The organism is Pedobacter sp. AK017 (genome assembly GCF_014200825.1).
Taxonomy (GTDB): Bacteria; Bacteroidota; Bacteroidia; order Sphingobacteriales; family Sphingobacteriaceae; genus Pedobacter; species Pedobacter heparinus.
Genome location: NZ_JACHCW010000003.1, coordinates 115343 through 173013, shown reverse-complemented (window position 1 = coordinate 173013; position 57671 = coordinate 115343). Strand labels below are relative to the sequence as shown.

Here is a 57671-nt window from a genome sequence, read left to right as displayed (position 1 = left end):
AAGTACAACGTACCTGCCGGCAACATCACCATCACAGACCAGGAAATCAGCCAGAACAGCTATTTAATTACCATACAGGATACCGGAATTGGTATTGCCGCCGAAGAACTGCCCTTTATTTTCGACCGTTTCCGAAAAGCAAACCTGAAAGAAAACGTAGGTTATGGCCTCGGACTTTCCATCGTAAAAAGCATCGCTGCTTATCACAACGTAACTATCAAAGTAAGTTCAACCTTGCAAAAGGGCAGCACGTTTAAGCTGTACTTCAAATTAAAATAACCAGATTTTTGAATTTAAATGACCATAATTTTCAAATAGAATCAGATATTAGCTTTCACATTTAAACTTAGCTATGAAAAAACTATTTCTTGCCTTATTGTTAAGCGTACTTTCCACAATTACTTTTGCGCAAAACCCTATTGTGGGTACCGATATGCCCAAAGCAGTTTTTTACAAAGCGGATGGCAAAACATTCAATACAGACCAGATTACAAAAGGCAGCAAATCCCTGCTGATGCTGTTCGATGCCACCTGCGAACATTGCCAGAAAGTAGTATCCAACATTTCAAAAAGAAGCACAGAACTTAAAAATGTTAACCTCTACCTCATTTCGCAGGATGAATACCGCTCCATCAATTATTTCATGGACAATTTTGGCAAACCTTTAAAAACAATGAAAAATGTAAGTGTATTGCAGGATAAAGACCACGTTTTCATCCCACTGTTCCACCCCAAACAGTACCCAGCCCTTTACCTTTATGGAAAAGATAAAAAGCTGGAATTTTATTCAAGTGATGAAAGGGATGTACCCAGGTTCTTCAGCCGGATCAAATAAAAATCAATAGCTGATCTTAAAGGAACGTCTGGCCAGCAGCTTCCAGGCTTCCCCTTGTTTTTCCCAAACCAGTACCACGCCAAGGTTAACCTTTGCAGGAATACCGCCATCGTTGGTATTGCCCCTCAGCAGGTGGCGTACGATAGCTGTATTTCCGGCAACGGTAATGGATTGTTCCGACAGCTCTATGGTCTTAAAATCAGATTTTTTGGTCGAAAGCGCAGTTACAAAAGCAGCTTTATCCTCAATATGCCCGTTAGAATGTCCATAGGTCAGGTTATCGGTAACCAGACTTTCCAGATCGGCCTTATTTCCGCTGATCATCGCTACGCGTAGTTTTTCAGTTAATTCTGCAATTTTAGTTTCGTCCTTTGATTGTGCCGAAGCAAGTAAACTCATAATGGTAAATGTGATTAAAATGATGGTCTGTTTCATATATCATAATAGCTATGTTCAACAGATAAATATATGGATAATTAAGGTTTATAAACCAGGCCCATGTTATAAAACATAAATGCCCACCTGTCGGCCATTTCCTCAATCGCCTTGTCGGTAGGCTTTCCCGCGCCATGTCCGGCATTGGTCTGTATGCTGATCAGCACCGGGGCATCACCACCCTGGTCTTTTTGCAGGGTGGCCGCAAACTTAAAGGAATGCGCCGGTACTACCCTGTCGTCATGGTCTGCCGTAGTAACCAGCGTAGCCGGATATCTTACACCAGGTTTTAACGCATGTACAGGCGAATAATGATGTAAATAGCTGAACATTTCTTTAGAATCTGCCGAAGTTCCGTAATCAAAGCTCCAGCCGGCACCCGCCGTAAACTTATGGTAGCGCAGCATATCCATTACCCCCACTGCCGGAAAAGCCACTTTAAAAAGGTCCGGGCGCTGTGCCATAGTAGCACCCACCAGCAGTCCGCCGTTAGACCCGCCCATGCTGGCCAGATAAGCTGCTGAAGTATATTTATGCCCAATCAGGTATTCGGCAGCCGCAATAAAATCATCAAATACATTTTGTTTCTGCAATTTGGTACCAGCCAGGTGCCATTTTTCGCCATATTCGCCACCGCCCCTTAAATTGGCTACGGCATATATCCCGCCCTGGTCCAGTAAAATGATGTTCGAGGTACTGAAAGATGGGGTTAAACTGATGTTAAACCCTCCGTAGCCATACAATACCGTAGGGTTTTTACCATTCAAAACCAGCCCTTTTTTATAGGTAATGATCATCGGCACCTTAGTGCCGTCTTTTGAAGTATAGAATACCTGTCTGGATTCGTAGTTTTCAGGATTAAAATCCACACCTGATTTTTTATAAAGTTCCGACTTGCCGGTCGACACCGTATATTTAAAGATCGTAGCCGGATATACATAAGAGGTAAAGGTATAATAAAGTGCCGGTTCTTCTTTTTTACCAGAAAAACCACTGGCAGAACCAATACCCGGCAACTCAATCCGGTGCTCCAGCTTCCCGTCCATATTGTACTGCAAAACCAGTGATACAGCGTCTTTGATGTAATTGGCAAAGAGCTTGCCGCCACCGGCAGATGGCCGCAATACGTTTTCGGTCTCCTTAATCAGTTCCTTCCAGTTCTCTGGCTTTGGGTTGGCCGCGTCTACAGTAACAATGCGGCCATTGGCTGCATTTAATTTGGTAAAAATATACAGTTTACTGCCTATATTATCGATGATGTTGTGGTCTTTGTCAAAATTATCCACCACGTTTACAATAGGCGCATCAGGAATGCTTAGGTCCTGAATGTACAGTTCATTGCCCGAAGTAGAGTTGGCGGCCGAGATCACCAGGTACCGTTCATCCTCTGTTAAACTGGCACCAACATACCGCCTTGGTGTTTTGCTGCCACCAAAGATCAGCTTATCTGCCGTTTGGGGCGTGCCCAGCTGATGGTAATACAGTTTATGCTGGTCGGTCATCCCCGAAAGCTGACTGCCATCCTTTGGTTTATCATAACTGCTGTAATAAAAGCCTTCATTCCCTTTCCAGGCTATTTCGGAAAACTTGACGTCAATCAAAGTATCCCCTACAACCGTTTTATCGGCCGCCTTCAACACCACCACCTTACGCCAGTCAGATCCGCCTTCCGACAGCTGGTAGGCCAGCATACTGCCATCTTTGGAAAAATTAATATCCGCCATTGAAGTCGTTGCATCTTTAGAAAAAGTGTTCGGGTCCAGAAAAACCTCTGGCTCCCCATCCCCTTTCTGCCTGTACAGTACACTTTGGTTCTGCAGGCCTGTATTTTTATAAAAATAAGTATAGGCCCCTTCTTTAAAAGGCTGCGAATACTTTTCATAGTTCATCAGTTTGGTTAAACGGGTTTTGATCTGGTTGCGGTAAGAAATCTGGTCAATAAATTTACGGGTAACTGCATTCTGGGCATCTACCCATTGTTTGGTCTCTGCCGAGCGGTCATCTTCCAGCCACCTGTAAGGATCGGCTACTTCAGTACCAAAATAATTGTCTTTTATAGTTGTTTCTTTTGTCTCAGGATAAGTCATTCTGGTTTTTTGTGTAGTCTTGTTAAATTGAGCTTGCGTAACCAATGGCGGTAAAAGGGCTAGCATAAGCAGGCTGTTTTTTATGATTTTTTTCATGGTGTCGCATTAAATCATTAGATAGGAATCGAAAGCAGCGGGATATGCAGCCCGGATGCCATCACCCTTGTTTTGCTTTTGTGTACCATAGAAGCCCAGAAACCATATTTTTTAGGTACCATAATCAGCATATCGGCACCAAATATCTCTATTTCTTTTTCAATTTCTTCTATTACCGCATTCGATTTCACATTTTTATAGTAATAGGCAATCCCTTCCAGCCCGTCATCTATGGCATTGGTGGCCAGTAAAGCGGGGCCTTCATTCCGCAGTTCTTCCAGGGTTTTATCTACATTAAAAACCTCTACTTCAGCAGCTAAGCTCAAAGCCAGTTCTTTGACATGTCCCAATACCCTTTCAGACACCCCACTCAGTACATCGCAGGCAAAAAGCACTTTTTTTGTCCCTTCAAATTTAGCACCAAGGGGCACAGCCAGTACCGGAAACTTTAATTTCTTGATTGCCGAAGTAGTGGTATTTCCCCAAAGGTCCTGTTCAAGGGTCTTGGCCGTCATGCCCAGCACCACCAGGCTGGCCTCGTATTTAACCAGCAGCTGCTTCAGTTCATCTTCTACAAAAGAAAATGCAGTTTCATGCCCTACTTCTATGTCATAATCCAATGAAAGTGTTAGGGCGCGTTCTATCAGTCTGATCTCGTTATCTATCAGCAATCTCTGGATACTGGAAGCCGGTAAAAGGGTATTTGCCGCATGTATCGGGATCACGAAAGAATTAAAAAGGATCAGTCTTGCATTGCTGTGTCTGGTTACCGCCGCTGCATATTCTACAGCATTTTCTGCCACTTCCGAGAAATCTGTCGCTACAATTATGGTCATTCGTACAAAATTTTATGCTTGTAAAGCTATATCTGGGCCAGAATGGCCTTGTAGGCACCATCCCAAAGTGCTATGCCTTTTTCAAGTGCCGCTATACTGGCCTGTTCCGCATCCTGCCAAAGGGCCACATCATCAGCACAAAGCTCGGCAGTCATGGCCAGGGCCAGGTAACTGTGGTGGTCGCCATCCACTTCTATATGCCTGTCCAGGTAATATTTAAATAAAGACAGTTGTTCAGGAAATTTTTTATTCAGGTCGTTTACCATGGTCAGGAACATATTCGGGATCAGGTCTTCCCTTCCAAAAGTAAAGGTACTGGTCTGTAAATGGGCCGCATTGCTGTGGATGATCTTAAAAGTAAAATCAACAAACCCACGCGCAGGTTCCGGTGTTCCGGCAGCCTGATAAGCATTGGGCAGGTCTCCTGTTTTTTGAAGTGCATGGATAAATGTGTCAATGCCGCTGGTATCTGCACCGCATTGTGCCATGGCATCCAGGTACATTTCAAAATGACTTTTGCGCTGGCCTGTACTGTCCACATCCGATTCTTCCCCCGCCACAATCTCGTTGATCAGGTAGCGGGTATTTGCCGAACCTACCGGAAACCAGGGCACACTGGTACAGGTCAGGTTAATCTGCAAAGCTTTTAAAAGCGACATAAAGTCCCATACCGCGTATACGTGATATTCCATAAAGATCCTCAGGTCTTCCAGGCTGTTGATCACACTGTAAACCTTATGGTTTATAATCTGCTGTCTAAGGGGTTCGATGCGCTCCTGTATGCTTTTTAATGCTGCACTCATCTTGCTGTCGTATTAATTTGGCACAAATGTAACCATACAGCATTATAATAGTTTAAGATTTTTGTCACATCTGAAACCAGCCGGTTTAAACGGCCAAAGCCATTCTTTTATTTCGGGCAATCAGCATCCAGGCAAATACAGCCCCGGTTAAGGCCATTAAGGTACCCACCCATACCGGAGAAGTATAATCGTAGCCAGCTGCCAGGGGCAAACCACCTAAAAAGGCACCCAAAGCGTTGCCTATATTAAAACTGGCCTGGCTAACAGATGCAGCAAGCATCTCCGAGCCTTTGGCCGTTTTGATCATCAGCATCTGGATCGGTGCCGCCAGGGCAAAAGCCACCGCACCGGTAATGAAGGTCATGACCAGCGAAAGTACCTGATTGGTAGAAATATAATGTACAATAAATAAGGTAACCGCCATGGCAATCAGCAAAGAAACAGAAGCTTTTGCCGGCGAAAACATGTCGGCCAGCTTGCCCCCTATAAAGTTACCAACCAGCATACCCAGGCCGGCCAGTACCAGGATGTAAGTAATCGAATCGGCAGAAAAACCCGAAACATCGGTTAAAAGCGGGGCAATATAGCTGTACCAGGAAAACAGTCCTCCTGTACCTATGGCAATCATCAGGATAATGAGCCATGCTTCGGGCAGCTTAAAGAAACCCAGTTCTTTTTTCAGATCCCTGTCCTTGGTAGCAGGCAGGGCCGGCATCCATAATTTCAGACTCAAAAGGGTAATTAAGCCTACAACAACAATGATCACGAAAGTATAGCGCCAGGAATAATTGTGACCAATAAAAGTACCCAGCGGCACACCGATCACATTGGCAATGGTTAAACCCGCAAACATCAGCGATACGGCCGAAGCTTCTTTTCCTTTATCTGCAATGCGGCTGGCCACTACCGACCCTACTCCAAAAAAGGCACCATGCGGCAAACCCGCAAGTAAGCGGGCAATAAACATGGTGGTATAATCAGGAGAAAAAGCCGACAAAGCGTTAAAGGCCACAAACATCATCATCAGGGCCATCAATATCTTTTTTGGGGGATAGCTTCCTGCAATGGCCACCAGTAAAGGTGCACCGATAACCACACCCAAGGCATAAGCAGAAATGAGGTGCCCCGCCTGAGGGATGGTAATGGAGAGGTCTTTTGCAATATCGGGCAACAGGCCCATCATCACAAACTCTGTGATGCCAATCCCCAGTCCGCCAAGGGTTAAAGTGAGTAAGCTTTTCTTCATTTCTGTATCGTAGTTAGTGTAAAAAATACACGATACAAAAGTAACCAATAAAGCCGGCCCTTTTCGTCTTTAAAAGGTAATTTTTATCCGCTGATATTTATTTTATACCTGTCCTATATAAGTGCTTTTGGAAGTTTCCGAGCGGTCGGGAGACACAAATGAAATGTAAACCTCTGCTGGTTCTTCTATTAAATTTTCAGGCAGTAACATCAGTTCTTTTCCCTCCATTCGCTTCGCCACATATAACATGCTGATCGCCGCTTTTGACTCCGGAAAATAAGCCATCAGCAGGGCCTGATCAGATCCGTTCCCCCCAGGAAAATCCATCCGTATCCCAGGTAAACGCTATTCCGGCAGCTATCCTGCTGGCCTCCGGATTTTCTGCAGGCAATAGTTCTCCTTCACTCAGTATTACATTTGGACAATCGATCTCTATGTCCGGATAATAACCTTTAAGTGCATCTTTTTTATTATAAGCAATGGCCAGGTTGTAATAATTTTTAGTGCTGTCCTTTGCCGCTGAACTAAACCCAGCTTTTAAATAGCCTTTCATCGTATGAAAAAAATTGTTGAGTACTTTCATACGCAACTCATTATCGAGTTGTTTTTCACTGGAACGTGTTCTTTTATGTCTCACCATCCTGGTCACGTTCTGTCCGTTCAGCACATAACTGGTGATATTGCCGGTAGTACCGGTTAGCTGCCCGTAAAGGCCATTTAATAATTTACCCATAATCAGTTTTTTAGCAATTTTTGTTAGTTAAGTAAAGATAATCAATGCTTTACACATCATTACTATCTGCAGATCATTATTTTAAAACATTTTTTAAACATTTTTAGATCATTTTTAAATCTTAGTTAGGTCAAATCGACCTAGCAAGGACCTAGTAACGTCCTATTAAGGTCCTAATAATGTTCTAAAAATATATAGAGCAGGAAAAACACTTTCTTCTCCTTTTAAAGCACTAATAAAAAGAAAATTAAAACAAAGTCCCCCTCGTAACCGTTTATACTCTGATAATCAATTACAGGAGTGCATTATGAATTATAAGAAACTAATAACAGACCGCTTTTCAGGCATACCGCACAGACCGACAGATACTACAGGAGCAGTGATCGCTTTGCTGACGGGACTGGCAGTTGGGGCGGTGCTGGGTGTATTGTTTGCACCGGAGAGTGGAAAAAACACCAGGGAAAGAATTTCCGACAAGGCTTTGGATTTAACAGATAACCTTAAAGATGGTTATCAATCGGTAAAAGACAGGATATCGGCCGGTAAAGATGATATTGTAGGTCTAAAAGACCGCGTGGTAGACAATGTAAAAAATAAGGCAAACGCCGTTTCGCAGGAATTTAAGGAGTTCAAAGATGCGGAAACAGAAAAAGTAAAATCAGGTGTAAAGCAGGCAGCTGATAATGCCAATGATACCATTCAGGACATTTAGCAACCTATAAACCGTATAAGTACAAATGGAACAGCCGGCTTTCCGGTTCAGTGAAGGCTTTCAGCTCAATGGCTCAACGCTTTGATCTGAAAGCCTTTGGTATTTAAAAAACAGCTGTGTAATGGGGATCAGCAATATCCCGCACAGGGCAAAAATGACAAAAGATACCCTTAAATTGAAGGCATGGGCCAGATAGCCAATTAAAGGCGGGCCAAGCAACATCCCCGTAATGGAATAGGTGGCAATGATGGATATGGCCATACCTGCCGAATATTTTTTTGAAGCACCGGCCAGGGCGTAAGACATCGGGATTACAGCCGCGGTACCAAAACCTACCAGCGAAAAGCCGACCATAGCCGTCCAGAAATACGGAAAAATAATGGCCAGACAAATGCCCGAAACAATACAGCTTGCGCTCATGATATAGGTTTTTGGCATGCCAAAGCGTGCCACAATGAAATCGGATAAAAACCTGGAAGTGGCCATAAAGGTCATGAAGATCAGGTAACCATAAGTAAAGATCTCTACTTTTATAATTTCCTGGAAATAGATACCGCTCCAGTCGAACATCCCCCCTTCACAGATGGCACAAAGGAAAACCACCAGGCCCAGGTAAAAAATATAGGGATCTGGCTTGCTCAAAATGAGCTTGTTACCGGTTTCGGAGCGGTCTCCCTTCAGCAAATACTGGTAAGCATATAGGCTAAGCGACAGCATCACAATGGCTACAGCCGTAAAATGAATCTGGATGGGTACATTGAAACTGAGCAAAAGTGTAGACAGCAGGATTCCTGCTATGCCACCCATGCTCCAGTAACCATGAAAAGAACCCATGATCTTTTTATCGAAACGCTTTTGCAGGGTTAAGGCCTGGGTGTTTACAGAAATATTAAAGATACGGGTGGTAAAGGCAAATACCACTACGGCCAAAACCAGGCTTAAGGTATTGTGTGCAAAACCAATAAGCGTAAGCGCCAGCATGTTGAGTCCGTAGCCCAGCGTTAAAGGTCCGCGACTGTTGTATTTAGACACCAGCCAGCCCGAAATGGGCAGGCCCAGCAGGGAACCTATGGGCAGGGCCAGCAATATACTGCCCAGCTCGGCCTCATTGAAACCAAAAGTAGTTTTAATGGTCGGGATCCGCGAAGCCCAGGTAGAAAAACTTAAGCCCGACATAAAGAAAAACAGACTTAAAAAGAAACGATGTTTTGTGTTAGAGATCATTGCATAGGTTTGCGCTGCAAATTTAGCAATTCCTTTGGTTGTAATGACCCGCTTTTATTAAAATAGTGTAAGAATTGCACTTTGCAAATAAATATAAAATTGGCATTGATTTGCGTTTTATAAAAAATAAACTAGCTTTACAAAAAACTTTAGGGGTGCCTTGCGCTGAGATATACCCTTTGAACCTGATGCAGTTAGTACTGCCGAAGGGAAAAGTAAGAGCAACCCTCTTGTTGTTCTTTTTCCATTCCTGTAATGGGCTATTCCTGGAGTTTTTAATTGAACAAAAAATTAAAAACTTATGGAGATCTCTGTAAATCAACAACATTATCAGCTGAAAGAACCTTGTTCTGTTGAACAAATGCTAAGCCTTGTCAACGCACCGGCCAAAGGCATTGCTGTAGCGGTTAACCATACCATTATCACAAAATCTGACTGGCCAGTCCATGTATTGCGGCAGGGCGACCAGGTGATGCTCATCAAAGCCACCCAGGGGGGCTGAACTCTTTTAACAAACCCATTTATCCCATTCCAGCAGCTGAAATTTTGAAACATCGGTTTCATCATCCTAAAAACGAATAACAATGAAAGTAGAAAAAACACCTGGCGAACAGGTAATCAGTCGCACTCCTTTTCCGGCATCCCGTAAGGTATACGTGAAAGGCCAGCTGCATGACATTGAAGTGGCCATGCGCGAGATTACTTTGAGCAACACCAAAATCCACAATGGTTTTGGCTTAACCGAGCCCAACCCGGCAGTTACAGTTTATGATACGAGCGGGCCTTATACCGATCCTGATGCCCATATTGATGTAAAAAAAGGCCTGCCCCGATTAAGGGAAAAATGGATTACCGGCAGAAAAGATGTGGAGCAGCTGCCGGAGATCAGTTCTGATTACGGACAGCAGCGCCTGGCCGACAATAAACTGGATGTTTTGCGGTTTTCGCACCTGAACAAGCCCTATAAAGCAATAAAAGGCGCCAATGTATCGCAAATGCATTATGCCAAAAAAGGTATCATTACCGCCGAAATGGAATACATTGCCATCCGCGAGAACCAGCGCATAGACTTGCTGAACGAACAGCTGGGTGTGCAGTTTGAAGTGATGGGCCATCAGCATAAAGGTCATAGTTTTGGCGCCAATACGCCTAAGGGTTATATTACACCCGAATTTGTGCGTGCAGAAGTGGCTGCAGGCCGGGCGGTCATTCCCTGTAACATCAACCACCCCGAGCTGGAGCCGATGATCATTGGCCGCAATTTCCTGGTGAAGATCAATGCCAATATCGGCAACTCGGCCGTTACATCCTCAATTGAGGAAGAAGTTGAAAAAGCCGTGTGGGCCTGCAGGTGGGGCGCCGATACGATTATGGACCTTTCGACGGGTAAAAACATCCATGAAACCCGGGAATGGATCATCCGCAACTCCCCTGTTCCGATTGGTACGGTGCCGATTTACCAGGCCCTGGAAAAGGTGAACGGTAAGGCTGAAGATTTAACCTGGGAGCTGTTCAGGGATACCCTGATTGAGCAGGCCGAACAGGGGGTAGATTATTTTACCATCCATGCGGGTGTGCTGTTGCGGTATGTGCCTTTAACGGCCAAAAGGATAACTGGTATTGTTTCCCGTGGCGGTTCCATTATGGCCAAATGGTGCCTGGCGCATCATAAAGAGAATTTCCTGTATACCCATTTTGAAGAAATCTGTGAGATCATGAAGGCTTATGATGTGGCTTTCTCGCTGGGCGATGGCTTAAGGCCGGGCTGTATTGCCGATGCCAATGATGCCGCCCAGTTTGGCGAGCTGGAAACTTTGGGCGAGCTGACTAAAATTGCCTGGAAACATGATGTGCAGACCATTATTGAGGGGCCGGGCCATGTGCCCATGCACCTGATCAAGGAAAATATGGAGAAACAGCTGGAACACTGCTCGGAAGCACCCTTTTATACCCTGGGACCGCTGACTACCGATATTGCGCCTGGATATGACCACATCACTTCGGCCATTGGTGCCGCCATGATCGGTTGGTTTGGTACAGCGATGCTGTGTTATGTAACACCTAAGGAGCATTTGGGCCTGCCCAATAAAAAGGATGTAAAAGATGGTGTGATTACCTATAAGATTGCGGCCCATGCTGCCGATCTGGCCAAAGGGCATCCCGGGGCGCAGTACCGCGACAATGCCCTGAGCAAAGCGCGCTTTGAATTCAGGTGGGATGACCAGTTTAACCTGTCGCTCGACCCGGATACGGCCAGAGAGTTCCATGACGAAACACTACCTGCGGATGGGGCCAAGATCGCCCATTTCTGTTCGATGTGCGGACCCAATTTCTGCTCGATGAAAATAACGCAGGATGTGCGGAAGTACGCATCGGAACAGGGTGTGGATGAGCAGGAAGCTTTGGAAAAAGGTATGGCAGCTAAATCTAAAGAGTTTACTGAGAAAGGAAGTGAAATCTATCTGTAAATGAAAATGTTATAATTAATATTTATGGAAATCATTGTCATTTCAGACCCGCTTTATTTTAAAGCTGAAGCCTGGCTGATCAACCAGCTTTTTGAAGCGGGGATGCCCATTTTTCATTTGAGAAAGGTGGGCAGGAACAGGGCCGATTATGCGGCGCTGCTTGGGGGCATAGACGAGGATTACCACGACCGGCTTGCCCTGCACCAGTTCCATGAACTGCAGGCAGATTTCCCATTGGTTAAGCGGCTGCATTACCCGGAGCAAATGAGAAAGGAGCTGGATGCTAAAGGCCTGCCTTTTCCCTCCGGAGATGATGTTTTGAGTACTTCTATCCATCATCCCGATGCATTGCTGGAGCTTACCCGATTTGAGTATACCTTTTACGGACCGGTGTTTAACAGTTTGTCCAAACCCGGATATACCGGAATAGCAGAGGCGGATGCCGGTTTTACCTTGCCGGTTAAGCGTACCGGCCCAAAAATCATCGCCCTTGGCGGTATAGATGCCGGAAAAGTAAACGCGGTAAGGGCCATGGGATTTGATGGACTGGCCCTGCTTGGAGCGGTATGGATGGATAAAGAACAGGCTTTAAACAGGTTTAAACTGATCAAAGATAAATGCGATAGCAATGATTGAAGAACTGGAACAACACGGGATACCTGGACAGGGCAGCAAGCTACGCCCCTATGCAATGAGCATAGCAGGTTTTGACCCCAGTGCGGGGGCAGGACTTTTAGCCGATGTGAAGTGTTTTGAGCAGCACCAGGTATATGGTTTTGGGGTGTGTACGGCATTAACGGTGCAGACAGATACGCATTTTCTGAAAAACCAGTGGCTAGATGCAGAACAGATCATTGAGCAAATGATGGTACTGCTGCTGAAATTTGAAGTGAAGGCCTGTAAGATCGGCCTGATCAAGAACAGCAGGATCTTACTGGAAGTGGTTAGCCATTTAAGGCAGCATGCCCCCGAGATTAAGATTGTACTGGATCCGGTGTTAAAGGCAAGTGCGGGTTATGCCTTTCATGACTGGGAAAATGGTTTGAAGAAGCTGGAGCCGGTACTGAGGCAAATTGACCTGATTACACCCAATTATCCGGAAATGCTGAGCCTGGGCGGAAAATCAGGGGCCGGACAGTTAACAGCCATTGCACAGCACTGGGCAGCCTATTGCCCTGTATTGCTTAAAGGGGGACACCTGGAAAAAAACAAGGGTATAGATTATTTATTTGAAGGTAGTCAACATTTTGAATTAAAGCCAGATATATTATCAAATTTTCAGAAACACGGGTCTGGCTGCGTCTTATCGGCCGCCATTACTGCCCGGCTGGCCAAAGGTGATCACCTGCTGCAGGCCTGCATTTCGGCAAAAAAATATACAGCACATTTTTTAAACAGTAACAACAGCCTGTTAGGCTATCATTATGAGGATTGACCAATTGCATTATATTTCTCAGGCAAGCCGGGAGGGGCACCTGGAAGCCATTGAGCGGGTTTTACTGGCCGGCGGAAAGTGGATACAGTTAAGGGTAAAAAATGAGCCGGAAGCAGTGGTACTGTCACTGGCCATAGCTGCCGCCGCCTTATGCAAAAAGCATGCGGCCAGGCTGATCGTAAACGATTACCCCGAAATTGCCTTAAAGGCAGGTGCAGATGGTGTGCACCTGGGCCTGGACGATATGCCTGTTGCAGCAGCAAGGGCTATACTTGGCCCCGACCTGATCATTGGCGGCACGGCCAATACTTTTGGACAGCTGCAGCAAAGGGTAGCTGAGGGGGCAGATTATATCGGTTTAGGCCCCTACCGCTTTACTACCACCAAACAGAACCTGAGTCCGGTTATTGGCCTGCAGGGCTATGTAAAACTGATGGAGCAGGCGAAAGCAGCCGGGATAGGTACCCCTGTTATTGCCATAGGAGGCATTACAGCGGACGATATCCCTTTACTGATGCAGGCAGGCCTGTATGGGGTAGCTGTTTCGGGAGCATTGAGCCATCCGCAGGATACTTCTGTTGTATTGAACCACATCAACCATTTATTATGTTAAAAATAGCAGATAAAATATTTAGCTCCCGGCTCTTTACCGGCACGGGAAAGTTCAGTTCGGCTGTAGAAATGGAAGCAGCTTTGCTGGCTTCGGGCTCTGAGCTGGTTACGGTAGCCCTGAAAAGGGTTGACCTGAATGCAGGTGATGATGACATCCTGAAGCACCTGAAACATGCGCACATCAACCTGCTGCCCAATACCTCTGGGGTAAGAAATGCCAAAGAAGCAGTTTTTGCAGCACAAATGGCCAGGGAAGCCCTGGAAACCAACTGGGTAAAACTGGAGATCCACCCGGACCCCAAATACCTGATGCCCGACCCTATCGAGACTTTAAAAGCCACAGAAGAACTGGCTAAACTGGGCTTTATTGTTTTGCCTTATGTGCATGCCGACCCGGTATTGTGCAAGCGGCTGGAGGATGCAGGAACTTCGGCAGTTATGCCCCTTGGATCGCCCATAGGCAGTAATAAAGGTTTAAAAACGATAGATTTTCTGGAGATCATCATTGCCCAGAGCAAGGTGCCGGTTATTGTGGACGCAGGAATAGGCGCCCCATCTGATGCGGCAAAAGCGATGGAAATTGGTGCCGATGCGGTACTGGTAAATACGGCAATTGCTGTTGCAGGAAATCCGGGACTGATGGCCGGGGCCTTTAAAATGGCTGTAATGGCAGGCCGGATGGCCTTTGAAGCCAGGCTGGGCAAGGTATCGGCGGGTATGCAGGCCCTTGGCAGCAGTCCGCTTACCTCTTTTCTCGACTAATTTAAAGACCAATAACATGGGTAGTTTCAATGATATTTTTAAAGCCTGCAGCTGGGAAGAAACCAGTAACAGCATTTACGCAAAGACCAGTGCGGATGTGGAACGGGCCCTGGCTTGGGGTACAGCTAAAAGAACGCTGGAAGATTTTAAAGCACTGCTCTCTCCTGCTGCTGCACCTTACCTGGAACAGATGGCCGAAATAAGCCGGCAGCTTACCTTAAAACGCTTTGGGCGAGTGCTGCAAATGTATGTGCCCCTGTACCTTTCCAATGAATGCAACAACATCTGCACGTATTGCGGCTTTAGCTACGACAATAAAGTGAGGCGCAAGACCCTCTCTCCTATAGAGATCATGCAGGAAGTGGTGGCTATTAAAGAAATGGGTTTCGATCATGTATTGCTGGTTACGGGCGAGGCCAGCCAGTCGGTACATACCGCTTATTTTAAACAGGTGCTGGAACTGATCCGTCCACATTTTGCGCAGATCTCTATGGAAGTTCAGCCTTTAGACCTGGCCGATTACGAAGAGCTACGGCCCTATGGTTTAAATACCGTGCTGGTATATCAGGAAACCTATCACCAGGAAGATTATAAAAAGCATCACCCCAGGGGTAAGAAATCCAATTTCCTGTACCGGCTGGAAACGCCCGACCGGCTGGGCCAGGCAGGCATTCATAAAATAGGCCTGGGGGTGTTGATTGGCCTGGAGGACTGGCGTACGGATTCATTTTTTACGGCTTTGCACCTGGATTACCTGGAAAAAACCTACTGGCAAAGCAAATACAGCATTTCATTTCCGAGGTTGCGGCCTTTTAGCGGGGGGCTGGAGCCTAAGGTGGCGATGAGCGACAGGGAGCTGGTGCAGCTGATCTGTGCTTACCGCTTGTTTAATGAGGAGGTTGAGCTGTCCATCTCGACCAGGGAATCGCAGGTATTCAGGGACAATATCATTAAGCTGGGCATTACTGCCATGAGTGCAGGTTCTAAGACCAATCCCGGTGGCTATGTGGTAGAACCGGCCTCGCTGGAGCAGTTTGAGATATCGGACGAGCGCAGTGCAAAAGAAATTGCGGCCATGCTTGCACAGCAGGGCTATGAAGCCGTTTGGAAAGATTGGGACAACAGTTTGGTTTAAGGAAATGGAAAATCAGAAACGTTACGACAGGCAGGTCATCCTTCCGGAAATTGGCCTGGATGGGCAGCAAAAACTTAAAAATGCGAGGGTGCTTGTTATTGGGGCGGGTGGCCTGGGCTGTCCCCTGCTCCTGTACCTTGCCGCTGCAGGTATAGGCCATATGGGCATAGCCGACCATGATGTGGTGGACGAGAGCAACCTGCAGCGGCAGATTTTATACCAGATGGCGGATATAGGAGGCTTAAAAGCCGAAATTGCGGTAAACAAGCTTGGCTTAATGAACCCGGATGTGGATTTCAGGGCTTATCCCTTTAAACTGGGTATGGAAAATGCGGCTGAACTGATTGCTGCCTACGACCTGATCATCGATGGTTCTGACAATTTCCCTACCCGCTACCTGGTAAATGATACCTGTGTGGCCTTAAATAAAACACTGGTATTTGGTTCTATATTTCGATTTGAAGGGCAGGTAACGGTATTTAATCATAAAGGGGGACCAGATTACCGTTCCCTTTACCCCGAGCCACCGGCAGCAACTGAAATGCCCAATTGTGCTGAAGCCGGGGTAATTGGTACGTTGCCCGGAATTACAGGCACCTTAATGGCCAATGAGGCCATCAAGATCATTTGTGGCTTTGGTGAGGTATTGTCGGGGAAACTGCTGCTGTTTAATGCACTGAACAATGAAATGCAGGTATTTGGCTTTGGCCGCCACAATGTGCAAAACCGACGCGCTGTAGGGCAGACAGGAAAGATGGATGTGCCGGCCCTGCCCGGACCACAGGAAATCAGCCCCGGTCAGCTCGCAGAATGGAAAAATGAAAACATAGCGTATCAGCTGATAGACGTAAGGGAAGCTTATGAATACGAAGAATACCATATTGGTGGCATCAATATCCCCCTTTATGAATTAAGCCAGCACATCCCCGCCCTGCTTCAGTATGAAAAGATCGTTTTTTGCTGTGCTTCAGGAACAAGGAGCAAAATTGCACTAAACCTGATGAAGAATAATCATAAAGCTGAGTGCTATACTTTAATCGTTTCTGCAAATCAGCAAACATAATGTTACCTTTGCAGTATGATAGCAATAGGACAATACAACGATCTGAGGATTATAAAAAAAACAGAAGAAGGTCTGATTTTAACTGAAGGGGAAAAAGAGGTGTTACTGCCTTATGTTGATGTACCTAAAGCGGCTGAAATTGGCGATAACCTGAATGTTTTTGTGTTTATGCAAAAAGATGACAGGTTGCAGGCCACCACAAAAAGACCTTTGGCCTGCGTAGGTGATTTTGCTTATCTGACTGTTGTTGATGAAACTGAAGATGGCGGTGCTTTTATGGATATCGGTTTGGGTAAGGATATTTATGTACCTAAACGCGAACAAAAACGCCCGATGTTTAAAGGTGACAAGCATGTGGTATATGTTTTTCTGGATGAGAGCAACGACCGTATGCTGGCCTCGTCCAAGCTGCTGAACTTTGTGGAAGAAGAAGATATAGACCTTGAAGAAGGTGATGAAGTGAGTTTACTGATTGTTGACCGCTCGGATATGGGTTATAATGCAATTGTTGACAACAAATACATTGGCCTCTTGTATACCAATGAGTTATTTGATGAACTGAACCCAGGGGAAACCAGGAAGGGCTGGATCAAAAAGATCCGTGTAGAAGGTAAGATCGACCTGAGCTTACAGCCTATGGGCTATGGGCATATCCTGGAAACCAAGGATGTATTGCTGGAAGAGCTGAAAGACAGTGGCGGTGTAATTGCTTTGGGCGATAAAAGTTCACCTGAAGACATTTACCAGCGTTTTAAGATCAGCAAAAGTGCTTTTAAGAAAGCAATTGGTGGTTTGTATAAAGAAAGGCTGATCACGATCGCTGATCATGAGATCAGAGTTAATGTTGATCATGAAGCGGAGTAATAGCAGGATTGGAGTATGAGGATTAGTTTAACAGAAAAATAAACCATGCTATTCATTGGCTGGCATCTGCTCCCCGGCTTTTTAACAAAGCCGGGAAACAGCGCCTAGGCCAATTCATAGCAGGTATATTTTTCTGTTTTAGCATGATGCATAAGCTGGGTGTCTCTCCTAAGCATCATGCTATGAAAGTAAAAATGCTTGCTTTTTTACTTTCTTAAATATTCCCTTTCTTCAATTCTTTAACCGCATAATCGGATGCACGCGCAGTTAATGCCATAAAGGTTAAAGATGGGTTCTGACAGGCAATAGATGGCATACAGGAACCATCAGTAACGAATACATTGCTGACTTCATGCATTTGGTTCCATTTGTTGAGCACAGATGTTTTCGGGTCATTCCCCATTCTGGCGGTTCCCATTTCATGGATGGCCATACCCGGATAACAACCATTGTCATAGGTTTTAATGTTTTTCATGCCTGCTGCTTCCAGCATTTCGGCGGCATCGTTCATCATATCGATACGCATCTTTTTCTCGTTCTCCTTGTACTCACAATCAATAGCCAGTACCGGCTGTCCCCATTTGTCTTTTTTGGTTTTATCGATGTAAACCCGGTTTTCATAGTAAGGCAACATTTCTCCAAAGCCGCCCAAGCCCATAGTCCAGGCCCCTGGTTTGTTCATTTTATCTTTAAAATCAGCACCTATGGCCAGTTCTGCCACATCACTTTGCCAGTTTTTCCGGCTGGCACCACCCTGGTAGCCAAAGCCACGTAAATAATCACGTTTATCGCTGCCGACATTGCGGTACCGGGGCACATAAATCCCGTTTGCACGGCGACCGAAGGTATATTTATCTTCAAAACCAGGCGCTTCAGCCGATGCACCGCAACGGAAATGGTGGTCCATCAGGTTATGGCCCAGTTGTCCGCTTCCATTGCCCAGACCGTTAGGGTGCGCCTCGGAAGTAGAGTTCAAAAGGATAAATGTGGAACCTAAGGTAGAACCATTTACAAAAACAATTTTTGCATAGAATTCCATTGTTTTCTGCGTTTCCGCATCTATCACCATTACACCTTTGGCCTTTTTGGTGTTTTTATCGTAAATGATATGGTTAACGATGGAATAAGGCCTTAAGGTGAGCCTGCCTGTAGCCTGGGCTGCCGGTAAGGTAGAAGATTGTGTACTGAAATAAGCACCAAAAGGACAGCCACGACTGCAGAGGTTACGGTACTGGCAATTGCCACGCCCTTTATGCGGAACAGTTAAATTTGCTACACGGCCAATGGTCATGATCCGTGTTCTTTTGTAATGCTCTTCAATGCGTTTTTTAACAGATTTCTCTACACAGTTCAGGTCCATAGGTGGCAGGAACTGTCCGTCGGGTAATAATGGCCAGTTTTCGGCCTGACCGCTGATACCGGCAAAACGTTCGGCATAATCGTACCATGGGGCAATATCTTTATAGCGGATGGGCCAGTCGTTTCCATGCCCATCCCTGGCATTGTCCTCAAAATTATGGTCGCTGAACCGGTAGCTCTGACGGCCCCACATTAAGGATTTGCCACCCACATGGAACCCGCGGTACCAGTCGAAACGCTTGTCTTCAGTATAAGGGCATTCCAAATCGTTTACCCACCATTTTTCATTTGCTTCCTGATAAGGATAGTCCCTTTTCTGAACAGGGTGAGTTCTTTTTTGCTCTTCGGTGAGTTTGCCTGCATGCTGGAACTCCCATGGGTTTTTCATGGCAGAATCATAGTCCTTCACATGCTCTATGTTCATTCCCCGTTCCAGCATCAGCACCCTGAGGCCTTTTTCTGTAAGTTCTTTTGCAGCCCAGCCGCCACTGATCCCCGATCCTATGACGATAGCATCGTATGTATTTTCTTTCTTTAAATCTGTATTGATGTTCATGATGTGTAATTCCTTATTTTAAAACATTAGGTGGCCCATGACTTTTGTCCGGGTTTCAGTGTAGTGGCACCATCGTAACGACCCGGGATGGCGATGTATTCACGCGCCTGGGTACAACCGATCTCTGAGGCATAATATCCCAGAATGGTCAGGTCCCTTACAATGACAAAAAAATAAGGCACATTTTTTTTGGCTGCTTTATCAGCCTTTTGCTGTGTAATGGTATCAGTACGGAGCTTAGCTACCAGCTCCTCACGTTCTTTTACGCCCAGCAATAAGAAACTTTTGTTAAAATCTTTCATGGACCGGGCTTCCAGATCCTTTAAGCCTTCTGCAAAGGCTTCCTGCATTTTGGCAGGATAACAATCTTTGATCATCATAGGGATGAAACTGCCCAGGCCTGCAGCCTTGGCACCAGGTGCATCTTTGGTTGATGGAATGATGATGTCTGCAAGTTCGGCCAGGATTTTCTCCTGGTCGGCGGAGAAGGAGACGGTATTTTTCTCATTTTCCGGAAGGGTAAAGCTTTCAAATAAAACACCGAAGGTAGTGGCCGAAATTGCAGTTCCTAGCCAGATAGCGGTGTTTTTAAGCGCTTCTCGTCTATTCATGGTTGTTTAAGGTGGTTATTGTGTGTGGTTTAAATGCGTTTAAAAATAAGGTAGTCAAAATAGAACTTATTTGCAGGATTTCAAAAGAGATATTGTAATTTTTACAATATCTCTTTTCCGTATATTTACAGGGTTATTTTATTCATAAATTACGGTATCCGATATGAAGCATATACAGTTAAGGTGGGCAGACCTGGACCCCAATTTTCACCTGAGGCATAGCAGTTATTACGATCTGGCAGCACAGGAAAGGATAGATATACTGGATGCCTATGGCATTACCCTCCAATTGATGAAAACGGAGAACGTGGGGCCGGTATTGTTTAAAGAACAATGTGAGTTCAGAAGGGAGATCCACCTGGGTACAAAGATCCATATTGTAACCAGTTTACTGAAAATGAAAAGGGATGGTTCAAGATGGATCATTCAGCATGAGTTTCTTTCAGAAGAAGGTAAATTGCATGCACTGATCCAGGTGGAGGGCAGCTGGATGGACACTGTTAAAAGGAAACTGGCCAGACCGGTGCCTGTCGCAATATTTGAGGGGCTGGAAAAATTCCCCAAAACACCGGATTTTGAATACCTGTAAGGGGCATCAAAAGTTAAAACCTACCGACAGGTAGAGCATACTGGCTTCTTTGGAAAGCCCGACAGTGCCCTGCAAGAGGATCACTTCGCCCGGCATTACATACAGGCCAGCACCATAGCCCTGATGCCAGCGGTTAGAATGTTCCCCTTTTTCCCATACCCTGCCCACATCGGTAAAACCGACCATACCTACGGTACCCGGAACCAGGTAAGAAGTAAAATTGAAGAGCTTAAGCCTCAGGTCCAGATTGTTGTAAAACATGGAATTACCTGTAAAACGTTTGCTGTTGAAGCCCCTCAGGCTGTTTACTCCACCCAGCTGCATGCGCTGAAAAAAGGTTGGGCTGCCTATGGTTGTGCCCCCGCCGATCCTGTTGGCAATAACCAGTCCGGATTTGCCCGGGTTAAGGTAAAAACGGAACTCAGCGGTAACAGCCCCATAACTGCCGCTCCCTTCATCCAGCCGGTGCTGCGCAAGAAAACTGGTTTTCCAGAAAATCCCCTTTTTGGGCACCGAAATGTTGTCGCGGCTGTCGTACACCAGTCCCCCTGAAAAACCACCATATAATTTATTGGCAAATACTTCCGCTTCGGGATTGGCTATATTAAAATCGTTAAAAAACCTTTCCTCATTATCGGCAGCACTACTCATGTAATAGGAAAACAATACCCCCACATCGGCCCTCAGGTGTTTGCCCAATTGCCTGCCCAGCTTCAGATCGGCATTGAGGTAATTGTACCTGTTGCGGTAATAGGAAATCCCGTCTTCACGGTCGGGCCCGCCATTATCGGTATCAAAATCATGGTCTATGTTCTCTGTATTGTTGCCCAGTCCGAAAAAGTTGCTCAGGTTATTGGGTCCAAGCAGGTTGGCATGTACCGTAAGGTCGTTGTTGCCTATGGCCTTTTTAAAATCTGAGACATAATCGAGTATAAAAGAGCGCCGGCCACTGTTATAGTTCACCCAGAATTCGTGTTTACGGGCATAGGGTTCCTTTCTGAAACCTTGCTTTTCGATCACATAGCCCAGCGCGACCTGTATGCCCTGGTCGATGTTGTATCCACCGTTAAAAAGCACCCCGGTACGGTCGTACAAGAAGCTGTTCTTGTCAAAACGGTTTACCAGCGTGTCATTTGCCAACCTGAATTTAGCCAGTGACCTTGCAGGAAAATGATTGGCTGTATCTGGCTGATCGTAGATAAAGGGCTTATTTTTCACATCTGCAGCTACCTGATAGGAATTGCCGGCTGGCCCGCCTACCAGGCGGACACGGATGCGGGAACTGCCTGCACCTTCTACGACAAAAGTATCTTCACCGCCGATACCAAAAAGCCTGACTTCTTTGGTGATGTGCTGATCAAAAATCCTTTTGTATACCAGACGGCCTTTTTTTCCTTCTTTATTGATGTTGTTGATGCTCAGCTCTACATCTCCGTTGTCCAGGTTTTTAACTTTAATGATCTCCTTTTTTTCAGAGGCGGGTACATCTACATGGATAGACAGGAAGCGGTAATAATGCTGGGTAAGCGAATCCAGTTTATCCCTTCGGGAAATAAAATGGCGCATCAGTTCGGCGCCGTTCAGTTTAAAAATGGTATCGGGCATTTGTTTAAAGGCTTCCAGCACCACTTCATTGCTCAGCTTCTGCTGCACGTAGGCTGCTTCTTTTTTCCAGTCCTGCGCCGTAAGTTCGTTTAAAAAATAGCGGTCAAAATACCGTTCATTAAAGCTCCAGTGGTCTACATCCCTGATGTTATCGCTGTAAGGCTGCAAATGGGTCTTGAGCCACTGATGGGTAAGCACCCAGGGAAATACCCCGGTAGTTTTATAAAAGACCTTGTCTCTGTCGCGGGGCACAGGGATATAGGTTGTTTCCCCTTTATCTTTGTCCTTTTCTGCCAGCCAGCGCCAGTTGTCTTCATGCCTGTCCCAGTCGCCCAGCAAAAAATCGAGCATCCTTGCCCTTAACGTAAGCTGTTGTTCGGCCCGGGTATCATTGTTCTGCTGGATCTTGCGCTGAACTTTTTCGGTATTGTCTGTTTCCTTTTCAAAAGGACTTCTTTCTTCTATTAAATAAACGGCATTGGCGAAACGCTCCCGGTATTCGCCCAGGCCGGGATCATCACCTACATATACGATTTCCGGTTTAGAATGTGGGATGCCGAGTGCAGAGGCCAGTGTGGGCACCACCAGTGCAGCAAAAGGGTGATTGGTAGAGACCTGGTCCTGGGCGATGTCTTTGGCGATGGTGGCACGAAGGTTCTCGGCCATGCCCTGCTCAGGATATTTCTGAACGGTACGCAGGGCCCATTCCTTACCAGTGGGGTCGACAAGCCTTAAAGAGCGGGTCTGCATTCCCCCGCCAAGCTTTACAATTTTGAGCCCCCCTTTTTCTTTCTGCAGGTCGATGATCCTCAATTTTACAGGTGTAGCCCAGATCTTACGATAGCTTTCGCCCAGCCAGAACCGGTGAAAGGTACTGACACTATTGTACTCGGGTGCAACGGCAACGGTGATGGAGTCTTTTGCTGGCAGTTGCTGTGCTTTTGCAACAGAATATGCAGCAGTTAAAACCGGACCAGACAACAATACTGCAAACAGACTCTTTTTAAAATGCATGTTAATTTAGCTATTAATATTTCACCCCTATCCTGAGGGCTTTTAATCCTTCCACCCCTTGTAATTCTTCCAGTTCAAGGTGTTCCAGATCATCGTTCAGCATACGTTTGGCCTGTAATTTTTTAATGTAACCGATGTATTCTTTGGCTTCGGCACCGTTAAAATATACAATGGCTATTTTTCCGGGCTGGGTAAGCCTTTCTGAAGTACCTTTGATCAGGGCCTTATCAATGCGCTTTTTTACCATCTGGTAGCGGATATTGTAGCTACCCTCTACATCGAAACGCTGCTCATCTATCCGGAAACTGATATCGATCAGCTTTTCGTAGACAAAGATCAGCTGTGTGGTTTCCAGCGGGGTAGAAAAGTAAGGGCCCAGGTTGTTGGTTGTACGGGCAATTTCGGCCAGCACACGCAGTTGCCGCAGCCTGAAATCATGTAAAATACCCTGTGGGAAACTGAGGCCTGGTGCGATAGACTGCCCCAGGTAAAGATCGAACTCTACCCCATCCGTACGGAATTTCTCGAAATAACAGGGATATATGCTCTGCAGTTCGGCATTAAACTCGTCCAGGTGCCGGGTTACCGCCACATTGATCATTTGCATGCTCTTTTCATAGCGTTCCCTGTTCTCAAAGATCTTACCTTTATCGCCCGTAAGTGTAAAATAGCTGTTCACCACATCTTCCACTTCAGGATAAGTTTCCTTTAAATGTTGTAAAGCATTAGGGATCTGGCGTTGCAGGTAGTCTTCCGTTTTAAATATTTCGCGGTCAGACAGTTCATCAAGGTGCTTGTAGCTCCATACTGAAGCCCCTTTAGGGATTTCGTTTTCGGTACAGGCACTTGCTTTTTCCCTGATGGCGCTGAGTGTGCTCTCAAGGATCTCGAAATGTGCATAGAGGTCCCTGCGGATGGCCGCATTACGCTGTATACTGGAATTCCTGATGTCTATAGCCGCATAAAAAGGATATACATTTTTAAAAAAGACCGGTTCGATGGGGAAATTCCGGTCCCTTGCGCCCGACTGGATGTAGTTATAGGCTGCTTCGTGGAAACGCCACTGTACAGAAGGCTGCAAGGCTGTAAACTTATCCATGATTACATCCTGTAAGTCGTTGTTGAAGTCGACAATCACCCCCTGGAACAATTGCGCCAGCAAGGGAAAGGAACCTTCAATTTTACTGAGTGTATGGCCGTTGAACAGACTGGGGTCTTTAGTGTAAAGTTCCAGACAGCCCACCAGCTTGGCATTATAATACAGCGGGAACAGGGCATAAGATTTAATCCCCACTGTTCCCAGGAGCTTTAACATGGGATAACTCAGGTACTCCTCCTCCGTTATTTCCGGAAAGATCAGCGTTCGGGGCTGACTGATGTAGTCGTCGATCAGCTGGTTGTATTCACTATCGCCCTGCCCTTGTTCCCTGGCCAGCTGCATCAGTATGCTGTTGAAGCCTGAAAGCTCATTGATCTGCAGTTTATTGTTCAGTTTGATGTAAGGGATCATGCCAAAATCAACCTGATCGGTACCTACCAGGGTTTTTAAGGCTGTTGCAATTTCCCTGGTGTGCAGGCCCTGCTGGGATTCATTGTGCTGGATGACCAGGTTCTTCACCGTTTCGAGTGCATACTCTCCGGTTACGTCTGTTAAGGTAACAATGGAGATGCCCTCGATGGTAAACAATTCCGGCGGGATCAGCCTGGTCAGGATTTTTAAGGTATTCCTTTCATCCTTTATATCGTCTTTAACGTCCTTTAAATTGTATTCAGGTAATTTGGTTTTGGTTTTAACATCCAGAAAACGGGTATCAACATTTAAACGGTAATACCTGAGCAAATGGGTTTCCGGATCGATAACAGAATGAATGGTGAACTGGTTGCCTGTTAAAGAAAAATTATAAAAGCGCTCCATGATGATATTATAAAACGCAGAAAGCAGGTTTTTCTCCATTTCCTTCTTAGAAGGAAGCTTAAGATCGGCTTTGAGGTTACAGTTCCCTTCATCCATAAAAACACTGTAAAAGGCATTTGTACCATAATGAAAGCGGGGCGAAATGGGGGTTCCCAGCGCCCAGTACTGTTCCTTTTCGTCTGTTATAATTGGGGATAAAGCGGTATAGATGAGTTCAAAAAGTTCGGAATAGCGCTGTGCATTTTCGGCAGGTATAGGATCTTTAAGTTCAGGATAAGCATTAAACTGCCCGAGTATGTATTTGTAGAAGTTTACTTTTACAGTTTTTTCTTCTTCCGCCCTTTTTTCAACATATTCAATAAAGGGGCGTAAAGAGAGCTTAATATCCGCACCAACAATATGTTGTCCCGATTCACTGATGCTCTTGTTCAGATCTAGCGTTATTGCTTGCATTTATATGTTTTGTTTAGCGCAGCCAGGCGGCCGTGCCCCAAATTTACTACCTGTATCCAGATAATCTGTAAAACAAAGGTAATTATTTCTTCACAGTCGGTAAATACCTGAATTTTATAATGTTGCCATCGTTAAGTTCATCTCCTTCATTAGATATGTAAAGGTTCAGGTCCTTATCAAAGGCAATGCCTTCGGGCTGGTTAAAAATAGAGGAATTTAAGCGGTGTGCGGCTGTAATTTTCCAGTTTGAATCGGCTACCAGGAGCAGTTTATTGACCGAGGACAGGATAAACCATTCTTTTGTTGCAGGATTTCTGGTTAGTGCAGAAGGACGTAAACTTGCTTTTAGCTTATTATCCAGCGCTTTGATGTGGTTAAGATTGATCTTAAAAGGTACCGGTCCGGTTAAACTATCGGCCTCCTTTTTATAATCGAATACATAGCCGCTAAGCGCGTTGGTCTTTTTGTCTACCGGGCAGTTTTTACACAAAATATAGATTTTATTGCTTTCCGGATCAGCATAGAGGCTTTCATACTCAGCTTTTGGCACCAGATGCTTTCTTTCTTTTACCTGGTCGGATTCCTCTTTTACCGTTTCTGAAAAAGGAAAGGAATACAGGGAACCGTTGCTTTTGAGTACAAATACCATTTCCTGAAAAATGGCCAGGTCTTCATAGTCGCCCTTAGGCCCAAACTTCATATTCTGTTGCTTTTTCACATCCCATTTTTGTCTGAACAACTTACCATCCTCATCCTGGATGCTGTAAACGGTATCGCTGTTGCCATTGTGAAAGGCGATGCCGGAAATTTCGAGCAGACTGGAGGGCATGTTAAATTTATCGGGTTTGCTGAAATCGTAGCCTTTGGGGCTGCTGTACTTGTTGGCCGGATTTTTACACGCACAAGCCCCAAAAATGGAGAGCAGAAGGGTAACATATAAAAAGTTCCTGTAAATATTTTTCATAAGTGGGTTGGGTTAGTCTTATTCGATTGTAAAAATAAATATACTGACTCCTGAACATTATCATTTAGCTGTAAGTTAATGATTTTGACCAGTGTTTGTTTCAGCCCGGGCTGGTAAACGGGAAAACAAACTTCTATCCTGCTGTAAATATTCCTGTTCATCCAGTCGGCCGAGCCCATGTAGACCTCCTGGTTGCCATTGTTTTCGAACAGAAAGATGCGGCCATGCTCCAGGTAGCGGTCTACAATCCGCGTTACGCTGATGTTATCACTCAGGCCCGCTATACCCGGGATGAGGCAGCAGATACCCCTTACGATCAATTTTACAGGTACACCGGCCGCTGAAGCCTCATATAATTTTGTGATCAGCGTACGCTCTTCCAGGTTGTTTAATTTTATGATGATGCCCGACTTCAGGGCATTTTTAGCATTCAGGATCTCCCTTTCGATCAGGTCCAGAAACCTTTGCTGCAGGTTAAACTGGGCCACCAGCAGGTGTTCAAAACTGATCATATCCTCTGGAGAGGGGGCTTTTTTACTTTTGCTTAAAAAGCCGAAAAGGGCTTCCAGTTCTTTTAGCATAGGCTGATGCGCGGTAAGCAGGATCTGGTCCGTATAAAACCTGGCGGTATTTTCATTCAGGTTTCCGGTAGCTAAAAGGCCCAGGTATTGTGTTTCTGCTGTAACCTGCCTTTTTACAAGGGCTACCTTAGCATGTACCTTAAGGTCTATACTGCTGTAAATGATTTTAACCCCTGCGGCTTTCATCTGTTTGGCCCATTTGATGTTATTTGCTTCATCAAACCGGGCCTTCAGTTCAACCAGGGCCACTACTTTTTTTCCGTTCCGGGCAGCGGTCATCAGGGCACTTACAATTCTGGAATTGCTGGCTACGCGGTAAAGGGTGGTATAAATTTCTTTGGTATAAATATCGTTTGCGGCCTCATTAAAAAAGCGGAGTACGGGGTCGTAGCTTTGGTAAGGAACATTGATCAGGATGTCTTTTTTTAAGATGAGGTTGAAAAGGGTCTCATTTTCGGCCAGTATAAGGGAATCTGAAGCGGGCCATTTGGGATAGCTGAACTCCGCTCCCTTAAGGGGAAAACTGCTGAGGTCTTTCAGGTTATGGTAAGTTCCGCCTTCTACCACTTCGGCCTTATGCAGTTTTAGGGCATAAATGACCCTGTACAGGTTTCGGAGCGGAATTCCCGGTTCACATAAAAAACGGGTGGCAAAGCCAAAATCGCGGGTTTCCAGCTGACGTTCCAGGGCTTCAGTAAGGTCTTCCTTATTTCCGCTCTCAATTTTCAGTTCCGCGTCGCGGGTGATCTTCAGGTTAAAAACACCTTTAATCACATCATCCGGAAACAGATAGGCAATATTGTGTTTAAGGATATCCTCCAGAAAAACAATGTACCTGGCTTCAGCTGTTTTAATGGCATATAAGCGGGGCAGTGTTTCTGAGGGGATGCTGATCAGTTCCAGGCGTTCTTTGCCAGTTTTGTCTTCCAGAACAACCAGCTGGTAGAGTTTATTGTTCTCTGCAAAAAAATCTGTAAGGTCGTTATCAATACAAACAGGGTAAATGTATGCCAGTACTTCCGTAAAAAAGACATGGGCAACTTTGGCCGAGATGCTTTCGGGGATGGGCTGGTTGTAAATCCAGTAAATGCTGTTTCTTTCCAGTTCGGGAAGGATCTGCTCCCTGATGATGGCCCCAAACTGCTGTTGCTGTTCATTGATCTCGGCTTTGGCCAATGTAAAATGATCAGTTTCACCGGCTATTGATCCATGTTCACTTAAGGCCATTAAAACAGGGATCCTTACCCTGTAAAACTCATCCAGGTTGGAAGAATAAATAGAAAGGAATTTAATACGTTCCAGTAAGGGCACACTGGCTTTTGCAGCCTCCATCAGCACCCGTCTGTTAAAGCTGAGCCAGCTCAGATCCCGGTTATAAAAAACGGCCTTTTCCATCAGGTAATTACATAGTTACCCAGCCAGAAGCCACAATAAATGCCAGTACAGCGGCTACAATACCAAACATGAAAACACTATAGGCAATTCTTAGCAAGCGGTATTTACGCCCCAATACTACGCCCTGTGCATATACATCCTTGATTAAACTGCCATAAAGAAAATCGCGGTCTTCCATCATTTTAAGCATCCCTTCCTGATAATCGGGCAGGCTCATGCGGTAGAAATTACCAAAGAAAAGCAGGTTTACCCTTTTCTCCCTGATGTCCTCAGGTGTAAATATCCCTTCCGGAATAGATGGCCTGGTAGCCAGGATGGAGAACACCATGGTAACCACGCATACGATAAGCAGCAGCAGTGTAGGAATAATGAGGTGTGGATTGTCTTCCAGTTTGCGCAGCAACAGGCTGAGGATGACAGAAAGAATAATGGAATTGGTCGAGATCATGATGTGCGCCTTGTTGTCGGCCATATCACTTAAACGCTGGTGATTGGTGGAGGAGATCCTGAACATGGTTTCGACACCCCGCTCCGGCCTGTCGCTCTTTTTCTTTTTTTCTTTTTTTACAATTGCTGTAGTTTCCAATGGGGCTGGATGAGTGAGCTTATGTTCCATTTCGGCAAGGTTTTGTGCTTTTTTGGCGTCGAGCAGCTGACGGCAAAAATCTGTATGGTAATGATGTGCTTTGAACAGGGCTATGGTTTTAACCCTCCACTCCGTTTTATCAATTTCTTTATTGCAAAATGCACCGGCTTCCCTGCGCATCAGCTTATTCCGTTCTTTAAAGCTGTCGCTGCCCAGATGAAAGAGGTCGGCATCACAAACGATCTGTTGCAGCAGTCCGACCGGATTTTGGGGCATCCTTGTGGCCAGGATACAGCCGCTGACCTGAGCGATGATCTCAGGATTTACCCCTTTACCGGTTAAAAATTCGGCTGCCATGATTTCTCCGCGGGCCTCATGCTGACGGCAATCGAACAAATAGCCCAGATCGTGAAACCAGCTGGCGGCCGTTACTATAAAGAAATCCTGATCTGACAACTGGTAATGGCTGGCAATTTTAACCGTATTTTCTACTACCTGCTCGGTATGGTGCAGGTTATGATAAATAAAACGCGCATCATTGTGCGCATGGAACAGGCTTGCAACATGGGTACGAAGCTGATCTAATATTTCCCGGTACTGCATCTCTTTTATGTTTTTATCAGAACCTGAACCAGGCATTGAAAGCCGGCATCGGTTCATGCTATAAATATGCGGGTTTTAATTGGTCATCCAAAATAATCAAACAGAATGCTCATTATGATTTATATCACATCAGTTCCTGACCAGGATCATATTCTGTACCACCCTGCAAACCGAACTTTGGACAATATTGATATGGATCATGTTTGAACAGAAGACCATTGCCACCGATACCCAATGCTACCACTGCGGTGAAGATTTACCTTCGAACCCTTATACACTTGATGACAGAAACTTTTGCTGTGTGGGCTGCAAGGGTGTATACCAGCTCCTGTCGGCCCATAACCTGTGCAATTATTATGCCTATAACGATGTACCGGGCCAAACGCAAAAGGTACAGACCGGTCATTTTGAATATCTGGACGAGCCGGGGATTGTGGCTGACCTGATTGATTATACAGATGAAAAAATTACAGTGATCACGCTATATGTTCCTGCGGTACATTGCAGTTCCTGTATCTGGTTACTGGAAAACCTGCACAGGATAAACCCGGCAATTGTACAGTCGAGAATCGACTTTCTGAAAAAACAGGTGGCAGTAACCTTCAAAAATCAGGAAACCACATTGAGGGCCCTGGTTGAGACCCTTGCTGCCATTGGCTATGAGCCGCTGATCAGTTTACAGGATGTTGTAAAAAAGCAGCAGACTGATTTTTCGGAAAGAAAGCTGCTGGGCAAAATTGCCCTTGCAGGTTTTTGTTTCGGCAATGTAATGCTGCTCAGTTTTCCGGAGTATTTTGGACTGTCTGATCTGGAGCAGCAGTTTAAGTTTTTTTTTGGCTGGCTAAACCTGGTCTTTGCCCTGCCAGTAGTATTTTACTGTGGCAGAGATTATTTCAGTTCAGCATATTATAACCTTAAAAACGGGGTTTTGAATCTGGATTTTCCCCTTGCCCTGGGCATTGCTGTCATGTTCATCCGCTCTGCGGCGGAGATCATAAACCGTACAGGCGCAGGATTTGTGGATACTTTATGCGGACTGGTGTTCTTTCTCCTGATTGGAAAATGGATGCAACAGCGCACTTACCATCACCTTTCTTTTGAACGTGACTACCGCTCCTACTTTCCGGTTGCCGTAACCCTGATCACAGCGGGAAAAGAAAAACCTATACCCCTGAATGAGCTGGCCCCGGGCCACAGGATCCTGATCAGGAGCAACGAAATTATCCCGGCAGATGCCATTTTATTGAAGGGTGCGGCAGAGATCGACTTCAGTTTTGTTACCGGAGAGTCTGCACCCGTAAAAAAAGTTTATGGAGAAATACTCTATGCAGGTGGCCGGCAGCTATCGGGTGCCATAGAACTTGAAGTGGTTAAACCCGTTTCGCAGAGCTACCTGACCCGGCTTTGGAACAATACTGCTTTTTATACCCCAAAAGACCCTATTAAAACTTTTAGCCAGACGGCCAGCAAGTATTTCAGCCTGGTATTGTTGCTGATCGCTTTCAGTTCGGCAGCCTTCTGGGGGCTTGCGGGCGATACCAGCCGAGCGGTGGCTTCATTTACAGCAGTACTGATCATTGCCTGCCCCTGTGCACTGGCACTGAGCTCGCCCTTTACCCTTGCAGCCGTATTGAGCATATTTGACAAAAACAGGTTTTACCTGAAAAGTACCGCTGTGGTAGAAGAGCTGGCACGTATAGACACTTTTGTATTTGACAAGACAGGCACCATTACCAATCCGGCAGCCTTGGGATTTAGTTTTCATGGCCGCATTACGGATGAACAGAAACAGTTGCTGAACGACCTGGCCAGCAATTCGGGCCATCCCCTGAGTCGCGAGCTGGTAAAAGTACTGCATAAACACAAAGTTTACGCTGTAGATGACTATGTAGAAAAAATTGGAAGAGGGATTAGCGGACGGATCAATGGACATGAAGTGAAATTGGGAAGTTCCGCTTTTATTGGTTTGCCGCTGATCGACTCTCCGATGCGCAGCAATATACACCTGATGATTGATGCCGAATACCTGGGCTATGTTGTTTTTGAACAGCAATGGCGTGCAGGGTTCAAAGAACTGACTTTTAAGCTTGGAAAATATGCCGACCTGCATCTGTTGTCGGGCGACCAGGACCATGACAAACAGACGCTTATCCCCTTTTTCCCGAATGCAAGTCAGCTGCAGTTCAGACAAAGTCCGCAAAACAAGCTGGATTACATTACAAAGCTCCAAAACCAGGACAAAAAGGTGTTGATGCTGGGAGATGGTTTAAACGATGCCGGCGCATTGAGACAAAGCAATGTGGGTGTGGCAGTTACCGACAACATCAATAATTTCTCCCCGGATTGTGATGCTATACTTGACGGTGCTGCCTTCCACAAGCTTCCTCAGTTTATGAAGCAGGCTAAAGATGCGGTAAAAATTATCCACATCAGCTTTGGGATCTCCCTGGTATACAATATAGTGGGCCTGTACTTTGCGGTGCAGGGACTGCTCTCGCCGCTTTTTGCGGCCATATTGATGCCCATAAGTACCGTAACCATTATTTTATTCACCAGTATAGCGGCAAGGCTGTACGCCCGTAAAAACAAATTGTTATGAACATGATCTACTTTCTGATTGGCTGCAGCATTTTACTGGCACTTGTATTTCTGGCAGCTTTTTTTTGGGCCAGCAAGACCGGGCAGCATGACGACACCTATACACCTGGTGTGCGCATCCTTTTTGATGACGAACCGGTAGAAATCAAAAAAGCGGAAAAACCTGATGAAGATCACTTTTAAGCTGAACAGTTATCATTCCATACCCCCGGGATGCCCGGTAATTTTACATCCATAAACATTCATTATTTTAACATGACTGAAAAATTTTACTACGACAACAAGATCGTCAGGAACTTTGCCATCGCCACCATAGTATGGGGCATTATCGGCATGACGGTAGGATTGCTCATTGCCATGCAGTTGTTTAAGCCTGCGTTAAATATGGGATCACAGTACACTACGTTTGGGCGTATCCGTCCGCTGCACACCAACGCGGTCATTTTCGCCTTTGTAGGAAATGCCATATTTATGGGCGTTTATTATTCTTTACAGCGATTGCTGAAAGCGCGCATGTTTAGTGATGTGCTCAGTAAAATACATTTCTGGGGCTGGCAGCTCATCATTATTTCGGCTGTAATTACACTTCCCTTGGGTTTAACCTCCTCACATGAATATGCCGAACTGGAATGGCCCATAGACATTGCGATTACCCTGATATGGGTGGTATTTGGCGTAAATATGTTCGGGACCATTATTAAGCGCCGCGAAAAACACATGTATGTGGCCATCTGGTTTTACATTGCCACCTTTGTTACCGTAGCTGTGCTGCACATTGTAAACTCATTTGAGCTGCCTGTATCGGCTTTTAAAAGCTATTACCTGTATGCAGGTGTACAGGATGCACTGGTACAATGGTGGTATGGCCACAATGCTGTTGCTTTCTTTTTAACTACACCCTACCTGGGCATGATGTATTATTTCCTGCCTAAAATGGCCCAAAGGCCGATATATTCCTATAAACTGAGTATCCTGCATTTCTGGTCGCTCATTTTCATTTACATCTGGGCCGGTCCGCACCACCTGTTGTATACTTCCCTTCCGGGCTGGGCACAATCGCTGGGTGTGGCCTTTTCTGTTATGCTCATTGCACCAAGCTGGGGCGGGATGATCAATGGCCTGCTTACCCTGCGTGGTGCATGGGACAAGGTACGGGAAGACGCGACGCTCAAATTTATGGTAGTGGGCATAACCGCTTATGGTATGGCTACTTTTGAAGGTCCGATGCTGGCCTTAAAACAGATCAATGCCATTGCACATTATACCGACTGGATTGTTGCGCATGTACATGTTGGCGCACTGGGCTGGAATGGCTTTCTTACCTTCGGCATTTTGTATTGGCTGATCCCAAGGATCTACCGGACTTCCCTGTATTCCAAAAAGCTGGCTTCCTTCCATTTCTGGATCGGTACGCTGGGCATTATTTTTTATGCCGTGCCCCTGTATTTTGCCGGGTTTACACAAGGACTGATGTGGAAAGAGTTTACAGAAGAAGGTATGCTGAGGTACCCAAATTTTCTGGAAACCGTACTGCAGATCTTGCCGATGTACGTATTGAGGGCCATAGGTGGCGGTTTATACCTGATTGGTGTGATTGTGATGACCTATAACCTGATCAAAACGGTAGGTACAGGTAAACTGCTGGCCAATGAACCGGCCGAGGCCCCTGCCCTGCTCGAAAACTACCAGCCGCAGGGCTCTGACAAAAAACTGCACCGTATGCTGGAGCGTAAACCAATGGTATTTTTAGTGCTTTCGCTGGTTGTGATCCTGATTGGAGGTATGGTAGAAATGATGCCCACTTTTACCATCAAATCCAATATCCCTACCATCAGCAGTGTAAAACCTTATACCCCACTCGAATTACAGGGCAGGGACCTTTACATCAAAGAAGGCTGTGTAAGCTGCCATTCGCAGATGATCCGTCCTTTCCGTTCAGAAACAGAACGGTATGGGGAGTACAGCAAGGCCGGGGAATTTGTGTACGACCACCCGCATTTATGGGGTTCCAAACGCACGGGCCCTGATTTGCAGCGTGAGGGTGGAAAATACGGAAATGCATGGCATTTTAACCACATGATGGACCCGCAGACCATGTCGCCCGGCAGTATCATGCCGCCATACGAATGGCTGGTAACCCAAAGCCTGGATACGAGCACTACCCGCAGCAAGATCAATGCCATGCGGACATTGGGTGTGCCTTACGAAGCCGGCTATGAAAACAGGGCGAACCGGGACCTGGACGCACAGGCCAGGGCAATTGCAGATGACCTGCAGAAAAACAACATCAAAGTAAAGAGCGATAAGGAGATCATTGCCCTGATTGCCTATTTACAGCGATTGGGAACAGACATTAAAGCAAAGTAAAACATTAAAACGAGAAGCATATGTTTAAGCAATTTTTAGATCAGGCTAGCGGAAACCAGGGCTACCTGATCACCTCTCTGGCCATCTTCCTGCTCTTTTTTATCGGCGTAGCCATTTTGCTGGCCACCATGAAAAAAGATGAGGTAAAATACATGAGTGAACTTCCATTAAAAGATGATGTAAAATGAGTGATATTTTAATTTGGGCCTTACTGTTTGTTTCGGTAAGTATACTGGTGGTTTCGGTACTGGTTTTGAAGGTAATCAAAATCTATATACAGCAAAGTTTACACCCCTCCCGCCTGGCAACAGCTGAGGAAAAAGAGCAGTACAGACTGGAGCAGGAAGGCCTGCAAATGGAAAAGCCGGAGAAAAGCAGTATCTGGACAAAATTACTTGGTCTGAAGCCCCTCTCAGAAGAAAAAGAACTGGTGATGGAGCATGAGTTTGACGGCATAGCCGAACTGGACAACCCTACCCCTGCCTGGTTTATGGTGCTGTTTTATGGAACCATCTTTTTTGCCATTGCCTATATGGTTAATTACCATGTAATTGGCTGGGGCAAATCGCAGGAGCAGGAATATGCAGCCGAACTGCAGCAGGCTGAAGATGAACACATTGCTTATCTACAGAAACCCGGCGCCGGTACTGCCAATAAAATTAACGAGAGCAATGTAGCGCAAAGTACCGATAAAGCGGTGCTGCAGGCTGGCGGGGCACTGTTCAAAACAGCATGCAGCCCCTGCCATGGCGAACATGCAGAAGGCGCTGTTGGGCCAAACCTTACGGACGATTACTGGCTGCATGGCGGGAAGGTGAAGGAAATTTTTAAGACCATTAAATACGGTGTACCGGAAAAAGGGATGATAGCCTGGGAGAAGCAGCTGAAACCCAAACAGATCTCGGACATTGCCAGTTACATATTGTCACTGAAAGGCAGTAACCCGGCAGGTGCAAAAGCACCTCAGGGCAAAAAAGAAGAATAAGATGTCGCACGCCCCCAGTCATTTCAGAGACCAGATCTCCACCTTAACGGACGATGGAAAAAAGCGCAAATGGATCTATCCACGTGTTGTTAAGGGAAAATTATACCAATACAGATCATGGCTCAGTTACTTTTTTCTGGCCCTGCTGTTTGCTGCCCCATTTTTAAAGCTGAATGGGGAGCAACTGGTATTGCTAAATGTGCTGGAGCGGAAATTTGTGTTTTTCGGAGTGGTTTTCTGGCCCCAGGATTTTTATCTGTTTGTGCTGGCCCTGCTGACCTTTATGGTATTTATTGTGCTGTTTACGGTGGTATTTGGCCGTGTATTTTGCGGCTGGGCCTGTCCGCAGACCATATTTCTGGAAATGGTGTTCCGCAAAATTGAGATCTGGATAGAGGGCGACCAGCTGAAGCGAAAAAAGCTGGATGATGGTCCGCTTACGCGGGAAAAACTTTTTAAAAAGACTTTAAAACATAGCATCTACCTCTGTATTTCCTTCTTTATTGCCAATATCTTCCTGGCTTACCTGATCGGTTCGGCTGCACTGATAAAGATCATGACAGAACCGGTTGCTTTACACCTTTCGGGCTTTATTTCCATTTGCGTTTTTACCCTGGTGTTTTACCTGGTATTTTCGAAAATGCGGGAACTGGTATGTACCGTTGCCTGTCCCTACGGCCGCTTACAAGGTGTATTGCTGGACAACCAGAGCATTATTGTGGCTTATGACGATCTGCGTGGGGAGCCAAGGGCAAAGCGGGTAAAAGAACAGGAAAACCAGAACGGGGATTGTATAGACTGTAAGTTATGTGTGGATGTTTGCCCTACAGGAATAGACATCCGCAATGGTACGCAAATGGAATGTGTGAACTGTACGGCCTGTATTGACGCCTGCGATATGGTGATGGAGAAGATTGGCCGTCCTGCCAGGCTGATCGGCTTTAAATCAGAAGAAGAGATCCGCAGCAAAAAGCCCTTTCAGGTCAACAGACGCATTTATGCTTATGCTGTTGTTTTATTCATCTTAACCGGCGTCTTGTCTTACTTGCTGGTTACACGAAGCGCTGTAAAAACTACGATCTTAAGGGCCGGAGGAACACTGTACCAGCTAAGAGATAAAGACAAGACCGTAAGCAATTTATACAATGCAGAGCTGATCAATAAAACCAATGCCACCATCCGCTTTAACCTGCTCGCTGATCGTCCTGGTGCTAAAATCCAGTACATTCAGCAACAGGACAGTATTGTTTACGGAGGTGTAGTGAAGCTGACTTTTTTTGTCATTTTACCACAAAAAGAAATTGATCAATATAAATCAGAAATGGTGTTTAAACTGGTATCAGAGGATGGTAAGGTATTGGACCGCTTTGAAACCACCTTTATTGCACCACCAAACAATTAAGACAATGAACTGGGGAACAAAATTAGTGATCGGGATGCTTTGCTTTATGAGTTTTATTATAGTGCTGGGTATCCTGATGTTTAACAGCAAAGACGATGCGCTGGTAGATAAGGACTATTATGAAAAAGGGCTGGAATACGATAAAGATTACAACCGCAAGGAACAGGTAAAAACAGATGATGCAGCACCGGAGATCACTGTACTGTCAGATGAAATGCGGATCACTTTTAAGGCAGCTGCGCAAGGTGAACTGAAACTGATCAGGAATTCCGATCAGCGGATGGATAAAAAGACAGCCATAAAAACAGATGGGGCCAACCAGGTAAAACCATCCTTGAAAGGAATAAGCAAAGGCCGCTGGAAAATTATATTGAGCTGGATGACGGATGGCAAGGCCTATTTAAATGAACAGGAAATTACGGTGTTATGAGTACAGAGAAACTTGCCTTTATGATTGGACTGCTGGGCAGTGTGCATTGCATAGGCATGTGTGGCCCGCTGGCTTTTGCTGTTCCTTCTTTAAAAAAGGGCGGCCTTTTCCTGGTAGCGGATAAGCTGGTTTACCAGTTTGGGCGCATTGCAGCTTATTGTACTCTGGGGGTAATTGTTGGACTGATTGGCCAGCAGATCTGGCTGGCCGGCTTTCAGCAGGGCATCAGCATTTTAAGCGGGGTACTGATTGTGGTGGCTGCCTGTTCCAGACTATTTAAGTTCAGTTTGTTCAACACACAATCGTCTTTTATGCTTGGCCCCTTTAACAGGGCTTTTAATTATTTGTTAAAACATAAGGCCAATCACTTGATCATTGGTTTTATCAATGGTTTTTTACCTTGCGGTTTTGTTTACCTGGCCCTTGCGGGAGCATTAAATACCAAGGGCATAGCAGATGCGGTAAGCTATATGTTCTGGTTTGGTTTGGGTACGCTGCCCTTGATGTTCATCGCTACGCTGGGCTTAGGTTTTACCGGTACGGTATTCAGGAAAAAAATTAACCGGGTAGTGCCTTATCTGATGTTGTGTATAGGACTGTGGTTTATACTGAGGGGCCTGTCGCTCGACATTCCTTATGTGAGTCCGCCGCCCCTGCAGCCCGGCATCAGCAACTGTAAATAAAACAGGCCGGTTTTGTAACCGGCCCGCGAGTGGAGCATTAATCTGCCATACTGAATACCTGCTTTTCAGGTTGTTTTTCCCACAACCGGGCATCCAGCGTCATACATATATTTCTCAGGAAACGTTTACCAAATCCGGTGACACGCAATTCACCGGCCGATAAAAACACTAACCCATCCTGAGCGAGCCAGCGCATTCTGATCAGTCCCTCTGCCAGGGCCTCATTTTCTTCTTCTGCCAAAGTCCATGAAGTATACCCGCGGCAGATGATGTTCAGAATATGTTTGCGGATCAGCAGATCCGTTTCAGTTAAGAGGTGCCCTTTAAATACCGGGAACAATCCCTTGTTTACCATATCGGTATAGGTTTCGACGGTCTTTACATTCTGGGCAAAGGCATTCCAGCTGTCGCTGATCGCAGATACCCCCAGGCCTATGGTTAACCGGCTGTACTGGTCTGTATAGCCCATAAAATTGCGGTGCAGACTGCCCTTTTGATCCGCTTCGTACAGGCTATCCGTTGTCAAAGTAAAATGGTCCATTCCGATTTCAGTATAGCCACCCTCTTTGAGGAGTTTGCGGCCCAGCTTATACAACTCTTCTTTAGATTCCGGAGCGGGCAAATCACTTTCTGTATAACGGCGCTGACCGGGTTTAACCCAGGGCACATGGGCATAGCTGTAGAAGGCAATCCGGTCCGGTCTTAACCTCAATACCTCTTCAATGGTATCGGCAAGGCCTGAAAAGCTTTGATGCGGCAAGCCATAGATCAGGTCGTAATTAAGAGACTTATAGCCATTTTCGCGTGCCTTCCGGGAGATTTGTTCTACCTGCTCTACCGTTTGTACCCTGTTGATGATCAGTTGTACCCTTGGGTCAAAATCCTGGATACCAAGACTCAGCCTGGTGAAGCCCAGCTGGTTTAAGGTGATCAGATGTTCGGTTGTTGTATTTGCCGGATGCGCTTCAAAGCTAAATGCCGCATCTTTATGTACAACAGCATCTTTCAATATACCCTTAATTAAAAATTCGAGGTTTTGGGCATTAAAAAAAGTTGGTGTACCCCCTCCGAGATGTAATTCCCTGATGAGCGGTTTGGTTTTAAACTGTTTTAAATAAAGCTGCCATTCTTTTAAGAGGGTATCGACATAAGGTTTTTCTACCTGGTGGTTCTTTGTGATCCTGGTGTTGCAGCCACAATAGGTACACAGGCTTTCGCAAAAAGGCAGGTGGATGTATAAGCTGATGCCATCCTTTTGATTGCTTTCATCGAATGAGCCCACAACAGCGCTGCACCATTCATCGGCATTAAAATTATCTTCGTTCCAATAAGGTACTGTAGGATAACTGGTGTAACGGGGGGCGGCAATATGGTATTTTTGTCTGATAATATTAGTGTTCATGGGTATGAGCGCTATGATGAGCAGAAGCAGTTGGTTTAACTTTATCGCAGGCTTTTGAACAAACGCAAGCCTGGCCCAGACAGCGTTTTTGCTGCCATTTATCAAGATTTATAATGGTTTCTTCTGCCAATGCCATCGGCAATTCGGAATTACTAAGCCTATGAAGTGCAGTAACCGGCACACTGGCAATGCGCATTGCCCTTTTGGCTGCTGCATCCTGGTCGATATGCGCCGTTGAAACAGAACGTGTGGCAATGTATTTTACCCCCAGATCGGCCAGTTTGCCGATGACATCTGCAGAGACGATGTCATCTTCAAACACAATTACAGCTTCCTTTCCTGCAGCATAACTTACGGTATCGGTACTGAGCACATTAGAGATCAGCGTGATCTCGTGTTTTTTATGATTGGCAATTGCCAGGGGTTCTTTTTCGAATGACTTTATACTGTACGCAACTACTTTCATGCAAATCTGATTATTGAATAATCAAAATTAACAGTCCTGCAGCGCTCAAAGAATGAGGTGAATCAGAGAGAAATGTGATGTTGATCAGTTTTTCATCTGTTGGAGTTTCAGTTCATCGGTGACAATGATCTGACTGCCTTTCTTTTCTATCAGGCCCTCGTCCCTGAAATCGCTCAGGATACGGCTTACGGTTTCCGTGGCCATACCAGCCATAGCGGCCAGGTTATCCCTGGATATTTTTAAATTCAAAACAGCACCAGACTTTTCCTGTTTGCATAAGCGGATCAGCACTTCGGCCATCCTTTTTCTTACGGAATGGTAAGCCAGCTGTAACAGTTGTTCTTCCTTGCTGCGCAGGTTATTGGAGAGGATGCGGATAAATTCTTTGGCCACATCAGGGTATTTATTCAGCAATGCTTCTACCATTTCTTTTGGCAACAGGCATACGGTGGTATCTTCCAGGGCCTCGGCTGTTTCGGCATAAGGTTCGTGCCCTAAAAGTGCAGGGATACCAAAATATTCTTCTGCGTTATAGAGTCCTGTAAGCAGTTCACGGCCATCCTCACTCAGCTTAATGGTTTTGACCTTTCCGGTCAGTACCAGGTAAATACCCTGAACAGCGTCGCCTTCATAATAGATCACCTGTTTTTTCTTCACATTCCGCACTTTGCGGTCGGCTATCATTTTCTGGAGTTCGGCCATGCCCGAATTGCTTCCGAGCAGGGTACTGAGTTTGTCGAGCGACTGGCTGTAAAACAGTTCCTGTTTGTCTTTTTTACTGAGCCTGCTTTCAATGGCGTTCAGCAGTTCTACATCGTCAAAAGGTTTGGTCAGGTAATCATCTGCTCCCATTTCCATACCTTTGCGCATGTCGATCCGTTCTGCTTTTGCGGTTAAAAAAATAAAGGGGGTTGCTGCAGTTTTAGGGTTTTTATTTAAGAGGTATAATACACCATAACCATCCAGTTCGGGCATCATGATGTCGCAAAGCACCAGGTCTGGCAGGTGTTTTGCGGCCAGTTCCATTCCTACTTTTCCATTATGGGCCTGTAAAACCTCGTAATTGGCCAGTTCAAGTATTTCAGCGGTACTCTCTCTGATGTCTTCATTATCTTCAATAATCAGTATGCGTGTTCTCTTCATCTGTTAAAGGAAAGTTTAAAGGTGGTTTCTTTATTGACGACACTTTCGAAATGGAGCCTGCCGTTCATAAGTGTGGCGTACCGGAGTACAATATTTAAGCCCAGGCCCGTACCGGGGATATTTCCTGTATTGTTTGCCCTGAAAAAAGGCTGGAACAGATGTTTCTGGTCAGCTTCGGGGATACCGATACCATTGTCTTTTACCATGATGGTACATTCATGTTCGTTGATCTCTGTATTAAATTCTATAAAGGTATGTTCACCGGAATATTTGATGGAATTGGAGATCAGGTTGATCATACAGTTCCTGATCAGGTTCTGATCGAGCTCGGTCACACTTTCCAGTCCCGTATGCTGATAAATGATGTGCTGTTCCTGTTTGGCGATCATCTGCATCTCTTCCGTTACTTCTTCTGCCAGTTTGACCAGGTCAAAAGAAATAAAAGCCGGTTCAACGATACCGGCCTCCAGCCTTTCGAGCGATAAAAAATCATTTAGAATGGTCGTTAAATTTCCTACTGCATTTTTGATTTTACCCACATGCTTGATGATGTTCTTGTTGTTAAAGGGCTGGGCATATTTTTCAATAAGAGAAGAAGAAAGCTGTACAGAGCTCAGTGGTGTCCTGAATTCATGAGAGGCCATAGATACAAACCTGCTTTTCATCTGGTTCAGCTCTTTTTCTTTTTCCAGTGAGAGGCTCACCTCTTCTTTGGCTTCGCTTAGGGCCCGCACTGTTTTTCTTAAGGATTTGGTCCGTTCTTCTACCAGTTCTTCCAGTTCGGCCGCATATTCACGCAGGCGTTCTTCGGCTTCTTTTTCTTTCGAAAGATCATGTATAAAGCCTGTATAAATGATCCGGTCGTCGTATTGCACCTCACTTACGGCCAGACGAAAAGGAAAAGTGCTTCCATTTTTTCTAAGCCCCCTTACTTCACGTCCTTTGCCAATGATCCGTTTTTCACGAGTAGTCTGGTACCTGTGCAGATAACCGTCGTGGCCGCTTTTATCCGGTTCGGGCATCAGCATATTGATGTTCCGGCCTTTCACTTCTTCCAGGGTATAACCAAAAAGTTTAAGCGCAGCAGGGTTAAGGCTTTCGATATGCCCCCTGTTGTCGATGGTAATGATACCATCAATGGCCGTTTCAATAATGGCTTCTAATAATCGGACTTGCTCCATAACTGATCTTCATCAATAAAAATTATGTTTTTTGATGGTTTACAAATATATAAATTCTGAGCAGCTATGATTTATGGCATCAGTCATATTTAAAAGTGATGACCATCATATTTTAACCTGAAAATAGTCTGCTATTTTGCAGCTGAACCTTACACTGATTCCATGTACCATACTTTTCACATTCCTGTTCTTGGCCTGGGTTATTCTATAGATACGCCTCTAAAAGTAGCCAGGTATGGAATTTCTTCTGTTGTTTCCATTGTAGATGATGAGCTGACCGAGCGCATGCGCAAGTTTCATTCGGCAGCACAGCAGGAAGATTATACGCTTATTGCCAAAAAGGAAACCGACTGCCGGGCCTTAAGGATAACCGCTTATTTGAACCTGTTGGACAAGCTGGTGAAGGGGCAGTTTGAAGCGATGCTGGGCAAAGCGGATGAGCCGGCCGGAGATTTTCATACCTACTTTGAACTGCTGCCCGACGATTCGGTTTTAAAGCTGGAATATACTGAAATGCTGAAAATGACAGACCCAGCAGCCAGAGCGACTGCACTTTCTGCTTTAAAGCAAAAGATGAGCCCCGGTTCAATTGATGTAAACATCATGTCGAAGGTGGACAAAGCCAATTACGACGGCCAGGACGAATACCTTGGCGATGCCTATACTGATGCCCTGGCTGCCATGCGGGGTTTTGCCAATAGCCGGCTTAATGCTGCCGTAATTATTTCTGCAGGACTGAACCCCAGGCTATATGGCTATATGGAGCAATGCGCAGATTTTTATCCGGATACCTCGGGAACGATCAATAAGCAGATCATCCTTAAAGTAAGCGATTTCCGTTCGGCCACGATTCAGGCTAAGTTACTGGCCAAAAAGGGCTTATGGGTAAGCGAATTCAGGGTTGAATCGGGGCTGAACTGCGGGGGCCATGCTTTTGCTACCGAAGGTTTTTTACTGGGGCCGATATTGGAAGAGTTTAAGGAGAAACGCAGCGCATTGCTGGAGGAGCTGTATGAGGTATACGGTATGGCCCTTACTGCAAAACACAGGGCTGTACCCTCAAAACCTTTGCAGCGGATTACTGCCCAGGGTGGTATTGGTACGGCCGAGGAGCACCGGTTTCTGCTGAATTATTACCAGCTAGATGCTGCAGGATGGGGCAGCCCCTTTTTACTGGTGCCGGAAGCTACAAATGTAGATGACGATACCCTGGAAGCACTTGTTAATGCAGAACAGGAAGATTTTTACCTGAGCAATTCATCGCCCTTGGGCGTCCTATTTAACAGTTTTAAGCAAAGCAGTATGGAACAACAGCGGCTGGATCGGATTGCAAAAGGGCGACCGGGAAGCCCCTGTACCAAGAAATTTTTATGTACGAACACGGAATTTACAGCATTACCGATCTGCACGGCATCCAGGGAATATCAGCATTTAAAACTTAAAGAACTTGAAAACCAGGCTTTACCGGCAGCCGAATATCAGCAACAGTTTGAGGCCATAACTGAAAAAGTATGCCTTTGCGAAGGATTGTGTGCTGCTGTATATTTAAAAAACGGCATGCTAAAGTCTAAGGAAAGCAAGGCGGTCAGTATTTGTCCGGGACCAAACCTGGCTTATTTTTCTGGAAAATACAGTTTAAAGGAGATGGTACAGCACATTTATGGAAAAACAAATTTACTGACTACCGTAAACCGCCCCAACCTGTTCATTAATGAACTGAACCTTTACATCGATTACCTGAAAAAAGACATCTCAGCACAGCTGAGCGACCTGAACACTAAAAAAATAAAATACTTTACCAAGTTTAAGGAACAACTGGAACAGGGTATCAGCTATTACAAACAGCTGCTGCCGGTATTGAAAGAACAGAGCAGCATTTCTGTACATGAAGTTTACAAGCAGCTGCTGCTGGCAGAGCAGCAGCTGGAAAATTGTAAAGTATAAGCGGCAACTGCTTACTTTTGGGAATACGAGGCCAGTAATATATCCATATCCAACATCAGCTGTTGTACTTCCTTATCCTGTGTGCCATCATAGAAACCACGGATGCGTTTTTCTTTATCTACCAGTACCAGGTAGCCCTGATGGATAAAACCACCAGGCGCAGCTTTATCCTCTTGAGCGGAGACCAGGTAATTTCGTTCGGCCAGGGCATAGATTTCATCCCTGCGGCCCCATAGATATTCCCATTGGGTTCCTTTTACCCCCAGTTTAGCGGCATAAGCTTTCATCCTGGATGGGGTATCGTATTTCACATCGATGGTATGCGAAGCCAGTTTAACCTGGGGGTTACCCAGGTACTTATTATAGACCTTTAACAGGTTGCGGTGCATGGTTGGACAAATGGTTGGGCAGGAAGTGAAGAAAAAATCGGCCACGTAAATACAGCCTTTAAAATCTTTTTCTGTAACCACTGCACTGTCCTGGTTTAACAGCCTGAAAGGCGGAATGGTCCGGAAAACCGTATCCTTTACCGTTTTACCATCCATTACCTTTTCGCCTATTTCCATTTGCATGAAAGGGAGCTGCTGCGCCTTATCTTTACAGCCATACAAGCTTAAAGATAGCAATATGATGCAGATGAATGTCTTGCGCATTACTTTCCGAATTTACTTAAATAAGCAGCCGAGGATCTGATCTCCTTTTTGTAAAGGCTGTCGACCGCAACAATCTTTACCATTTCGTCTTTAAAATACTGAATGGCTGCCTCATTTGATTTTCCGGTTACATCAGGTTCAAATTTGTGCATCCAATCGTTCATGCTGTCTTCTGCTTTGGTAAGCTGAGCGATCAAAGCTGTTATTGTAGCTTTTTCTGCTGTGGTATCTATTTCAGGAAATTTAGCTTTCAAGCCTTTTAAATCCTTTAATAAGGTATCCAGTTTCATCTGGTTGTTTACCACTACCCCCTGATCGGCCATGACCACATCATGAAATTTCATTACTTCATCCCGTTTGGTCTTATAATCTACACCTGGCTTACAGGCAGCTGCTGCCAGGATGACCAGTAAAATCCCTATAGTTCTTTTCATCTCTTTATGTTGTTATTTTGTTAATGCTACGTTAGTATAATATATTTTTGATCCGGATTTTCCTTCCCTTACCCAGGCAATCAGCAAACCATCTTTAAGAGGGGTTAAAACTGCATGGTTATCGGCTGCTGCACCATCGGTAACGTCAATTGCTTTTTCCGGTATGCCTGCTGTTAAAATATTTACAAGGATCTTTGCATGACCAGCTGCTGTATGGTTCATTTTCATGCCACCATGTGAATGGGTCATTTCCATTGATTTTTCAGGTTCAGCAATCAGGGCTTCCTCACAGACCATGGCCAGCTTATCCCCTTCCAGGGCAATCAGCTGTGGATGCCTGCCCGAAGCCGTAATCAGGTTACGCCTTTGAAAATCAGCTCCCAGGCCTGCTGAAGAGGTATGGTATAAACCTGCTCCGCCACCAGCTGTAAACCATACGGCATTCACAAGGCCCTTACTTACCGCAAGCGATGGCCCGGAATGCGGACAGCCGTTGAGCTGCCAGTTGTCGGCACTAATGGTTTTAGCTGCACTAAAGGTTTTACCATTATCGGCAGAGGATTTGTAAGCCATGTCCCTCACCTGCTGATCTGAAAGTTCAGCAGGGTAACTGATATTCCTGTAAGCAAGGTGGATGTTCCCTGCCCCATCAGAAAAAATATCAGTACGGCAGCACTCGCAGGTTCCTTTATCGATACAGGTATCTGTTTCAAAGCCTTTTCCCTGCGCTGTACGGGCAAAAAACAAGGCCGAGCCTTTGATATTTTTTCCAAAACGTCCGTCCAGCCAGACGGCACCAAGTTCGCCATCCTTTAACGTAGTCACATCAAAAAAGCCCCGGCCATAAGTATGAGCAGTATCGGTATGTATGAAGCGGGCCTCGGACCAGTTGTTTCCCTTATCTGTTGACAGGCTATAATATATGGCACCTGCATAAGGATTCTTTTCATTTGGAAAGCGTTTGCCAAAGATGGCCAGTACCGTACCATCTGCTTTAAATGCAACCTTAGCCATACTTTCGGCAGCATTACTGCATCCCGCCGAAGCGGGAACAGTAATGGCCTGATCAAACCGGCTGGCCTGTACATTGTATCTGGCATACTTTAAACGGAAAAGGGAATCGTTACTATCTTTTTCTGTCCAGCACAGCACTGCATTGCCTTCATTGTCTCTGGTAAAATAGGGGGCAACAGCTTCGGCAGCGCCTGTATTTAGAAGCTGAGCTTCGGGGATATTGGTTTTCCGGGTACAGGCGTTAAAACACAGTACCGTACCCATTAGCAGGAATGCTATTTTCTTCTTCATCTCCATCAGTTAAAATAAGTATTTTAGATTTAAACCACCATAACCATTTCTTTTTGGGGAGGGGTTAAAGTATGGGGGTTGTGCCCCGCCATAGCCTACCGCATTTAAAGATACAATAGAACTATAGCTTTTATTCCCGATATTATCCAGGCCTGCGTAAACATTCAGTTCCAGACAATTGCCGAGTTGTTTTTTATAGCCGATTTTTGCATTTAAAACCTGGTAAACAGCATTATAAGCCGTATTGCCGTCATTTAAAGGAAGGCGGTCGCTATAAAAATAATTTCCATAGAAATAAATCCCGGTTCTGGTTTCAAGATCTATACCAGCATTCATTACCCAGGGTGCGATGCCTGTTAATTTATTTCCGTCATAGCTGGCCGTAACCTCTCCCTGTGCATTTAAAGTTTTGTAATCTTTAAACTTAAAATCTGAATAAGTTAATGCCACAAAAGGACGCAGATTAATAATTTCTGCCTCATCAGTGGCTTTTAGCAGCTGATAGGATAAGGCCAGTTCTACGCCATTGTGGCTTGTTTTTCCGGCATTGTTGTAAACTGTAATGCCCTGTTGTACAGATTGTGCGATCAGTTCACCCTTCATATCCATTTTAAACAGGGCCAGGTCGTACGCCAGCCTGGATTGCAACAGGTTACCTTTTGCATTCAACTCATAGTTTATTGCTTTTTCGGCCTGTAATACCGGATTAATGGAACCATCTACATTTTTGATCTCTGAACCGGATGGCGGGGAAAAGCCGGAGCTGACACTGGCATGCAGACTTAAGGCCTCACTAAATGTATGGCTAAGTGCAATTCTCGGTGTTGCCTGCGGATTGAACTTTTTAACACCGCTTTGGTTCTGCTTCAGGTAATCTTTAACATCGTAACGCAGACTGTTATAACTTAAGCCCAATGTTAAAGTGGTTTGTGGTGCCAGTGTGGTTTCTGACTGATAGAAAAGGGAATACTGTCTGTTCTGATAGTCTATATTCGCGTTGACTGTGCCTTCCTTACCCTGGTTGTTGACATACTGGGTGCCTTTGGTGAGGCCTTCATTAAACTCGGCACCCAGGGTAAACCTACTGGGCAAAATGCTGAATCCGGGATCATAGGTAAAGCGGGTCCTGCCGCCGTAGCTCTGGTAAAAATTCCGGATGTAGGCATAGGGCAGCGGGTGGTCCAGGTCGTAAAAATACGTAAACACACTGGTAGAATTGGAAAACTGATCGTTGAAACGGTATTGCTGTCCTAATCCAATGCGTGTCCAGGTCTGATACCTGCCCGCCTGCTTATCCAGATTGGTTGCATTGGCCTGTAAAGGATCAGCAGCGACCTGGGCTGCAGTGAGCGATCCCGGAATCTGGGAATGCTGGGTGGTCCTGTTCAGCATCAGGGTAATGATGCGTTTATCGCTCGGAAAAAGCTGAAAATTTCCGGTAAGGAACCTGCGCATGTCGTTACTGTGTGCTCTGTAGCCCTCATATTCCTGCCAGCCATAAGAAACATAACTGTTCAGCTTGTCGCCGCCACTCCTGTAAGTAGCTGCCAGACGGTGCAAACCATAGGAGCCTGCCAAACCAGAAGCTTCCAGGCTTTGCTCCTGATATGGTGCACGCTGCAGCTGAAAGTTGATGACACCGGCGGTACCTGCACCATAGATGCTGGAGGCCGGGCCTTTAATGATTTCGGCACGGCCGATGCTGTTGACATCGAGGGCTTCAATCCTTGTGGTTCCATCGGCTTCGGTAACAGGAATTTCATTCACGTAAATTTTAACACTGCGGATACCGTAAGCTGCACGGACACCATTGCCCCGGATGGAAATACGGGCTTCAGAGAGCGTACTCTGGTCCATACGCACACCGGGAATGGCATTCAGTGCAGGTTGCAAAGACAAGCCGCTGCCACGACTGATGTCTTTAGCCGTAAGCAATGCAACTGCGCCGGCTGTTTCCCTATTGGTTTTGTTTGCATTATTATAACCGGCAATCCGGACCTCGTTTAAGCTGAGCCCATCGGCTTCCAGCTGTACATTGAGTTCATTTTCAGCCGTATTAATTTTGATGCTCTGGGTTTTATATCCGGCCAGCACTGCCCTAACCTTATTGTCGGGCTGTACAGCAGCTATTTCAAAAAATCCCCTGGCATCAGATTTTGTAAGTTTCTGATTATTTGCACTAAACAAAATCACCCCGGCGAGCGGCTGACGCGTCTGGGAATCGTAAATATGGCCTTTAACAGGCAAGTTCTGGGCATGTCCATGCAAAAAAAGCATGAGCAGCCCTATACATAAAATTAAGTATCTAAATAAATTCATCATTAAATTTGATCTATCCATTCCTGCTCCATCCCTTAAATAAAATGAATGGGAACAAATAATAATTCCAGGAAAATTAAATATTGAGCCTATAAGCCAACGAACCGATATACGCACAGTATTACAGCTGTACGGCAATTTGCGATGCTTATAGTAGAAATTTTTTTCCCTTCTTCAGGAAAAAGGTTTGCAGCCTCAGAAGAGAAGGGTCAATTTTCCTGTGGCGGATGAAATATGGCAGATGAATGTCTTGGCAAGGCAAAAGGGATTTCTGCTGCTCTTGAAGATCTGAGCTGCTTAACCGGGGAAATGCAAACCAGTTTTTGGGTAACCAGTGCATCCTGTAGCTGGACTTTCTGTGACTGGCGTTCCTGTTTCTGTTCTTTTTCCTGTGCCTGCTTTAATTTTTTCATTAAATAACATTTACCATTACAGTGCAGCTGGGGTTTATCCCTGTTGATACAAAGTTCTTTGGCAATGTAATTCTGATTGGCTTCAAAACCGAGATAAACAAACAAATTGCTGCAGTTTGCAGTGAGCAAACTGAATAAAAGCAATATGGAAAGTGGTTTCAACAGCATTTTGCTGCAAATGTAAGATAAATGCAAAAGATTTAGCCAAAAAAATGAAATATTTCAGGTTGCTTTTAACCAGTTTAAAATATACTCTGCATCATTTTTCCAGTCTGTTTGCCCCAGGACAAAGTGGTTACGCCCCTGAAACTCCCTGTAGGCCAGAACGGAGTTGTTTTTTGCGTATTTTTTATAATTACGGTAATTTAAATGTGCGGGGATAATGTTGTCTATACTACCTGCAGTAAACAAAAGTGGCGCATGTTCCTTTTTATAATCTACTCTGGCAGCAGTAGTAAGTGCGCCTCTGGCCACAGTTTTAGATTCAGGAATGGTAAACTGCTGGTAGGCGGTATTTTGCTCTTCCAGGGACATTTCATTAACGAATGCATATTGCCAGTCTTTAAAGGACATTAAATAAGTTTTTTTGAGCGAGCTGAAAAGACCCAGCGACTTCCATCCTGCTTTAATAAATGAATATTCATAAGGGAATACACCTAATGTTGGAACAGAATGTATGGCTACCCCGGCAGCCGCAAGATCGCGGTTGACAATGATCTGGGTGATCAATCCGCCCAAAGAATGTCCGATGACGATGGGTTTTTCGGGCATTCTGCTAACTATACTGGCATAATGATCTGTCAATTCCGTTAAAGTTAAAGCGGCAAGATCTGTGTCATGAGGTTGCCTGCTACGGAGATCGGCAGCAGTTCCATTTTTAAAAGGCCAGGCCGGAGCGATGGTCTTGTAGCCATTGATTTCAAAATAAGCCCGCCATTCATCCCAGCAGGCGTTGGTTACAAATGCACCGGTAATAAATACGATGCTCTTGGCTGTTATTTTTCTCATTACGACATTAAATCCTTTTAAGAATTACAATAAATACCATCAAAATAACCAATTAAAAGGCATTTATAAATTTAAATATACACAATAATTAACCAAAATGAAATAATTCGTCATTTCATTTTCAATAACTTATTAAAAATTACCTTAATAAAAATATGCAAAAAAAACCGTTCCGTATTGTAGTACGGAACGGTTAACCGGCCATTTAGCAGATGGTCAGGATCAGCCTTTAAAAACCGGTACGGGTTTTTTATTTTCATCTATGGCCACAAACGAAAACTCTCCAGTTACCGCTTTTTCCCTTTCGTCGCTATACATCTGCTCGATATAGATCTCTACGCTTACCTTTAAACTGGTATTGCCAATGTGGCTAACCCTTCCAATGAGCTCTACAATGGTACCAGCTGGAATTGGCCTGTTAAAATCAATCCTGTCGCTGCTGACAGTAACCATACGCTGTCTGCTAAATCTTGTAGCGGTAATAAAAGCCACTTCATCCATCATGTGCATGGCTGTTCCGCCAAATAAAGTATCATAATGGTTGGTGGTATTGGGAAACACTGCTTTAAAGATACGGGTTTCCGATGCCTGTATTTTATCTTCTATTGTCATTTAATCTTTTTTAGACTGGCGTAATGTTCCCCATTTCAAATAGGTTGCACCCCATGAAAAACCTGCACCAAATGCGGTGAGTATCATTTTATCGCCATATTTAAAATCATCTTTAAAATCCCATAGGCACAAAGGAATGGTTGCAGCGGTGGTGTTTCCATAACGGTCTATGTTTACTTTTACCTGCTCGGCAGATAAACCCAGGTATTCGCCTACGGACTGGATGATCCTTAGGTTAGCCTGATGCGGGATGAGGTAATCAATTTGCGCGCTGACGAGGTCGTTGGATTTTAAAACCTCGTTACAGGTATCTGTCATTCCCTGAATGGCTGCCTTGAATACCACACGGCCATCCTGACGTACATAATGGAGCTTTTCATCCAATGTAGACTGTGAAGCAGGGAATTTAGAGCCCCCGGCAGTCACGATCAGGTTTTCCTTACCACTGCCATCGGTTCTGAAAAAGCTATCCATTAATCCTACAGGTTCTTCTGTTTGTTCCAGTAAAACTGCACCAGCACCATCGCCAAAGAGGATACAGGTGTTACGGTCCGTATAATTTACGATGGCACTGTTTTTATCGGCACCAATGACCACCACTTTTTTACAGCGTCCGCTTTCAATCATACTTGCACCAAGTGTAAGTGCATATAAAAAACCACTGCAGGCGGCATTGGTATCTATGCCCCATGCATTTTTAAGGCCTGCTTTTTCGCATACCATACTGCCTGTACTTACCATTACGTAATCTGGTGTAGAGGTTGATACGATCACACAATCAATTTCATCAGGGTCAACATTGCCTTCATCCATCAATCTTTTAAGGGCATAAGTTGCCATATCTGAAGTCGCAATATCAGGATCGTTTACAATCCTTCTCTCCTTTATCCCTGTTCTGGCAACAATCCATTCGCTATTGGTATCCACCATTTTTTCGAGGTCATGGTTACTTAAAACCGTATCTGGAACATACCCCCCAACAGCGGTAATCACCGCATTTTTCCTTATTCTCATTTGTGCGTACGTAATTCTGTAAAAGAAAGCAGGTTTAAGGCCTGCTTTCTTTTTTTTGCAAAGTTACAGCTTCTTCTACAGATTCCCGCAGTACTTTTTGCAGCTGCGACCATTTCTGTTAAAGCAACACCATTGGGGATTTACCCAAAGCTGTGCAGCCGGAACAGCAGGACGTTAAGGGACAGCGGATCATGCGTTAGTGGCAACCGGCAATGAAAAGCAGAATTTACTCCCTTCCCCTATTGCACTTTCAACCCAGATCTTACCACTTTCGGCTTCTATAAAATCTTTAGAAATGGCGAGGCCAAGTCCCGATCCTGATTTGTTGTTCCCATCTGTAGGTACCTGAAAATATTTTTCGAACAAACGTTTCTGATATTGTTCTTCTATCCCCTTGCCAAAATCCCTGACGGAGAACTCTATGGTATCGTTATTTTCGATTACCTGGACTATAACCTTTGATTTTACTGCACTGTATCTTAAGGCATTGGACAGGAAGTTGACCAGTACCCAGGCTGTTTTTTCAATGTCAACATTGATTTGCGGGAGCTTATTTTTTGAAATGAGTTCCAATTCAATTGATTTCTGTTCGGCCTGGAACCTTACGGCATCCATGGCGTAGATGGCAATTTTACGGGGATCAGACTTCACAAAGTTCAGCTGCAGGTTACCGGTTTCTACCTGAGCCAGGTCGAGCAGCTCGCTGGTAATCTTGAGCAGCCTTCCACAATCTTCCCTGATGTGTTGGACCAGTTCCTTTTGTTCAGGGTTCATGATTCCGACCCTTTCATCATCCATCAGTTTTAAACTCATCTTAATGGATGAGATGGGTGTTTTCAGCTCATGGGAAACGGTAGCAATAAAATTTGTTTTGGCCTCATCCAGTTCTTTAAACTGGGTGATGTTTTTAAGGATATAGACCTGGCCTGCGGCTTTACCCGTTTGAACGGTTGCATTGTCGGCATTGTCGTCATAGTTGGGCACTATAATTTCCCTTCGTTCCAGCTGAAAATAGGATTCTTTGTGATCAGCGTAAATCTTGATGGGTTTATCCGTACCGGTTTCCTGTAAAATGCGGTTCAGCAGGTCATTCTTTTTGCGGAGTTCCATTGCATTCTGTCCGATTATATTTTGCTGGTCCAGGTTCATCAGTTGTCCGGCTACCTTATTGAAAAACAGAAACTCCTGCTGTTCGTTTAAGCCAATGATGGCATCCTGCATCTGTTCAATAATGGCCTCAATTCTCAGTTTTTCTGATTGTATTTTGGCCAGGTTGCTGCTTTCCCACTTATTTAATTCGGCCGTCATCACATTAAAGGAGGCTGCCAGTTCAGAAAATTCATCTGAACCTTTAAACTCCAGTTTTTGCTTATAATTTTTGCGGCTGATCTCTTTTATGGCATCAGAAAACTCGCGTAAGGGATTGGCTACAAAGCCCGGAAAATTGACGATGAAAGAAAAAAGGATCAGAAAACAGATGGAAGCGGCAAAGATCACATACATGGCGGCCCTTTCTATGGCAGCCTGTGCCACATCATTTTTCCTGACAATAGCATTCATGTTCAGGTCGTCAATCAGCTTCAGCTGCCACCTGATCTTGGCGATAGCCTCTTGTATTGCTGCCGGTGTAGCTGAAGGATCTGTAAGCTTTGCATAAGCCAGTTTCAGGGCTACTACCGCCTTGCCTTCTCCGGCCTCTGTAATGTTCTTTCCTTCTAGCGCCAGTTGCCTGTTAAACAATTCCCGGGCTTGGTCTGACAAAGGCAAAGGATGTTCATCCAGTATCGACCGCATCTTACTCGTAAAGTTCAGTGTCTCATAATTGTCTTTCAAAATAACCTTCGACCTTATGGAAATCTCATTCATGTAGTACAATGAAATACCTCCAAAAAAGAGGATCACCACGAACAGGAATCCGAATCCGAGGCGAAGTTTGGTTTTTATTTTCATTCCTATATTTTTTAAATTCTATAACACTGCTAACTCAAAATCACTAAATCGGTTTCTGTAGCTGAAATGCTGCGCAAAAGTTGGTTAAAAATCGCGGTTCTCATGATAATCTGAAATAAATTTAAATGTGGCTTGCCGATGCATATCGTAGTGACCTCTTTTTCCTCTGCTATTTTTAGTATAGTTTGTGTAATCTGGTTGCTTTTGATCTTGATCACTTCCGCACCCAGTTCTGTGGCCAGTTTAAAATTATTGATCAGGTGCCGCTGCAGATCAAGCTTTACCTTATCGCCCCTTTCCCTGTTGTTCTGTACATACAGCACGATCCAGGGTGAATGGTAATAAGAGGCCAGCCGGGCTGTTTTGCGGATCACGATCCTGGCGGTCTCCTTATTGGTAGAGATACAGGCCATAAAGCGTTCGGGCCTCAGTTTAATCTGTTTGGGAATTTCTATACTGATCTTCCTTTCCAGATGATGGGCCACTTCTTTTAAAGCAAGCTCGCGGAGCTGCAATATCCTGTCAGATTGAAAAAAGTTAGCCAATGCACGTTCAATTTTTGTGTGGTCATAGATCTTACCTGCCTTTAAGCGGTCTATCAGTTCGTCTGCCGTTAAGTCAATGTTTACAATTTCATCGGCCAGTTCCAGGATCCTGTCGGGAATCCTTTCTGTAATGGGAATCCCGGTAATCTTTTCGATCTCTTCGTTCATGCTCTCCAGGTGCTGGATATTTACGGCCGAGATCACACTGATGCCGGCTTCCAGGATGTCGACCACATCCTGCCATCTTTTGCCATTTTTACTTCCTTCTACATTGGTATGTGCGAGTTCATCTACAATTACAACTTCAGGGTGCAGATTAATGATAGTATTTACATCCATTTCTTCCAGTTCTTTCCCCTTGTAAAACAATTTTCTTCTGGGGATCAAGGGAATACCGGCCAGGAGGGCCTGTGTTTCTGCGCGGTTGTGCGTTTCGATATAACCGATATGGATATCAATGCCATTTTTCAATAATGCATGTGCTTCCTGGAGCATCCGGTAGGTTTTGCCCACACCGGCGCTCATGCCAATGTAGACTTTAAATTTCCCCCTTCTGGATTTCTTTACCAGGTCCAGAAATTTGCGTACGGAGCTTGCTTTATTTTCTTCTTCCATCACATTGTATAAAAATATTTTTTATCCATAATTAAAAATTAATACAGGACCAGCCGCACCACAACCAGCCCTGTAAAAAACTTAAAAAGAAACTGCAATACTTGCTGTAACTGCAGCGTTGGTATTCACTATATTTTCATTTTTGATAAATATTTTATCCTTGCTATCGTAAAGCTTCCCTTCCAGCCTTACTACCGCATTGCTGATGGGGGCATAGTCAACATTTAAAGAATAACCAGTGGTTTTAAAGCCGTTGGATGTACCTGTAACTATAAAAATACCATTTTTATCCTGGTAATGCTCTACCCTGCCCGCCACTTTCCATTGATCAGAAATGTTATAACGGGCTATGGCTACCGGTGCAAATACCTCATTGTGTTTTTTACTCCCTTTAGCCTCCTGCTGGGTACCGTAGTCGAGCCCCAGGGTCAGACCGAAATCGTCTGTCAATTCAAAAATTCCATATACATCATGATAAAAGCGGTTTACACGTAGGGCGTCGCTGCCCTCTGTTCCCAGGTAATTGCTATAATTAAGGGTGATTTTTGCTGTAGGTTTCCAGGTCAGCTGCAAGCCACCTGCAGGCTTGCTGTTGCCATTGAGGCGGTTAATGCGCTGCCAGCCGTTTAAGTAAAGCAAGGTAGCAGCAAAACTGCCATCCTTACTGGCATAACTGAGCTTGGCACCCGATTCATAGTAAGGTGTATTTTCTGAGGAAATGTTCCGGGTCAATACCCAGCAGTCTTTGGATACCGCACTTTCAAAACCAATATGTGAAGCAAATATACCTGCATCAAGCCAGAGGTTAAGTGTTTTAGAAAGCTTTAAGCCTGCATTGGCCTCATAAATATTTTTTAGCACACCAGGTTCAGCAGCCATATTGGCATTGGTATACGTACCGGCCATCAAGGCTACATTTGCCCTGATGTTTCCATCATCATAGGCCCCTTTAATAAAACCCAGGTTCAGGTTTACCTCATTGTGACGGTTGTGTGAATAAATAAAACCGGGGCGGTTGTTATCTGATGGTTTGTTAAGATCGTATCCGTAATAAGTTTCCAGGTAGCCAGACACCTTAATTTTCGGTTCGGTCTGCCCATAGCTGTAGCCTGCGACAGTACTTAAGACTGCCGATAACAATAGTAGTTTCTTCATTTCAATTTATTTTTTTAATTCGTCGAGCGCCAGATTTAGCTTTAATACATTTACACGTGATGGACCAAACATCCCTAAAAAAGGGCCTTCGGTATACTTTACCACCAGTTCTGCAACAGTTCTTTCGGTAAGGCCACGTGTGGCTGCCACCCTTTTGATCTGTATAATGGCCCCCTGTTCGGAAATGTTGGGATCCAGTCCGCTTCCCGATGCAGTAACCATATCGGCAGGGATATCTGCCTTTTTAAGGTAGGGATGGTATTTTAACAAAGTATCGATCCTGCCTGAAACTACGGCCAGGTATTCGGCATTGGAAGGGCCCTTATTGGAGCCTCCAGATCCGGCAGCGTTGTAAGCCACAGCAGAGGGCCTACCCCAGAAATATTCGGGTTGGCTAAAGTTTTGTCCCAATAAGGCATAGCCCACTACTTTTCCGTTTTTAGTGATTTTCTCGCCCCCACCATTGCCTCTGGAAAAGTTGCCTGCAAAGGCAACAATTAAAGGATAGATGACACATAAGAGCAGCATCAGTACTGCAGTAAGGCGTATAGATTGTAACAGGTATTTTTTCATGATTTCTATTTTTAAACAAATAATCCTACCATCAGGTCAATTAATTTTATGCCGATGAAAGGTGCAATTACCCCTCCTAACCCATATATAAACAGATTTCTACGCAGCAAAGCGCTGGCACCTATGGGTTTATAGGCAACACCTTTTAAGGCCAGGGGAATGAGGAAAGGAATGATGATGGCATTAAAAATTACGGCCGATAAAATTGCACTTTCAGGACTGTGTAGCCCCATGATATTCAAATGCTGTAAAGCAGGGATGGAAGCAATAAACAGGGCCGGTACGATGGCAAAATATTTGGCCACATCGTTTGCGATAGAGAAGGTGGTTAGCGTGCCACGGGTAATCAGCAGTTGTTTGCCGATCTCTACGATCTCGATCAGTTTGGTAGGGTCATTGTCCAGGTCGACCATATTACCGGCTTCTTTAGCTGCCTGCGTACCACTGTTCATGGCCACGCCTACATCGGCCTGTGCCAAAGCGGGGGCATCATTGGTACCATCACCCATCATGGCTACCAGTTTACCCAGTGCCTGCTCCTCTTTGATATAGTTCATTTTATCTTCCGGCTTGGCTTCGGCAATAAAATCATCAACCCCTGCTTTTTCGGCGATGAACTTAGCGGTTAAGGGATTATCACCGGTTACCATTACGGTTTTCACCCCCATCTTGCGCAAGCGTTCAAAACGTTCATTGATGCCGGGCTTAATGATATCCTGCAGTTCGATTACTCCGATGGCTTTTTCATTTTCGGCAACTACCAATGGGGTACCACCATTGTTGGCTATAGCTTTAACCTGGTCTTCAATATCCATTGGAAAAGGGTTTCCGGCCATCAACACGATGTTACGGATAGCGTCAAATGCCCCTTTCCGGATGCGTTTTCCATCAGGGGTA

Annotated in this window: 54 protein-coding genes and 1 riboswitch (2 of these 55 running past the window's edge); of the genes, 22 read left to right on the top strand and 32 right to left on the bottom strand. The window is 45.1% G+C overall.

Going from position 1 to position 57671, the window contains the following annotated elements:
- Positions 1 to 279, top strand: partial view of a sensor histidine kinase gene (locus HDC92_RS05680; RefSeq protein WP_183872929.1) — the 3' portion only. It extends 1038 nt beyond the left edge of the window; the window shows 279 of its 1317 coding nt (coding positions 1039–1317); its start codon lies beyond the left edge, outside the window; the stop codon is at positions 277 to 279.
- 73 nt (positions 280 to 352) lie between these two features.
- Positions 353 to 835 (top strand): peroxiredoxin family protein, encoded by a 483-nt coding sequence (locus HDC92_RS05675; protein ID WP_015808272.1) that lies wholly within the window; start codon positions 353 to 355, stop codon positions 833 to 835.
- Positions 836 to 838: 3 nt separating this feature from the next.
- Here HDC92_RS05675 and HDC92_RS05670 read toward each other — a convergent pair whose 3' ends face one another.
- From HDC92_RS05670 to HDC92_RS05640, 7 genes are all read right to left on the bottom strand, one after another.
- Positions 839 to 1270 (bottom strand): nuclear transport factor 2 family protein, encoded by a 432-nt coding sequence (locus HDC92_RS05670; protein WP_015808273.1) that lies wholly within the window; start codon positions 1268 to 1270, stop codon positions 839 to 841.
- 41 nt (positions 1271 to 1311) lie between these two features.
- Positions 1312 to 3453 (bottom strand): prolyl oligopeptidase family serine peptidase, encoded by a 2142-nt coding sequence (locus HDC92_RS05665; RefSeq protein WP_183872927.1) that lies wholly within the window; start codon positions 3451 to 3453, stop codon positions 1312 to 1314.
- A gap of 17 nt (positions 3454 to 3470) precedes the next feature.
- A complete protein-coding gene (locus tag HDC92_RS05660) occupies positions 3471 to 4289 on the bottom strand; it encodes a universal stress protein (RefSeq protein ID WP_183872925.1) in 819 nt (272 codons plus the stop codon).
- Positions 4290 to 4315: 26 nt separating this feature from the next.
- On the bottom strand, positions 4316 to 5092 hold the full coding sequence (locus HDC92_RS05655; RefSeq protein ID WP_183872923.1) for a DUF3050 domain-containing protein: 777 nt from the start codon (positions 5090 to 5092) through the stop codon (positions 4316 to 4318).
- A gap of 85 nt (positions 5093 to 5177) precedes the next feature.
- A complete protein-coding gene (locus HDC92_RS05650; protein WP_183872921.1) occupies positions 5178 to 6338 on the bottom strand; it encodes an MFS transporter in 1161 nt (386 codons plus the stop codon).
- 102 nt (positions 6339 to 6440) lie between these two features.
- Entirely contained in the window at positions 6441 to 6665 is a 225-nt protein-coding gene (locus HDC92_RS05645) for a DUF6266 family protein (protein WP_183872919.1), read from the bottom strand.
- A complete protein-coding gene (locus tag HDC92_RS05640) occupies positions 6637 to 7071 on the bottom strand; it encodes a DUF6266 family protein (protein WP_183872917.1) in 435 nt (144 codons plus the stop codon). The genes HDC92_RS05645 and HDC92_RS05640 overlap by 29 nt, the downstream gene beginning before the upstream one ends.
- Before the next feature lie 307 nt (positions 7072 to 7378).
- Here HDC92_RS05640 and HDC92_RS05635 point away from each other — a divergent pair, with 307 nt between their 5' ends.
- A complete protein-coding gene (locus HDC92_RS05635; protein ID WP_183872915.1) occupies positions 7379 to 7783 on the top strand; it encodes a YtxH domain-containing protein in 405 nt (134 codons plus the stop codon).
- Between the two features lie 60 nt (positions 7784 to 7843).
- Here HDC92_RS05635 and HDC92_RS05630 read toward each other — a convergent pair whose 3' ends face one another.
- A complete protein-coding gene (locus HDC92_RS05630; protein ID WP_183872913.1) occupies positions 7844 to 9007 on the bottom strand; it encodes an MFS transporter in 1164 nt (387 codons plus the stop codon).
- Between the two features lie 141 nt (positions 9008 to 9148).
- Positions 9149 to 9236, top strand: a riboswitch (TPP riboswitch).
- 72 nt (positions 9237 to 9308) lie between these two features.
- On the opposite strand from HDC92_RS05630, the gene thiS reads away from it, so the two are divergent.
- The 9 genes from thiS (at position 9309) to HDC92_RS05585 (ending at position 17346) form a co-directional block, all read left to right on the top strand.
- Positions 9309 to 9509, top strand: a complete 201-nt coding sequence (gene thiS, locus HDC92_RS05625) for a sulfur carrier protein ThiS (RefSeq protein ID WP_183872912.1) — start codon at positions 9309 to 9311, stop codon at positions 9507 to 9509.
- Between the two features lie 82 nt (positions 9510 to 9591).
- Positions 9592 to 11475: a phosphomethylpyrimidine synthase ThiC gene (gene thiC / locus HDC92_RS05620; RefSeq protein ID WP_183872910.1), complete on the top strand. Its 1884-nt coding sequence runs from the start codon at positions 9592 to 9594 to the stop codon at positions 11473 to 11475.
- A 24-nt stretch (positions 11476 to 11499) separates the two neighbouring features.
- A complete protein-coding gene (locus HDC92_RS05615; protein WP_183872908.1) occupies positions 11500 to 12111 on the top strand; it encodes a thiamine phosphate synthase in 612 nt (203 codons plus the stop codon).
- A complete protein-coding gene (locus HDC92_RS05610; protein ID WP_183872906.1) occupies positions 12104 to 12910 on the top strand; it encodes a hydroxymethylpyrimidine/phosphomethylpyrimidine kinase in 807 nt (268 codons plus the stop codon). Before HDC92_RS05615 ends, HDC92_RS05610 begins: the two co-directional genes overlap by 8 nt.
- Entirely contained in the window at positions 12900 to 13523 is a 624-nt protein-coding gene (locus HDC92_RS05605; protein WP_015808285.1) for a thiamine phosphate synthase, read from the top strand. Before HDC92_RS05610 ends, HDC92_RS05605 begins: the two co-directional genes overlap by 11 nt.
- A complete protein-coding gene (locus HDC92_RS05600) occupies positions 13517 to 14284 on the top strand; it encodes a thiazole synthase (RefSeq protein WP_183872905.1) in 768 nt (255 codons plus the stop codon). Before HDC92_RS05605 ends, HDC92_RS05600 begins: the two co-directional genes overlap by 7 nt.
- A 16-nt stretch (positions 14285 to 14300) precedes the next feature.
- Positions 14301 to 15419 (top strand): 2-iminoacetate synthase ThiH, encoded by a 1119-nt coding sequence (thiH, locus tag HDC92_RS05595; RefSeq protein ID WP_183872903.1) that lies wholly within the window; start codon positions 14301 to 14303, stop codon positions 15417 to 15419.
- Positions 15420 to 15423: 4 nt separating this feature from the next.
- The gene (gene moeB, locus HDC92_RS05590; protein WP_255484457.1) at positions 15424 to 16482 is read left to right on the top strand and encodes a HesA/MoeB/ThiF family protein; all 1059 of its coding nucleotides are present in this window, start codon (positions 15424 to 15426) and stop codon (positions 16480 to 16482) included.
- 15 nt (positions 16483 to 16497) lie between these two features.
- Entirely contained in the window at positions 16498 to 17346 is an 849-nt protein-coding gene (locus HDC92_RS05585; protein WP_183872899.1) for a S1 RNA-binding domain-containing protein, read from the top strand.
- A gap of 214 nt (positions 17347 to 17560) precedes the next feature.
- On the opposite strand, the gene HDC92_RS05580 is transcribed toward HDC92_RS05585, so the two are convergent.
- Both HDC92_RS05580 and HDC92_RS05575 read right to left on the bottom strand, forming a co-directional pair.
- Positions 17561 to 19261, bottom strand: coding sequence for a GMC oxidoreductase (locus tag HDC92_RS05580; protein ID WP_183872897.1), 1701 nt, complete (start codon positions 19259 to 19261; stop codon positions 17561 to 17563).
- Positions 19262 to 19287: 26 nt separating this feature from the next.
- Positions 19288 to 19872, bottom strand: coding sequence for a gluconate 2-dehydrogenase subunit 3 family protein (locus HDC92_RS05575; protein ID WP_183872895.1), 585 nt, complete (start codon positions 19870 to 19872; stop codon positions 19288 to 19290).
- Between the two features lie 163 nt (positions 19873 to 20035).
- Here HDC92_RS05575 and HDC92_RS05570 point away from each other — a divergent pair, with 163 nt between their 5' ends.
- Positions 20036 to 20461 (top strand): acyl-CoA thioesterase, encoded by a 426-nt coding sequence (locus tag HDC92_RS05570; protein ID WP_015808292.1) that lies wholly within the window; start codon positions 20036 to 20038, stop codon positions 20459 to 20461.
- A 6-nt stretch (positions 20462 to 20467) separates the two neighbouring features.
- Here the strand turns inward: HDC92_RS05570 and HDC92_RS05565 are convergent, their stop codons facing one another.
- From HDC92_RS05565 to HDC92_RS05545, 5 genes are all read right to left on the bottom strand, one after another.
- Positions 20468 to 23080 (bottom strand): BamA/TamA family outer membrane protein, encoded by a 2613-nt coding sequence (locus tag HDC92_RS05565; protein ID WP_015808293.1) that lies wholly within the window; start codon positions 23078 to 23080, stop codon positions 20468 to 20470.
- Positions 23081 to 23093: 13 nt separating this feature from the next.
- On the bottom strand, positions 23094 to 25448 hold the full coding sequence (locus HDC92_RS05560) for a GAF domain-containing protein (protein WP_015808294.1): 2355 nt from the start codon (positions 25446 to 25448) through the stop codon (positions 23094 to 23096).
- Positions 25449 to 25530: 82 nt separating this feature from the next.
- Entirely contained in the window at positions 25531 to 26412 is an 882-nt protein-coding gene (locus HDC92_RS05555) for an SdiA-regulated domain-containing protein (protein ID WP_015808295.1), read from the bottom strand.
- Complete coding sequence (gene ppk1 / locus HDC92_RS05550) at positions 26409 to 28388, bottom strand: polyphosphate kinase 1 (RefSeq protein WP_183872893.1); 1980 nt, start codon at positions 28386 to 28388, stop codon at positions 26409 to 26411. Before ppk1 ends, HDC92_RS05555 begins: the two co-directional genes overlap by 4 nt.
- Positions 28389 to 28395: 7 nt before the next feature.
- Positions 28396 to 29634: a Pycsar system effector family protein gene (locus HDC92_RS05545; RefSeq protein WP_255484456.1), complete on the bottom strand. Its 1239-nt coding sequence runs from the start codon at positions 29632 to 29634 to the stop codon at positions 28396 to 28398.
- 142 nt (positions 29635 to 29776) lie between these two features.
- On the opposite strand from HDC92_RS05545, the gene HDC92_RS05540 reads away from it, so the two are divergent.
- The 8 genes from HDC92_RS05540 to HDC92_RS05505 all read left to right on the top strand — a co-directional run bounded on the left by HDC92_RS05540 (position 29777) and on the right by HDC92_RS05505 (position 38042).
- Entirely contained in the window at positions 29777 to 32176 is a 2400-nt protein-coding gene (locus HDC92_RS05540; RefSeq protein ID WP_183872891.1) for a heavy metal translocating P-type ATPase, read from the top strand.
- Positions 32173 to 32358, top strand: a complete 186-nt coding sequence (ccoS, locus tag HDC92_RS05535) for a cbb3-type cytochrome oxidase assembly protein CcoS (RefSeq protein ID WP_015808299.1) — start codon at positions 32173 to 32175, stop codon at positions 32356 to 32358. The genes HDC92_RS05540 and ccoS overlap by 4 nt, the downstream gene beginning before the upstream one ends.
- Before the next feature lie 72 nt (positions 32359 to 32430).
- Positions 32431 to 34542 carry a cytochrome-c oxidase, cbb3-type subunit I gene (ccoN, locus tag HDC92_RS05530; RefSeq protein WP_183872889.1) on the top strand — a complete coding sequence of 704 codons (2112 nt, stop codon included), beginning with the start codon at positions 32431 to 32433 and terminating at the stop codon, positions 34540 to 34542.
- A 20-nt stretch (positions 34543 to 34562) separates the two neighbouring features.
- Complete coding sequence (locus HDC92_RS05525) at positions 34563 to 34730, top strand: hypothetical protein (RefSeq protein ID WP_183872888.1); 168 nt, start codon at positions 34563 to 34565, stop codon at positions 34728 to 34730.
- Entirely contained in the window at positions 34727 to 35527 is an 801-nt protein-coding gene (locus HDC92_RS05520) for a cbb3-type cytochrome c oxidase N-terminal domain-containing protein (protein WP_015808302.1), read from the top strand. Before HDC92_RS05525 ends, HDC92_RS05520 begins: the two co-directional genes overlap by 4 nt.
- 1 nt (position 35528) lies before the next feature.
- Positions 35529 to 36929 (top strand): cytochrome c oxidase accessory protein CcoG, encoded by a 1401-nt coding sequence (gene ccoG, locus HDC92_RS05515; protein ID WP_183872885.1) that lies wholly within the window; start codon positions 35529 to 35531, stop codon positions 36927 to 36929.
- A 4-nt stretch (positions 36930 to 36933) separates the two neighbouring features.
- Positions 36934 to 37359: a FixH family protein gene (locus HDC92_RS05510; protein WP_183872883.1), complete on the top strand. Its 426-nt coding sequence runs from the start codon at positions 36934 to 36936 to the stop codon at positions 37357 to 37359.
- The gene (locus HDC92_RS05505) at positions 37356 to 38042 is read left to right on the top strand and encodes a sulfite exporter TauE/SafE family protein (protein ID WP_183872881.1); all 687 of its coding nucleotides are present in this window, start codon (positions 37356 to 37358) and stop codon (positions 38040 to 38042) included. The genes HDC92_RS05510 and HDC92_RS05505 overlap by 4 nt, the downstream gene beginning before the upstream one ends.
- 37 nt (positions 38043 to 38079) lie before the next feature.
- On the opposite strand, the gene hemN is transcribed toward HDC92_RS05505, so the two are convergent.
- The 4 genes from hemN to HDC92_RS05485 all read right to left on the bottom strand — a co-directional run bounded on the left by hemN (position 38080) and on the right by HDC92_RS05485 (position 42234).
- Complete coding sequence (gene hemN / locus HDC92_RS05500; protein WP_015808306.1) at positions 38080 to 39444, bottom strand: oxygen-independent coproporphyrinogen III oxidase; 1365 nt, start codon at positions 39442 to 39444, stop codon at positions 38080 to 38082.
- Entirely contained in the window at positions 39434 to 39910 is a 477-nt protein-coding gene (locus tag HDC92_RS05495; RefSeq protein ID WP_015808307.1) for a lactate dehydrogenase, read from the bottom strand. The genes hemN and HDC92_RS05495 overlap by 11 nt, the downstream gene beginning before the upstream one ends.
- Before the next feature lie 84 nt (positions 39911 to 39994).
- On the bottom strand, positions 39995 to 41053 hold the full coding sequence (locus HDC92_RS05490; protein ID WP_015808308.1) for a response regulator: 1059 nt from the start codon (positions 41051 to 41053) through the stop codon (positions 39995 to 39997).
- Positions 41050 to 42234: a PAS domain-containing sensor histidine kinase gene (locus HDC92_RS05485; RefSeq protein WP_015808309.1), complete on the bottom strand. Its 1185-nt coding sequence runs from the start codon at positions 42232 to 42234 to the stop codon at positions 41050 to 41052. The genes HDC92_RS05490 and HDC92_RS05485 overlap by 4 nt, the downstream gene beginning before the upstream one ends.
- Before the next feature lie 162 nt (positions 42235 to 42396).
- Between HDC92_RS05485 and HDC92_RS05480 the strand changes: the two genes are divergently transcribed.
- Entirely contained in the window at positions 42397 to 44178 is a 1782-nt protein-coding gene (locus HDC92_RS05480; protein ID WP_183872879.1) for a hypothetical protein, read from the top strand.
- An 11-nt stretch (positions 44179 to 44189) separates the two neighbouring features.
- Here HDC92_RS05480 and HDC92_RS05475 read toward each other — a convergent pair whose 3' ends face one another.
- The 13 genes from HDC92_RS05475 to kdpB all read right to left on the bottom strand — a co-directional run.
- Positions 44190 to 44831 carry an SCO family protein gene (locus HDC92_RS05475; protein ID WP_183872877.1) on the bottom strand — a complete coding sequence of 214 codons (642 nt, stop codon included), beginning with the start codon at positions 44829 to 44831 and terminating at the stop codon, positions 44190 to 44192.
- On the bottom strand, positions 44831 to 45265 hold the full coding sequence (locus tag HDC92_RS05470; protein WP_183872875.1) for a hypothetical protein: 435 nt from the start codon (positions 45263 to 45265) through the stop codon (positions 44831 to 44833). Before HDC92_RS05470 ends, HDC92_RS05475 begins: the two co-directional genes overlap by 1 nt.
- A 12-nt stretch (positions 45266 to 45277) precedes the next feature.
- A complete protein-coding gene (locus HDC92_RS05465) occupies positions 45278 to 46570 on the bottom strand; it encodes a sialidase family protein (protein WP_183872873.1) in 1293 nt (430 codons plus the stop codon).
- Between the two features lie 9 nt (positions 46571 to 46579).
- A complete protein-coding gene (locus HDC92_RS05460) occupies positions 46580 to 48847 on the bottom strand; it encodes a TonB-dependent receptor domain-containing protein (RefSeq protein WP_183872871.1) in 2268 nt (755 codons plus the stop codon).
- Positions 48848 to 49098: 251 nt separating this feature from the next.
- Complete coding sequence (locus HDC92_RS05455) at positions 49099 to 49470, bottom strand: hypothetical protein (protein WP_015808315.1); 372 nt, start codon at positions 49468 to 49470, stop codon at positions 49099 to 49101.
- Positions 49471 to 49524: 54 nt separating this feature from the next.
- A complete protein-coding gene (locus HDC92_RS05450) occupies positions 49525 to 50310 on the bottom strand; it encodes an alpha/beta hydrolase (protein WP_183872869.1) in 786 nt (261 codons plus the stop codon).
- Positions 50311 to 50532: 222 nt separating this feature from the next.
- A complete protein-coding gene (locus tag HDC92_RS05445) occupies positions 50533 to 50922 on the bottom strand; it encodes an acyl-CoA thioesterase (protein WP_183872867.1) in 390 nt (129 codons plus the stop codon).
- Complete coding sequence (locus HDC92_RS05440) at positions 50923 to 51936, bottom strand: beta-ketoacyl-ACP synthase III (protein WP_183872865.1); 1014 nt, start codon at positions 51934 to 51936, stop codon at positions 50923 to 50925.
- A gap of 189 nt (positions 51937 to 52125) precedes the next feature.
- Positions 52126 to 53886: a sensor histidine kinase gene (locus tag HDC92_RS05435; protein ID WP_183872863.1), complete on the bottom strand. Its 1761-nt coding sequence runs from the start codon at positions 53884 to 53886 to the stop codon at positions 52126 to 52128.
- Between the two features lie 29 nt (positions 53887 to 53915).
- Positions 53916 to 55046 carry a sensor protein KdpD gene (locus tag HDC92_RS05430; protein ID WP_183872861.1) on the bottom strand — a complete coding sequence of 377 codons (1131 nt, stop codon included), beginning with the start codon at positions 55044 to 55046 and terminating at the stop codon, positions 53916 to 53918.
- An 81-nt stretch (positions 55047 to 55127) separates the two neighbouring features.
- The gene (locus HDC92_RS05425; RefSeq protein ID WP_183872859.1) at positions 55128 to 56201 is read right to left on the bottom strand and encodes a porin; all 1074 of its coding nucleotides are present in this window, start codon (positions 56199 to 56201) and stop codon (positions 55128 to 55130) included.
- A 6-nt stretch (positions 56202 to 56207) separates the two neighbouring features.
- A complete protein-coding gene (locus HDC92_RS05420; protein ID WP_183872857.1) occupies positions 56208 to 56774 on the bottom strand; it encodes a K(+)-transporting ATPase subunit C in 567 nt (188 codons plus the stop codon).
- An 11-nt stretch (positions 56775 to 56785) separates the two neighbouring features.
- On the bottom strand, positions 56786 to 57671 hold the 3' end of the coding sequence (kdpB, locus tag HDC92_RS05415; RefSeq protein WP_183872855.1) for a potassium-transporting ATPase subunit KdpB. 1145 nt of this gene lie beyond the right edge of the window; 886 of the gene's 2031 nt are visible here — the last part of the coding sequence; its start codon lies off the right edge, out of view; it ends in the stop codon at positions 56786 to 56788.

Excerpts from the sequence above, each read along its gene's own strand:
- ccoS (WP_015808299.1), top strand. The coding sequence starts at position 32,173 with ATGAACATGATCTACTTTCTGATTGGCTGCAGCATTTTACTGGCACTT.
- ppk1 (WP_183872893.1), bottom strand. The coding sequence starts at position 28,388 with ATGGAAAAGGCCGTTTTTTATAACCGGGATCTGAGCTGGCTCAGCTTT.
- HDC92_RS05450 (WP_183872869.1), bottom strand. The coding sequence starts at position 50,310 with ATGAGAAAAATAACAGCCAAGAGCATCGTATTTATTACCGGTGCATTT.
- HDC92_RS05485 (WP_015808309.1), bottom strand. The coding sequence starts at position 42,234 with ATGGAGCAAGTCCGATTATTAGAAGCCATTATTGAAACGGCCATTGAT.
- HDC92_RS05660 (WP_183872925.1), bottom strand. The coding sequence starts at position 4,289 with ATGACCATAATTGTAGCGACAGATTTCTCGGAAGTGGCAGAAAATGCT.
- hemN (WP_015808306.1), bottom strand. The coding sequence starts at position 39,444 with ATGAACACTAATATTATCAGACAAAAATACCATATTGCCGCCCCCCGT.
- HDC92_RS05655 (WP_183872923.1), bottom strand. The coding sequence starts at position 5,092 with ATGAGTGCAGCATTAAAAAGCATACAGGAGCGCATCGAACCCCTTAGA.
- HDC92_RS05560 (WP_015808294.1), bottom strand. The coding sequence starts at position 25,448 with ATGCAAGCAATAACGCTAGATCTGAACAAGAGCATCAGTGAATCGGGA.
- HDC92_RS05650 (WP_183872921.1), bottom strand. The coding sequence starts at position 6,338 with ATGAAGAAAAGCTTACTCACTTTAACCCTTGGCGGACTGGGGATTGGC.
- HDC92_RS05540 (WP_183872891.1), top strand. The coding sequence starts at position 29,777 with ATGTTTGAACAGAAGACCATTGCCACCGATACCCAATGCTACCACTGC.
- HDC92_RS05615 (WP_183872908.1), top strand. The coding sequence starts at position 11,500 with ATGGAAATCATTGTCATTTCAGACCCGCTTTATTTTAAAGCTGAAGCC.
- HDC92_RS05435 (WP_183872863.1), bottom strand. The coding sequence starts at position 53,886 with ATGAAAATAAAAACCAAACTTCGCCTCGGATTCGGATTCCTGTTCGTG.
- ccoG (WP_183872885.1), top strand. The coding sequence starts at position 35,529 with ATGTCGCACGCCCCCAGTCATTTCAGAGACCAGATCTCCACCTTAACG.
- HDC92_RS05465 (WP_183872873.1), bottom strand. The coding sequence starts at position 46,570 with ATGAAGAAGAAAATAGCATTCCTGCTAATGGGTACGGTACTGTGTTTT.
- ccoN (WP_183872889.1), top strand. The coding sequence starts at position 32,431 with ATGACTGAAAAATTTTACTACGACAACAAGATCGTCAGGAACTTTGCC.
- HDC92_RS05635 (WP_183872915.1), top strand. The coding sequence starts at position 7,379 with ATGAATTATAAGAAACTAATAACAGACCGCTTTTCAGGCATACCGCAC.
- HDC92_RS05470 (WP_183872875.1), bottom strand. The coding sequence starts at position 45,265 with ATGAAAAGAACTATAGGGATTTTACTGGTCATCCTGGCAGCAGCTGCC.
- HDC92_RS05665 (WP_183872927.1), bottom strand. The coding sequence starts at position 3,453 with ATGAAAAAAATCATAAAAAACAGCCTGCTTATGCTAGCCCTTTTACCG.
- moeB (WP_255484457.1), top strand. The coding sequence starts at position 15,424 with ATGGAAAATCAGAAACGTTACGACAGGCAGGTCATCCTTCCGGAAATT.
- HDC92_RS05420 (WP_183872857.1), bottom strand. The coding sequence starts at position 56,774 with ATGAAAAAATACCTGTTACAATCTATACGCCTTACTGCAGTACTGATG.
- thiC (WP_183872910.1), top strand. The coding sequence starts at position 9,592 with ATGAAAGTAGAAAAAACACCTGGCGAACAGGTAATCAGTCGCACTCCT.
- HDC92_RS05525 (WP_183872888.1), top strand. The coding sequence starts at position 34,563 with ATGTTTAAGCAATTTTTAGATCAGGCTAGCGGAAACCAGGGCTACCTG.
- HDC92_RS05545 (WP_255484456.1), bottom strand. The coding sequence starts at position 29,634 with ATGAACCGATGCCGGCTTTCAATGCCTGGTTCAGGTTCTGATAAAAAC.
- HDC92_RS05555 (WP_015808295.1), bottom strand. The coding sequence starts at position 26,412 with ATGAAAAATATTTACAGGAACTTTTTATATGTTACCCTTCTGCTCTCC.
- HDC92_RS05585 (WP_183872899.1), top strand. The coding sequence starts at position 16,498 with ATGATAGCAATAGGACAATACAACGATCTGAGGATTATAAAAAAAACA.
- thiH (WP_183872903.1), top strand. The coding sequence starts at position 14,301 with ATGGGTAGTTTCAATGATATTTTTAAAGCCTGCAGCTGGGAAGAAACC.
- HDC92_RS05605 (WP_015808285.1), top strand. The coding sequence starts at position 12,900 with ATGAGGATTGACCAATTGCATTATATTTCTCAGGCAAGCCGGGAGGGG.
- HDC92_RS05495 (WP_015808307.1), bottom strand. The coding sequence starts at position 39,910 with ATGAAAGTAGTTGCGTACAGTATAAAGTCATTCGAAAAAGAACCCCTG.
- HDC92_RS05640 (WP_183872917.1), bottom strand. The coding sequence starts at position 7,071 with ATGGGTAAATTATTAAATGGCCTTTACGGGCAGCTAACCGGTACTACC.
- HDC92_RS05670 (WP_015808273.1), bottom strand. The coding sequence starts at position 1,270 with ATGAAACAGACCATCATTTTAATCACATTTACCATTATGAGTTTACTT.
- HDC92_RS05610 (WP_183872906.1), top strand. The coding sequence starts at position 12,104 with ATGATTGAAGAACTGGAACAACACGGGATACCTGGACAGGGCAGCAAG.
- HDC92_RS05425 (WP_183872859.1), bottom strand. The coding sequence starts at position 56,201 with ATGAAGAAACTACTATTGTTATCGGCAGTCTTAAGTACTGTCGCAGGC.
- HDC92_RS05575 (WP_183872895.1), bottom strand. The coding sequence starts at position 19,872 with ATGAATAGACGAGAAGCGCTTAAAAACACCGCTATCTGGCTAGGAACT.
- HDC92_RS05475 (WP_183872877.1), bottom strand. The coding sequence starts at position 44,831 with ATGCGCAAGACATTCATCTGCATCATATTGCTATCTTTAAGCTTGTAT.
- HDC92_RS05490 (WP_015808308.1), bottom strand. The coding sequence starts at position 41,053 with ATGAAGAGAACACGCATACTGATTATTGAAGATAATGAAGACATCAGA.
- HDC92_RS05600 (WP_183872905.1), top strand. The coding sequence starts at position 13,517 with ATGTTAAAAATAGCAGATAAAATATTTAGCTCCCGGCTCTTTACCGGC.
- HDC92_RS05570 (WP_015808292.1), top strand. The coding sequence starts at position 20,036 with ATGAAGCATATACAGTTAAGGTGGGCAGACCTGGACCCCAATTTTCAC.
- thiS (WP_183872912.1), top strand. The coding sequence starts at position 9,309 with ATGGAGATCTCTGTAAATCAACAACATTATCAGCTGAAAGAACCTTGT.
- HDC92_RS05440 (WP_183872865.1), bottom strand. The coding sequence starts at position 51,936 with ATGAGAATAAGGAAAAATGCGGTGATTACCGCTGTTGGGGGGTATGTT.
- HDC92_RS05565 (WP_015808293.1), bottom strand. The coding sequence starts at position 23,080 with ATGCATTTTAAAAAGAGTCTGTTTGCAGTATTGTTGTCTGGTCCGGTT.
- HDC92_RS05430 (WP_183872861.1), bottom strand. The coding sequence starts at position 55,046 with ATGGAAGAAGAAAATAAAGCAAGCTCCGTACGCAAATTTCTGGACCTG.
- HDC92_RS05645 (WP_183872919.1), bottom strand. The coding sequence starts at position 6,665 with ATGGATTTTCCTGGGGGGAACGGATCTGATCAGGCCCTGCTGATGGCT.
- HDC92_RS05510 (WP_183872883.1), top strand. The coding sequence starts at position 36,934 with ATGAACTGGGGAACAAAATTAGTGATCGGGATGCTTTGCTTTATGAGT.
- HDC92_RS05445 (WP_183872867.1), bottom strand. The coding sequence starts at position 50,922 with ATGACAATAGAAGATAAAATACAGGCATCGGAAACCCGTATCTTTAAA.
- HDC92_RS05460 (WP_183872871.1), bottom strand. The coding sequence starts at position 48,847 with ATGCTTTTTTTGCATGGACATGCCCAGAACTTGCCTGTTAAAGGCCAT.
- HDC92_RS05580 (WP_183872897.1), bottom strand. The coding sequence starts at position 19,261 with ATGAACATCAATACAGATTTAAAGAAAGAAAATACATACGATGCTATC.
- HDC92_RS05455 (WP_015808315.1), bottom strand. The coding sequence starts at position 49,470 with ATGCTGTTGAAACCACTTTCCATATTGCTTTTATTCAGTTTGCTCACT.
- HDC92_RS05520 (WP_015808302.1), top strand. The coding sequence starts at position 34,727 with ATGAGTGATATTTTAATTTGGGCCTTACTGTTTGTTTCGGTAAGTATA.
- HDC92_RS05630 (WP_183872913.1), bottom strand. The coding sequence starts at position 9,007 with ATGATCTCTAACACAAAACATCGTTTCTTTTTAAGTCTGTTTTTCTTT.
- HDC92_RS05675 (WP_015808272.1), top strand. The coding sequence starts at position 353 with ATGAAAAAACTATTTCTTGCCTTATTGTTAAGCGTACTTTCCACAATT.
- HDC92_RS05480 (WP_183872879.1), top strand. The coding sequence starts at position 42,397 with ATGTACCATACTTTTCACATTCCTGTTCTTGGCCTGGGTTATTCTATA.
- HDC92_RS05505 (WP_183872881.1), top strand. The coding sequence starts at position 37,356 with ATGAGTACAGAGAAACTTGCCTTTATGATTGGACTGCTGGGCAGTGTG.